The 57,671-nt window shown below is 62.1% G+C and carries 51 protein-coding genes and 4 pseudogenes (1 of these 55 running past the window's edge); 36 read left to right on the top strand and 19 right to left on the bottom strand.

Translation table 11 applies throughout. The annotated features are described in order from the left end of the window. From trbE to HL671_RS31280, 7 genes are all read left to right on the top strand, one after another. Positions 1–1,317 carry the 3' portion of a conjugal transfer protein TrbE gene (gene trbE, locus HL671_RS31310; RefSeq protein WP_172241813.1) on the top strand. The gene continues 1,125 nt to the left of window position 1, outside the view, so 1,317 of the gene's 2,442 nt are visible here — the last part of the coding sequence; its start codon lies off the left edge, out of view; it ends in the stop codon at positions 1,315–1,317. After that, a complete protein-coding gene (gene trbJ, locus HL671_RS31305; protein WP_172241808.1) occupies positions 1,314–2,045 on the top strand; it encodes a P-type conjugative transfer protein TrbJ in 732 nt (243 codons plus the stop codon). The genes trbE and trbJ overlap by 4 nt, the downstream gene beginning before the upstream one ends. Before the next feature lie 72 nt (positions 2,046–2,117). After that, entirely contained in the window at positions 2,118–3,338 is a 1,221-nt protein-coding gene (trbL, locus tag HL671_RS31300; RefSeq protein ID WP_172241805.1) for a P-type conjugative transfer protein TrbL, read from the top strand. Between the two features lies 1 nt (position 3,339). After that, positions 3,340–4,023 carry a conjugal transfer protein TrbF gene (gene trbF, locus HL671_RS31295; protein WP_172241802.1) on the top strand — a complete coding sequence of 228 codons (684 nt, stop codon included), beginning with the start codon at positions 3,340–3,342 and terminating at the stop codon, positions 4,021–4,023. A gap of 17 nt (positions 4,024–4,040) precedes the next feature. Continuing rightward, positions 4,041–4,988, top strand: coding sequence for a P-type conjugative transfer protein TrbG (gene trbG / locus HL671_RS31290; RefSeq protein ID WP_374050122.1), 948 nt, complete (start codon positions 4,041–4,043; stop codon positions 4,986–4,988). Next, positions 4,985–6,190, top strand: coding sequence for a TraB/TrbI/VirB10 family type IV secretion system protein (locus HL671_RS31285; protein WP_172241796.1), 1,206 nt, complete (start codon positions 4,985–4,987; stop codon positions 6,188–6,190). The genes trbG and HL671_RS31285 overlap by 4 nt, the downstream gene beginning before the upstream one ends. Before the next feature lie 12 nt (positions 6,191–6,202). Beyond that, positions 6,203–6,442, top strand: coding sequence for a DUF2274 domain-containing protein (locus HL671_RS31280; RefSeq protein ID WP_172241793.1), 240 nt, complete (start codon positions 6,203–6,205; stop codon positions 6,440–6,442). A 151-nt stretch (positions 6,443–6,593) separates the two neighbouring features. Here HL671_RS31280 and HL671_RS31275 read toward each other — a convergent pair whose 3' ends face one another. The 3 genes from HL671_RS31275 to HL671_RS38590 all read right to left on the bottom strand — a co-directional run bounded on the left by HL671_RS31275 (position 6,594) and on the right by HL671_RS38590 (position 10,579). Beyond that, complete coding sequence (locus HL671_RS31275; protein WP_172241790.1) at positions 6,594–9,482, bottom strand: ATP-binding protein; 2,889 nt, start codon at positions 9,480–9,482, stop codon at positions 6,594–6,596. After that, positions 9,479–9,880, bottom strand: coding sequence for a hypothetical protein (locus HL671_RS31270; RefSeq protein ID WP_172241787.1), 402 nt, complete (start codon positions 9,878–9,880; stop codon positions 9,479–9,481). Before HL671_RS31270 ends, HL671_RS31275 begins: the two co-directional genes overlap by 4 nt. A 372-nt stretch (positions 9,881–10,252) precedes the next feature. Further along, the gene (locus tag HL671_RS38590) at positions 10,253–10,579 is read right to left on the bottom strand and encodes a hypothetical protein (RefSeq protein ID WP_246579759.1); all 327 of its coding nucleotides are present in this window, start codon (positions 10,577–10,579) and stop codon (positions 10,253–10,255) included. Position 10,580: 1 nt separating this feature from the next. Here HL671_RS38590 and HL671_RS38585 point away from each other — a divergent pair, with 1 nt between their 5' ends. The 13 genes and pseudogenes from HL671_RS38585 (at position 10,581) to HL671_RS31210 (ending at position 25,255) form a co-directional block, all read left to right on the top strand. Next, entirely contained in the window at positions 10,581–11,009 is a 429-nt protein-coding gene (locus tag HL671_RS38585; RefSeq protein WP_246579760.1) for a helix-turn-helix domain-containing protein, read from the top strand. A gap of 106 nt (positions 11,010–11,115) precedes the next feature. Continuing rightward, on the top strand, positions 11,116–11,793 hold the full coding sequence (locus HL671_RS31260; RefSeq protein ID WP_172241784.1) for a type 1 glutamine amidotransferase domain-containing protein: 678 nt from the start codon (positions 11,116–11,118) through the stop codon (positions 11,791–11,793). 47 nt (positions 11,794–11,840) lie between these two features. Then, entirely contained in the window at positions 11,841–12,131 is a 291-nt protein-coding gene (locus HL671_RS31255; RefSeq protein ID WP_172241781.1) for a putative quinol monooxygenase, read from the top strand. Positions 12,132–12,330: 199 nt separating this feature from the next. Then, complete coding sequence (locus HL671_RS31250; RefSeq protein ID WP_172241778.1) at positions 12,331–13,323, top strand: alpha/beta fold hydrolase; 993 nt, start codon at positions 12,331–12,333, stop codon at positions 13,321–13,323. A gap of 111 nt (positions 13,324–13,434) precedes the next feature. Further along, a complete protein-coding gene (locus HL671_RS31245; protein WP_172241908.1) occupies positions 13,435–14,145 on the top strand; it encodes an alpha/beta fold hydrolase in 711 nt (236 codons plus the stop codon). Positions 14,146–14,407: 262 nt separating this feature from the next. Further along, positions 14,408–15,586 carry an efflux RND transporter periplasmic adaptor subunit gene (locus tag HL671_RS31240; RefSeq protein ID WP_172241775.1) on the top strand — a complete coding sequence of 393 codons (1,179 nt, stop codon included), beginning with the start codon at positions 14,408–14,410 and terminating at the stop codon, positions 15,584–15,586. Next, positions 15,583–18,750, top strand: coding sequence for an efflux RND transporter permease subunit (locus HL671_RS31235; RefSeq protein WP_172241772.1), 3,168 nt, complete (start codon positions 15,583–15,585; stop codon positions 18,748–18,750). The genes HL671_RS31240 and HL671_RS31235 overlap by 4 nt, the downstream gene beginning before the upstream one ends. 441 nt (positions 18,751–19,191) lie before the next feature. Next, positions 19,192–19,329, top strand: a complete 138-nt coding sequence (locus HL671_RS39030; RefSeq protein WP_307769056.1) for a hypothetical protein — start codon at positions 19,192–19,194, stop codon at positions 19,327–19,329. Positions 19,330–19,365: 36 nt separating this feature from the next. Beyond that, positions 19,366–19,524 (top strand): annotated as a pseudogene (locus tag HL671_RS39025) (helix-turn-helix domain-containing protein); the annotation flags it as partial. A 9-nt stretch (positions 19,525–19,533) separates the two neighbouring features. Beyond that, on the top strand, positions 19,534–20,025 hold the full coding sequence (locus tag HL671_RS31225) for a TetR/AcrR family transcriptional regulator (protein ID WP_307769057.1): 492 nt from the start codon (positions 19,534–19,536) through the stop codon (positions 20,023–20,025). Further along, positions 20,022–22,709, top strand: a complete 2,688-nt coding sequence (locus tag HL671_RS31220) for a molybdopterin-dependent oxidoreductase (RefSeq protein ID WP_172241766.1) — start codon at positions 20,022–20,024, stop codon at positions 22,707–22,709. The genes HL671_RS31225 and HL671_RS31220 overlap by 4 nt, the downstream gene beginning before the upstream one ends. After that, complete coding sequence (locus tag HL671_RS31215; RefSeq protein WP_172241763.1) at positions 22,706–23,656, top strand: FAD binding domain-containing protein; 951 nt, start codon at positions 22,706–22,708, stop codon at positions 23,654–23,656. Before HL671_RS31220 ends, HL671_RS31215 begins: the two co-directional genes overlap by 4 nt. A 612-nt stretch (positions 23,657–24,268) precedes the next feature. Further along, positions 24,269–25,255 carry a helix-turn-helix domain-containing protein gene (locus tag HL671_RS31210; RefSeq protein WP_172241760.1) on the top strand — a complete coding sequence of 329 codons (987 nt, stop codon included), beginning with the start codon at positions 24,269–24,271 and terminating at the stop codon, positions 25,253–25,255. Between the two features lie 94 nt (positions 25,256–25,349). Here the strand turns inward: HL671_RS31210 and HL671_RS31205 are convergent, their stop codons facing one another. From HL671_RS31205 to HL671_RS31195, 4 genes and pseudogenes are all read right to left on the bottom strand, one after another. After that, positions 25,350–25,505 carry a hypothetical protein gene (locus HL671_RS31205; protein WP_172241682.1) on the bottom strand — a complete coding sequence of 52 codons (156 nt, stop codon included), beginning with the start codon at positions 25,503–25,505 and terminating at the stop codon, positions 25,350–25,352. A gap of 149 nt (positions 25,506–25,654) precedes the next feature. Next, a pseudogene (locus HL671_RS38575) lies at positions 25,655–25,758 on the bottom strand (AhpC/TSA family protein); the annotation flags it as partial. A 19-nt stretch (positions 25,759–25,777) separates the two neighbouring features. Next, positions 25,778–27,538 (bottom strand): MOSC and FAD-binding oxidoreductase domain-containing protein, encoded by a 1,761-nt coding sequence (locus HL671_RS31200; protein ID WP_172241757.1) that lies wholly within the window; start codon positions 27,536–27,538, stop codon positions 25,778–25,780. 102 nt (positions 27,539–27,640) lie between these two features. Then, positions 27,641–28,345: a hypothetical protein gene (locus tag HL671_RS31195; protein ID WP_172241754.1), complete on the bottom strand. Its 705-nt coding sequence runs from the start codon at positions 28,343–28,345 to the stop codon at positions 27,641–27,643. 299 nt (positions 28,346–28,644) lie between these two features. Here HL671_RS31195 and msrA point away from each other — a divergent pair, with 299 nt between their 5' ends. Continuing rightward, positions 28,645–29,163, top strand: a complete 519-nt coding sequence (gene msrA / locus HL671_RS31190) for a peptide-methionine (S)-S-oxide reductase MsrA (protein ID WP_172241905.1) — start codon at positions 28,645–28,647, stop codon at positions 29,161–29,163. Between the two features lie 76 nt (positions 29,164–29,239). Here msrA and HL671_RS31185 read toward each other — a convergent pair whose 3' ends face one another. Continuing rightward, positions 29,240–32,089: an ATP-binding protein gene (locus tag HL671_RS31185; RefSeq protein ID WP_172241751.1), complete on the bottom strand. Its 2,850-nt coding sequence runs from the start codon at positions 32,087–32,089 to the stop codon at positions 29,240–29,242. A gap of 291 nt (positions 32,090–32,380) precedes the next feature. On the opposite strand from HL671_RS31185, the gene HL671_RS31180 reads away from it, so the two are divergent. Next, positions 32,381–33,367 (top strand): Bug family tripartite tricarboxylate transporter substrate binding protein, encoded by a 987-nt coding sequence (locus HL671_RS31180; protein ID WP_172241748.1) that lies wholly within the window; start codon positions 32,381–32,383, stop codon positions 33,365–33,367. A gap of 103 nt (positions 33,368–33,470) precedes the next feature. On the opposite strand, the gene HL671_RS31175 is transcribed toward HL671_RS31180, so the two are convergent. Then, positions 33,471–34,403, bottom strand: coding sequence for a LysR family transcriptional regulator (locus HL671_RS31175; RefSeq protein WP_172241745.1), 933 nt, complete (start codon positions 34,401–34,403; stop codon positions 33,471–33,473). A gap of 112 nt (positions 34,404–34,515) precedes the next feature. Here HL671_RS31175 and HL671_RS31170 point away from each other — a divergent pair, with 112 nt between their 5' ends. Beyond that, entirely contained in the window at positions 34,516–34,929 is a 414-nt protein-coding gene (locus HL671_RS31170) for a hypothetical protein (protein ID WP_172241742.1), read from the top strand. 96 nt (positions 34,930–35,025) lie between these two features. On the opposite strand, the gene HL671_RS31165 is transcribed toward HL671_RS31170, so the two are convergent. The 4 genes from HL671_RS31165 to HL671_RS31150 all read right to left on the bottom strand — a co-directional run bounded on the left by HL671_RS31165 (position 35,026) and on the right by HL671_RS31150 (position 40,549). Beyond that, positions 35,026–37,869, bottom strand: a complete 2,844-nt coding sequence (locus HL671_RS31165; protein WP_172241739.1) for an ATP-binding protein — start codon at positions 37,867–37,869, stop codon at positions 35,026–35,028. 202 nt (positions 37,870–38,071) lie between these two features. Continuing rightward, positions 38,072–38,494 (bottom strand): putative quinol monooxygenase, encoded by a 423-nt coding sequence (locus HL671_RS31160; RefSeq protein WP_172241736.1) that lies wholly within the window; start codon positions 38,492–38,494, stop codon positions 38,072–38,074. Positions 38,495–38,594: 100 nt separating this feature from the next. Next, the gene (locus HL671_RS31155; RefSeq protein ID WP_172241733.1) at positions 38,595–39,446 is read right to left on the bottom strand and encodes a VOC family protein; all 852 of its coding nucleotides are present in this window, start codon (positions 39,444–39,446) and stop codon (positions 38,595–38,597) included. An 89-nt stretch (positions 39,447–39,535) separates the two neighbouring features. Then, on the bottom strand, positions 39,536–40,549 hold the full coding sequence (locus tag HL671_RS31150; RefSeq protein WP_172241730.1) for an aldo/keto reductase: 1,014 nt from the start codon (positions 40,547–40,549) through the stop codon (positions 39,536–39,538). 359 nt (positions 40,550–40,908) lie between these two features. Between HL671_RS31150 and HL671_RS31145 the strand changes: the two genes are divergently transcribed. The 6 genes from HL671_RS31145 to HL671_RS38845 all read left to right on the top strand — a co-directional run bounded on the left by HL671_RS31145 (position 40,909) and on the right by HL671_RS38845 (position 46,941). Further along, positions 40,909–41,844, top strand: coding sequence for a helix-turn-helix domain-containing protein (locus HL671_RS31145; protein WP_172241727.1), 936 nt, complete (start codon positions 40,909–40,911; stop codon positions 41,842–41,844). A 169-nt stretch (positions 41,845–42,013) separates the two neighbouring features. Beyond that, entirely contained in the window at positions 42,014–42,478 is a 465-nt protein-coding gene (locus HL671_RS31140; RefSeq protein WP_172241724.1) for a (2Fe-2S)-binding protein, read from the top strand. A 1-nt stretch (position 42,479) separates the two neighbouring features. Continuing rightward, on the top strand, positions 42,480–44,735 hold the full coding sequence (locus tag HL671_RS31135; RefSeq protein ID WP_172241721.1) for a molybdopterin cofactor-binding domain-containing protein: 2,256 nt from the start codon (positions 42,480–42,482) through the stop codon (positions 44,733–44,735). 8 nt (positions 44,736–44,743) lie between these two features. Next, positions 44,744–45,376: a hypothetical protein gene (locus HL671_RS31130; protein WP_172241718.1), complete on the top strand. Its 633-nt coding sequence runs from the start codon at positions 44,744–44,746 to the stop codon at positions 45,374–45,376. A 149-nt stretch (positions 45,377–45,525) separates the two neighbouring features. Continuing rightward, the gene (locus HL671_RS31125) at positions 45,526–46,146 is read left to right on the top strand and encodes an MFS transporter (protein ID WP_172241715.1); all 621 of its coding nucleotides are present in this window, start codon (positions 45,526–45,528) and stop codon (positions 46,144–46,146) included. A 660-nt stretch (positions 46,147–46,806) separates the two neighbouring features. Beyond that, a complete protein-coding gene (locus HL671_RS38845; RefSeq protein WP_283813106.1) occupies positions 46,807–46,941 on the top strand; it encodes a hypothetical protein in 135 nt (44 codons plus the stop codon). A gap of 219 nt (positions 46,942–47,160) precedes the next feature. Here the strand turns inward: HL671_RS38845 and HL671_RS31115 are convergent, their stop codons facing one another. Next, positions 47,161–47,325 carry a CsbD family protein gene (locus HL671_RS31115; protein WP_172241902.1) on the bottom strand — a complete coding sequence of 55 codons (165 nt, stop codon included), beginning with the start codon at positions 47,323–47,325 and terminating at the stop codon, positions 47,161–47,163. A 27-nt stretch (positions 47,326–47,352) separates the two neighbouring features. Continuing rightward, positions 47,353–47,505 (bottom strand): helix-turn-helix transcriptional regulator, encoded by a 153-nt coding sequence (locus tag HL671_RS39220; protein WP_172241712.1) that lies wholly within the window; start codon positions 47,503–47,505, stop codon positions 47,353–47,355. Positions 47,506–47,854: 349 nt separating this feature from the next. On the opposite strand from HL671_RS39220, the gene HL671_RS31105 reads away from it, so the two are divergent. From HL671_RS31105 to HL671_RS31085, 5 genes and pseudogenes are all read left to right on the top strand, one after another. Next, complete coding sequence (locus HL671_RS31105; RefSeq protein WP_172241709.1) at positions 47,855–48,961, top strand: helix-turn-helix transcriptional regulator; 1,107 nt, start codon at positions 47,855–47,857, stop codon at positions 48,959–48,961. Positions 48,962–49,391: 430 nt separating this feature from the next. Beyond that, positions 49,392–49,670 carry a hypothetical protein gene (locus HL671_RS31100; protein ID WP_172241706.1) on the top strand — a complete coding sequence of 93 codons (279 nt, stop codon included), beginning with the start codon at positions 49,392–49,394 and terminating at the stop codon, positions 49,668–49,670. A 301-nt stretch (positions 49,671–49,971) separates the two neighbouring features. Next, positions 49,972–50,442, top strand: a pseudogene (locus tag HL671_RS31095) (IS66 family transposase); the annotation flags it as partial. 100 nt (positions 50,443–50,542) lie between these two features. Continuing rightward, a protein-coding gene (locus tag HL671_RS31090) for an IS630 family transposase (protein ID WP_172241703.1) occupies positions 50,543–51,485 on the top strand; the annotation gives its coding sequence in 2 pieces (ribosomal slippage) (positions 50,543–50,878 and positions 50,880–51,485; 942 coding nt in all). Positions 51,486–51,509: 24 nt separating this feature from the next. Then, positions 51,510–52,235, top strand: a pseudogene (locus tag HL671_RS31085) (IS66 family transposase); the annotation flags it as partial. 138 nt (positions 52,236–52,373) lie between these two features. Here the strand turns inward: HL671_RS31085 and HL671_RS31080 are convergent. After that, positions 52,374–53,417, bottom strand: coding sequence for an autotransporter domain-containing protein (locus HL671_RS31080; RefSeq protein ID WP_172241700.1), 1,044 nt, complete (start codon positions 53,415–53,417; stop codon positions 52,374–52,376). Between the two features lie 610 nt (positions 53,418–54,027). Between HL671_RS31080 and HL671_RS31075 the strand changes: the two genes are divergently transcribed. Beyond that, a complete protein-coding gene (locus HL671_RS31075) occupies positions 54,028–55,095 on the top strand; it encodes a helix-turn-helix transcriptional regulator (RefSeq protein ID WP_172241697.1) in 1,068 nt (355 codons plus the stop codon). Between the two features lie 13 nt (positions 55,096–55,108). Here the strand turns inward: HL671_RS31075 and HL671_RS31070 are convergent, their stop codons facing one another. The 3 genes from HL671_RS31070 to HL671_RS31060 form a co-directional block, all read right to left on the bottom strand. Continuing rightward, positions 55,109–55,486 (bottom strand): hypothetical protein, encoded by a 378-nt coding sequence (locus HL671_RS31070; protein WP_172241694.1) that lies wholly within the window; start codon positions 55,484–55,486, stop codon positions 55,109–55,111. A gap of 192 nt (positions 55,487–55,678) precedes the next feature. Beyond that, complete coding sequence (locus tag HL671_RS31065; protein ID WP_172241691.1) at positions 55,679–55,999, bottom strand: hypothetical protein; 321 nt, start codon at positions 55,997–55,999, stop codon at positions 55,679–55,681. Positions 56,000–56,044: 45 nt separating this feature from the next. Next, positions 56,045–56,431, bottom strand: a complete 387-nt coding sequence (locus HL671_RS31060; RefSeq protein ID WP_172241688.1) for a hypothetical protein — start codon at positions 56,429–56,431, stop codon at positions 56,045–56,047. A gap of 616 nt (positions 56,432–57,047) precedes the next feature. On the opposite strand from HL671_RS31060, the gene HL671_RS31055 reads away from it, so the two are divergent. Further along, a complete protein-coding gene (locus tag HL671_RS31055; protein ID WP_172241685.1) occupies positions 57,048–57,497 on the top strand; it encodes a hypothetical protein in 450 nt (149 codons plus the stop codon). The last annotated feature ends 174 nt before the right edge of the window (positions 57,498–57,671 follow it).

Below are 57,671 nucleotides of genomic sequence, written 5' to 3'. Positions count from 1 at the left end.
TGGCTCGGCGGCTTGCCTGGTCATGTCTATGCCAATGTCCGTCAGCCGCCGCTGTCGACGCTCAATCTTGCGCATATGATCCCGCTGTCGGCGGTCTGGGCCGGCGAGACGCGCGATCATCACCTGAAGGCCCCGCCGCTGCTGTTTGGCCGAACGGAAGGGGCAACGCCGTTTCGCTTCTCGCTGCATGTCGGCGATGTCGGCCACACGCTGGTGGTCGGGCCCACCGGCGCCGGCAAGTCGGTGCTGCTGGCACTCATGGCGCTGCAGTTCCGGCGCTATCCGGGCGCGCAGATCTTCGCGTTCGACTTCGGCGGCTCCATGCGGGTCGCTGCGCTCGCCATGGGCGGCGATTGGCATGATCTCGGTGGCGCCGTGTCGACCGAGGGCGAGAGCCCCGTGGCGCTGCAGCCGCTGGCCGGCATCGAGGACGTCAGGGAGCGCGGCTGGGCGGCGGATTGGATCGCGGGCCTCTTGATGCGTGAGAAGATCGTGGTCACGCCGGAGGCGAAGGAGCATCTGTGGTCAGCCCTGACATCGCTGGCGTCGGCGCCGCCAGCTGAGCGTACCCTGACCGGTCTTTCGGTGCTGCTGCAGTCCAACAGCCTCAAGCGTGCGCTCAAGCCCTATTGCCTCGATGGCGCGCATGGACGGCTGCTGGATGCCGATCACGAGGCGCTTGGCGACGGATCGATGCAGGCCTTCGAGACCGAGGGACTGATCGGGACCGCCGCGGCGCCGGCCGTGCTCGCCTATCTCTTCCACCGGATCGCCCAGCGGCTCGACGGCCGTCCGACGCTGCTGATCATCGATGAGGGCTGGCTGGCGCTGGATGATGCCGATTTTGCCGGCCAGCTGCGCGAATGGCTGAAGACGCTGCGCAAGAAGAACGCCTCGGTCGTGTTCGCCACGCAGTCGCTGTCCGACATCAATGGTTCGGCGATTGCGCCTGCGATCATCGAGAGCTGTCCGACCCGCATCATCTTGCCGAATGAGCGGGCGATCGAGCCCCAGATCACGGCGATCTATCGCCGCTTCGGTCTCAACGATCGGCAAATCGAGCTGATCAGCCGCGCGATCCCGAAGCGGGACTATTATTGCCAGTCTCGCCGCGGCAATCGCATGTTCGAGCTTGGGATGGGCGAGGTTGCGCTCGCGTTCACGGCGGCATCTTCCAAGGCGGATCAATTGGCTGCCTCCGAGGTGTTGGCGGCTGCCGGCACGGAGGAATTCGCGGTGGCCTGGTTGCGGCAACGCGGTGTGGGCTGGGCAGCCGATCTCATTCCGAATCTTGAGAACCTGGAGAAGGGCTCATGATCCGTGTGCAGAAATGGGCGATGTCGGCTGCTGCGATGCTGCTTCTCCTCTCGGTCACTCCGTCACGCGCGCAGCTCGTGGTGTTCGACCCCAACAACTATGCCCAGAATGTGCTGACTGCCGCGCGTGAGCTGCAGCAGATCAACAATCAGATCCTGTCGCTGCAGAACCAGGGGCAGATGCTGATCAACCAGGCGAAGAATTTGGCGAGCCTGCCATATTCGTCGCTTGCGCAGCTGCAGCAGTCGATCCAGCGCACACAGAATCTTCTGAAGCAGGCGCAGCGGCTCGCCTACGATGTGCAACACATCGATCGCGCCTTTGCGACGACCTATGCGCCGGCGAGCAGCAGCGCAACGGCCCAGGATCTGGTCAACAACGCGCAGTCGCGCTGGCAGACCGCGGTGGCGGCACTGCAGGATGCTTTGAAGGTTCAGGTCGGCGTTGTCGGCAATCTCGACGCTGTCAGGAGCCAGTCTGCGTCGCTGGTCGCCGCGAGCCAAGGCTCCACCGGTGCGCTGCAGGTGACCCAGGCCGGCAACCAGATCCTGGCGCTGCAGGCGCAGCAACTCGCGGACCTCACGGCCGCTGTCGTCGCTCAGGGGCGGGCGCAGAGCCTGGAGACGGCGCAGCGCGCGGCTGCGCAGGATCAAGGCCGCGAGCAGCTGCGGCGCTTCCTGGCTCCAGGACAAGGCTATCAGCCGTCGAACGTGCAGATGTTCCACTGAGATGAACGTCCGGCTGCAGGAAGCACCAGCTCAGCGCTGGCAGCTCCGCATCTGGTGTGAGGAGATTGTGCGATGGCTGGAACGGGGATCATCGACCAGTTCCTGGAGACTTTCACCCGGTCCATCGACAGCGGCTTCGGCCTGCTCGGCGGCGAGGTCAATTATCTCGCGTCGACGCTGGTGGCGATCGATATCACGCTGGCAGCGCTGTTCTGGGCTTGGGGTGGCGAGGACGACGTCATCGCCCGACTCGTCAAGAAGACGCTGTTCGTCGGCGCATTTGCCTTTCTCATCAGCAACTGGAACAACCTCGCTCGGATCGTCTTCGAGAGCTTCGCCGGTCTTGGCTTGAAGGCGTCCGGATCAGCACTATCGGTTGGGGAACTTCTTCGTCCCGGCCGGATCGCGCAGGTCGGCCTCGATGCCGGGCGGCCTCTGCTGCAAGCGATTTCGGGCCTGATGGGCTATGTCAGCTTCTTCGAGAACTTCGTCCAGATCACGGTCCTCTTGTTTGCCTGGATCGTGGTGCTGCTCGCCTTCTTCATCCTGGCCGTCCAGCTGTTCGTCACGCTGATCGAGTTCAAGCTGACGACGCTGGCCGGCTTCGTGCTGATCCCGTTCGGCCTGTTCGGCAAGACCGCCTTCGCCGCAGAGCGCGTGCTCGGGAACGTCATTTCGTCCGGCATCAAGGTGCTGGTGCTTGCGGTGATCTCCGGCATCGGCTCGACCTTGTTCGCGCAGCTCACGCAAGCCTCTGGAAACGATCAGCCGACGATCGAGAGCGCGATGGCCTTGGTACTCGCCTCGCTTTCGCTGCTCGGTCTGGGGCTGTTCGGGCCCGGCATCGCCAACGGCCTGGTCTCAGGCGGGCCGCAGCTCGGCGCTGGAAGCGCGGTGGGCGCGTCACTGGCCGCCGGTGGTCTTGTCGTGGCCGGTGCGGGGCTCGCGGCGGGAGGCGCCAGCGTCGCCGGCGGCGCCATCTCCGGCTCAGCGCGCGCCGCAGGCGCACTTCGCCCAGGGGTGTCCACCACTTTGAACGGCGGCGCCCGCTCAGCGGAGGGCGCAGCCGCTGTCGACAGCCCGTTGCGCCAGAGGGCAGGTGCGCAGAGCGGCGGCGTCAAAAATTCGGACCACGCACAAGGTGGCGGTTCGGCCGCCTCGCCGCGATGGGCGGAACGCTCGAAGGCGGCACATGCCATCCATCGCGGCGCATCCACGACCACGCAGGCCGTGCGCAACGCCGAGCAAGGCGGGCAGGGCGGCTCGGTCGATCTCTCCGAGGGGAAATCCTGACATGTTCAAGCGCCCATCCGTTCACTACGGCCGCACGCCCGAGCCGGTCACGCCACATCAGAAGGCAGCTCAGATCTGGGACGAGCGCATCGGCTCGGCGCGTGTCCAAGCCAAGAACTGGCGGCTGATGGCCTTCGGTTGTCTTGGACTTGCTGCCGGTCTTGGATCCGCGCTGATCTGGCAGTCGACACGTGGCACCGTGACGCCCTGGGTGGTCGAGGTCGGCCATCTCGGTGATGTCCAGCGTGTCGCGCCGGCGATCGCCGACTATACTCCGACCGATCCGCAAATAGCCTTCCATCTCGCCCGCTTCATCGAGGACGTCAGGGGCCTGCCCGCCGACGGCATCGTGCTACGCCAGAACTGGCTGAGGGCCTACGACTTCACGACCGATCGCGGGGCTGCAGCGCTCAATGACTATGCCAGGTCCAACGATCCCTTCACGCGGCTTGGCAAGATCCAGGTCTCGGTCGAGGTCTCCAGCGTCATTCGCGCCTCGCCTGACAGCTTCCGCATCGCCTGGGTCGAACGGCGCTACGAGAACGGCACGCTGAGCACCACCGAGCGCTGGACTGCGATCGTCACGATCGTGCTCGCAATGCCCGACGACGCCGACCGGCTGCGAAAGAACCCGCTTGGCGTCTACGTCCATGCCATCAACTGGTCGAAGGAGCTGTCGCAATGAAGAAGCCGTTTGCCTCGATGTGGCGCGCGCGATGGATGGCTGCTGTTGCGACCGTGGCTTCGCTCGGTGGCTGCGCGACGACGACACCGCCGAAGATCAGCTACGACAGCGATGTGCCACCGTTGCCGGCCCCGCCCACCGTCGTCGACGACAAGCCGCGGCCGCTGCATTTGCCGCCGGCGTGGAAGGTCTCGCTAGGCGGCAAAGCGGGAGCGAAGGAGGAGGCGGAACCGCTCGACCGAGTCGAGATGGCCAACAGTGCGGCGCGTGTGGAGCCGCGGAAGCGAGGGTATTTCAACGCGGCGCAGATCTATGCCTATAGCCCAGGCGCGCTTTATCAGGTTTATGTATCACCCGGGCAGATCACCGACATCATGCTCGAGGAGGGCGAGCAGCTCACGGGATCCGGCCCGGTCTCGGCTGGCGACACGGTTCGCTGGGTTGTCGGCGACACCGAGAGCGGCTCTGGTGAGACGCGCCGTGTCCACATCCTGGTCAAGCCGACGCGGCCGGCAGTCGAAACCAATCTCGTGGTCAACACCGACCGGCGGACCTATCTGATCGAGCTGCGGTCGCGAGAGAAGCCGTATATGCCGGCCGTCGCGTGGTACTATCCACAGAACGCCGAGACCCGAGCCCGGCAGGTGGCGTTGACGCCGGAGTTGCCGGATGCGTCCCAGCGCCGCTTTCGGTATCGGATCGAGGGCGACGATCCGCCGTGGCGGCCGGTCAAGGCCTACGACGACGGCCGCAAAGTCTATATCGAGTTCGCCCGCGGCATCGTGCAAGGCGAGCTTCCGCCGTTGTTCGTCGTCGGTCCAGACGGTTCTCCTGAAATCGTCAACTACCGGACCTTCCGGAACGTGATCATCGTGGATCGTCTGTTCGCCGCCGCCGAGCTGCGTCTCGGCGGCGAGCAGCAACAGAAGGTCAGGATCGTCAGGACCGATGGAGCGCCGTTGTGACTAGTCATGACGATATTCCATCTGCTCCCGGCGAGCGTGCCGCGGATGCGTCGGCAGGTCAGCGCACCAAGGATCTGCGGCTGAAGGGCGACCTGCCGCCGATCACGCGATTGTCGCGCAAAGTCCTGGCTGGTGGCAGTGCTCTCGCGTTGTTCGTGATCGGTGGGACCTTCATTTGGGCCCTTCAAGCCAACAAGCCTCGTAAGACAGGCTCCGAAGAGCTTTACAGCACCGATCATCATGACGTCGCCGACGGCGTTTCCGCGCTGCCGCGCGACTATGCCAGTCTGCCGAAGGATGTCCCGGCGCTTGGCCCGCCGCTGCCGGGCGATCTCGGCCGTCCTATTCTCGCAGCCCAAGGGCAAGCACCCGCATCCCTTCCGGATCAGGACCAGCAACGGCTCGAACAGGAAAGCGAGGCTGCGCGGGTCAGCCGGCTCTTCGCCACGACCAACGCGCGCGAGACGTCGCCCCCTACGGTTGCGGGCCAGGCCGGCGATCGTGGGAGTCTTCTGACGTCAGCCGATGATCCGTTTGCGCAGAATGGCCAGGAGCGAAAGCTGGCCTTCGTGAATGCGCCGGTTGACCGACGAACAACGAGTCCAGACCGCGTCACGCGGCCTGCATCTCCCTATGTAGTGCAGGCGGGCACGGTGATTCCGGGAGCTTTGATCACGGGGATACGTTCCGACCTGCCGGGACAGATCACGGCGCAAGTGACCGAAAACGTCTTCGATACGCCCTCGGGGCGATTCCTGCTGGTGCCTCAGGGAGCCCGGCTGATCGGAGTCTACGATAGCCAGGTGACAACAGGGCAGTCCCGCGTGCTTCTGGTCTGGACCCGTCTGATCATGCCGAACGGCCGCTCGATCGTGCTCGAACGGCAAACGGGCGCGGATACCGGCGGTTACTCGGGGCTCTCGGACGAGGTCGACAGCCATTGGAAACAGATTGCCGGGGCAGCGCTGCTATCGACCTTGCTCTCGGTCGGCAGCGAAGTGAATGCCGGCGTCAATACGAACACCAACAACGCCACGATCATCCAGGCGCTGCGCCAGGGGGTTGGCAGCGCCACGAGCCAAGCCGGACAGCAAATTGTGCGTCAGCAGTCGAATGTCCAGCCGACCTTGACGGTCAGGCCGGGGTTTCCGATGCGTGTGATCGTCAATCGCGATCTCGTGCTCGAGCCGTATCGAGGATAGAGGAGGCTCTAGGTGAAGCTCAAGATCGCAGCCTTGCCTGACGACAAGCCAGTCAAGCTCACGCTCGAACTGCCAGCCGCGATTCACCGGGATCTGCGAACCTATGCCGAGCTGATTGAACCCGACGCGGGGCAGCACGCCGAGAGTCAGGCTCGACTGATCATCGTCATGGTGAAGCGCTTTATGGAGTCTGATCGAGTCTTCACGAAAGCAAAGAAGGGACGCGCACAGGATCGTCCGCCAAAGCGCTGATCATGCGTTATTGCCGAACTCGCTGTCATGTGTAATGCAAATCACGCCTGTGCCATCGGACAAACGCTCGGAACCCGCAACCAAAAGAATTTGTTTGGTGCAAATTGAGTGAAATGTCAGTTAGATCAGCTCTCCATGTCAGACTTGTTTTTTATGAGGCCCTGCCGCTGGTTCTCTCCTCTATCTCCGCTAAGAACCTGGAGGCACGGACGAGGTCTTGCGTACCAAACCCTTCAGTAAACTCCCCTAAAATCGGAGCGAGCAATTGGACTGCGCTGTTTTCGCGGTCTGTCGCCGTCCAATGAGCCGCGAGGTCAGTGGCGGTCCGAAGCGCGAAAGTCAATGCGCCGATCGCGCGGGCGTCGGCAAGCGCCTGTTTGAACAGCTTTTCAGCGCGGACAGTTTCGCCTGCGTGAAGAAGGATCGATGCATTGACACGGAGGAGTTCCGCACGGCACCAGCGTTCGCCTTGGCGTTCCTGATAATCGATCGCTCGCGTAATGGCGTCTCGCGCGTCCGCGACCCGTCCCTGCCGCAGGTAGGCGCGAGCGAGGAAAGCCAGATAGCTGCCGATCCGCATCAAGAAGCGGCATTCTATCAGTTCGTCGATCGCATCCCGAATATCCTCCACCGCCCGCCGATCGCCGCGCAGATTGCGCAGGCAGGCGGAGAAATAGCGCTCGACTGAAACCCAACGGGAGATGCGCTCTCGTTCCAGGTTACGACGCAAACGTTCTGTGAAGAACGCGAGCGCGTCAAGATCGCCAATTTCAAGCGAGATGGGAAGAGCGGCCAGCCCAAGTGCGTTCGACTGTGACACCCAATGGCCCCCGCGGTCTGCAGCATCGACGGCATCGCGGGCCAGCTTGGCGGCGTAGTCGGCCTGCCCCTGCATCCACGCGACGAAGGGCAGGTTGAAGCGGACGGTGATGAAGCGGTAGACCTCATTTGCGTCTTTGCGCGAACGTCCCTGGGCCAGCGAATGGGTTGACGCAAGACGATCGAGAACTGGGCGGCTTTTGCCCAATTCGCCTGCGAAGGCGTTGGCCCAGGCCAAGGCCCTGTCGGCTTCGGATGTGGCCGTTGAATCGCGGTCGCGGCCGGCCAGCGAGGTGGCCTGCTCAAGATAGGTTATGGCACGTGCGATTTCTCCGATCTGGAGCAGGTAGAACGCGAAACCCACCAGCGCGCGCTGCTGATAATCGACGTTGCCGGCGCGTGTCGCGAATGCGATGGCATCAAGCCAAGCGACCTCGTTCTCATTCGAGCTCTTGCGGGCGTAGAACAGGCTCCAGCCGAGGGCACAGGCAAGCTTTGCTTTTGACAGATCGTCGCATGGGACGCGTTTGGCCAAGGCGAGTGCGACCTCCAGCCGAGCCTGCGCCTCCGACAGGATGGAGGTTTCCGACCAGAGAGTGATAGCCGCAACCGCAAGCCTGATGCCGAGCATGGGATCGCCTTGCTCGCCGAGCGACCACGATAATGCGCTTCTCAGATCTGCAATGCGGCCGAGGTAGCGCTCGGTCCAATCGGCCGGCTCGCGCCAATTCCACTCCTCCTCGGACTGCTCGAACAGCGCGATCATACGTTCCGCATGCCGGCGCATCGCCAAGCCGCACGCCGGGTCGCCTCGACACCGCTCGGCAGCGTAGCGGCGGGTACTGTCGAGCAGCCGGTAGCGCAGGCTTGCGCCCCGGGCCTGCGCGCTCAACAGTGATTTGGCGACGAGACTCCCGAGTGCGGTCACAACATCGATTGGGGTGAGTCCTGCCGCTTCTGCCACGAAGACCGCATCATCGTGCTCGAACCCGTCACTGAATACGGACAGTACGGCGAAGAGCCTGGCTTCTCTCTGCGAGAGCAGCCGGTAGCTCCAGTCAATGGTCGCCATCAGCGTTTCATGGCGCGGCAACGAGGCGGCGATGCCGGCTGCGGTGAAACCGAGCTTCTGATCGAGATTGGCCAATAGCTCCCGCGGAGTAAATCTGCCGATTTGGGCTGCAGCCAATTCGATGGCCAACGGAAGTCCGTCCAACGAATGGCAGATCGCGGCTATTGTATTGCAATCTTCGTCGACGAACTCGTAATCCGACCATTCGGTGGCGCGTCGGACGAACAACTCCACCGCCGGGAATCTCACAGCCTGATCGACCGACAGTCCAAGACAGAAGCTGGGAAATGAGAGAGAGCCAAGCCGAACGACATGCTCAATCGTGGTGCCGAGCGGTTCGCGGCTCGTAGCAAGCAGCCTCGATGGCGATGTGTCCGTCATGAACTTGCTGGCAAAGATCGTGGCGGCGGGCAGCACATGCTCGCAATTGTCGAGAATGAGCAGCATTTGCCGCGGCCTCAGAAAGTCGAGGACAGCAGCCAGACCAATGTCCGTATTGCCTCGGATACCGAGCGCCGTCACCAGTGCCGCGCCGAACAGGGTTGGATCGGAGATTGTCGCGAGATCGACAAAGCAGACGCCGTCGCGATATCTTGAAGCGTACGCCTGAGCGACGGCTAAGGCGACGGTTGTCTTTCCGATCCCTCCAGCGCCAGCCAGGGTTACGTGTCTGTCCTCGGCGAGTAGATCGGCGATGGCGGTGATATCGGCTTTCCGGCCCACGATGCCGCGCGGCAATGGCGGCTGCGTAAGCGGGGGCGGATCGGCCGGCGTAGGCTCCTCCTCGATATTGCCGATCCCGACCCGGACATCGGCGATGAATTTGTACCCGCGCCGTGCGACGGTCGCGATGTAGATTGGCTCGATCTGGGTGTCTCCCAGCGAGCGCCGCAAGCTCCACATATTGACCTTAAGATTGCTGTCATGAACGAACGTGCCCGGCCAAGCGGCAGCCGTCAGTTCGTTCTTGCTGACGAGTTCGCCTCGGCGCTGCACCAGAAGCCGCAACAGCTCGAAGGCGCGTCCGCCGAGTTTGACGGGACGCTCGTCCAGGAGAAGCAGCTGACGGCCGGGGACCAGTCGAAAAGGACCGAAGCTGAACGTCAGCTCCTGTCGAGGTGCGCCCCGTTTCTTTATGGCGGTCCTCATTGAGCAAAGCCAATCGGTCGAACAGATCCACTGGTAATATCATGACCTGCAAAGTTGTTAAAGCGAACCATTTGCAATCGCATGAGTGCAGCGCAAAACCTTTCGTACGACGCCGATTTGGCTACTTTTTGCGCATGCGTCGAACCGCCGTGCTTATCGGCCCGATGGCGCGAGCGCAGCAGTCGGCGCGCGCGATCCTCGGGGATACCTGGGCCGATCGCTCCGGAAATGACCGTTGCCGCTACCTTGGTCGCCTGCGCGAACAGCAGATCCGCCATCCTGGCAGCGAATGAAAACGTAAGCGCTTCATAGCTGGCCCTGAACCTTCGAAATTGCCGTTTGCCAAGCCGGCTAGCGCGCGTGATGAGTTGGGATATTTTTAGTTCCTGCGCGACCATGACCGCAGCTTACTCATCTGCGATGAGGGTGCGAGTGCAATCTGTTGCTCGCCTTTAACCACTTTTAACCGCGCCACGTCTGGACTTGGCTGTCGCTCCTTGTGAGAATTTGAGTGTCGGCGTGGCAGCGGCCCGGGGCTGCACTCATTCACCGGGCGGAATGATCGCCCTCTTGCCATAGGAGGCCGAAAATCACCGCAACTTGCGGAGGTCATGATGGCACTCGTGACTCACGGAGATCAGAACTACCAGAACAGCAAGAAACTCGCAGCTGGCAACGACTGGCCAGGGCTGAGCATAGAATATCGCAGGTCTGAAGCAGGATGCCAGGCGACGCCGGTTGTGATCTGCACCGAGCTGACGATGTTGCTGTCAGGCGGCGTGATGCTGTGTCGCACCGGCAACGGTGAAATCCAGAAGAGCCTGGCGCGGCTTGGCATGAGCTACCTCGTTCCAGTCGGGACGTAGGAAAGTCATCTTGAGCACTCGGACCGGATGGAGTGTCTTCATCTCCACCTCCCGCCGACGCTCCTGGACCAGAGCGCTCTTGCGGATTTCAACATCGATCCGGCCAAGATCGAGATTGCCTACGCTCACGGTCTGACCGACCGGGTGCCCTTCCACATCTGCTCGCCGCTTCGGGATCTGCTCTATCGCCGACGCCAGTCGACCGACGCGCTGTTCGTGGAAGGAATTCAAGTTGCGCTCGCGGCGCATCTTCTGGGCAACTATACAATCGATCGCTGGCCTTGGCCCGACGAGTCTCCGTCGCTCGATCCAAGGCGGCTGCAGCGGGGTAATCGACTATATCGAGACGTCTCTGGGAGACGAAGTCAGACTCGACGATCTGGCAGCTCAGGCCTGTCTCAGCCCCTATCATTTCTGCCGGCTGTTTCGCGAAGCGACTGGATTGTCACCGCACCGATACGTAACGGATCGGCGTATTCAGGCCGCACGGCATGACCTCGCGCGACGGATCTCCTTGGTTGGAAATCGCCTTGAATTCGGCTTTGGCTCGCAAGCAACGTCGCGCGCGTCTTCCGCAAGGCTGCAAACCTCACTCCTGGGCACTATCGAGAATTATGCTGCGGCGAGATCGAGGCAAAGCCGGCGGGTCCGATCCGAGTGACCGCAGTTATTGCGTATGATTCCGCAGGATTCGCAAATACGGCTTTGGCGACCGGCGATAATGTCGTTGCGCATCTGTCTTTGCGGAGCAGTCCAGGAAGCCAATCATGACCCAACACGTCCTGTTTATCGTCAGCAACGCAGCAGTGATCGGCCCGCAGAATCGCAAGACGGGCTTCTTTTTCGCCGAGGTTGCGCATCCGTTCGATGTTCTCGACAGGGCAGGCATCGCGGTCGAGTTCGCTTCCCTAAGAGGGGGATGGACGCCTTACGATGCCTATGACGAGCAAGATCCTGCGCAGAAAGCCTTCCTGGAAAGCAAGGCTTTTCGCCGCCTCAATCGCAGCCGGAAGCTGGCCGAGGTGGACGCCGCGGACTTTGATGCCATCCTCGTACCAGGCGGTCTTGGACCGATGGTCGATATCCAGCGAAACCATATCGTTCAAGATGCAGTCGTGCGCGCGTGGAGCACGGGAAAATTCGTGACCGCCGTCTGCCACGGTCCGTGCGCGCTTCTCGGTGTCGACCTTGGGGACGGCAAGCCGTTCGTGCAGGGAAGGAAGCTGACATCGTTCTCGAAGAAGGAAGAGTACGATTACGCACGTGAAGATGTTCCGTACGAGCTTGAAGATGCTCTGCGGGCGGAGGGGGCTGAATATACGTCTGCAGCAAACTGGCAGCCGCACGTCGTCGTCGATGGACGCCTGATCACCGGGCAAAATCCCGCATCGGCCGGGCCCCTGGCGAAGGAGCTGCTGGCGGCGCTCAGAAGCAGGCAAGCTTAACCTGCCCGCCTCGGCGGGTCGCAGTCACAAAGAAAGTCGGTTGAACAATGCCGTCAAAGATTACTGCCATTCTGGTCGCCCACCCCGGCAAGAGTCTCGAGCTTAGAGAATTGCTTGTCAGTATGGCGCCACATTGCAGGGCAGAGCCCGGCAATCTGCGTTGGGACATCTGGCGCGACAGTGTGGACGATCATCGTTACGTCCTTGACGAGCTCTATCGAGATGGCGCCGCAGTCGAAGCGCATCGCGCGTCGCAGCATTATCAGGCCTACTTGGCCAAGGTTCCCACTCTGGCCGAACGTACGGCAATCGTCGCGGAAGTCGTGGACGTACGATGATCTCTTTTAGCAGATATTTGCGACGTCGCTTGCCGAGCATGAGTTGCGACAACTCGGCGACTGCCGGCCGGAGATATCACGCAACCAATCTCGCTTCTTTCGCGGATTGCGCAATCAACGGATCAACAGATTCGCCAAGTGATGCCGATCGTATCTGACTATTGCGGAATGAATCGGTTGTACGGCCGAAGGAGCTGCCATGCGTCTTTCTTTCGCGACTGTCATTGCCCTGACGATTGCAGGCGCATCTCCATCGTTCGGAGAGCCCGCGGGGGTGCCCGCTCATGACTGTAATCTGCCAACTGTGGCCTGCGGCGCGGGCGCTTCGACGGTTCATTACCGCGCGGCCGCGATCAACGGCGTGAATATGTTCTACCGGGAGGCTGGGCCAGTCGACGGACCCGTCGTTCTCCTTCTGCACGGCTTTCCAACGTCATCCCATATGTTCCGCAATTTGATCCCGAAGCTGGCTCACACCTATCATGTCATTGCGCCGGATTATCCCGGCTTCGGGGAGAGCGACGCGCCCGACCGCAGTCGGTTTTCCTATTCGTTCGCGAACTATGCCGAGATGATCGACGTGTTGCTCGATAAACTCGGCGCTAGCCACTACGCCATGTACGTCATGGATTACGGCGCCCCGGTCGGCTATCGCCTCGCCCTCAAGCATCCGGAGCGAGTAACTGGCCTCATCATCCAGAACGGAAATGCCTATGAAGAAGGACTGGGAGAGGCCTGGGACCCGATCAAGGCGTATTGGAAAGAAGTAACGGAAGAGCGAAGAAATGCGCTTTCATTCCTCGTCTCGCACCAGTCGACGAAGTTTCTGTACACCGATGGCGTGCGCGATCTGACGCGCATCAGTCCCGACAACTGGGTCCACGACCAGGCACTGCTGGATCGTCCAGGCAACAAGGATATTCAGCTCGACCTGCTGTACGACCACGCGACCAACGTCCCGCTTTACCCGGCCTTCCAGGCGTTTTTCCGCGAACGTCAACCACCCGCTCTGATCCTCTGGGGCAAGAACGACAAGGTCTTCGCTGAAGCAGGCGCGCATGCGTATCTGCGCGATTTGCCGGCAGCCGCGTTGCACATCCTCGACTCCGGCCACTTCGCACTCGAGGACCAACTCGACGTGATGGCGCCGTTGATCAACGACTTTCTCGACCGAATTAACGACCGCCACTGATGCAAGACGTTCGCACGGAGCCGAAGCTGGCTGACTGGTCATGCCGGCCACAACACGAAAGGAATTCAGATGAAGTACCTCGCACCTTTGCTGGCGCTCTCCGCGCTTGCCATGACGTCGACCTCCTCGGGAGCTCAGCCGCAGAAAACGACATCCGTCGTCCTCGTCCACGGAGCGTTCGTCGACGGCTCTGGCTGGCAAGCGGTATACGATATTCTCAAGAAGGACGGCTACGAAGTGTTGGTGGTCCAGAATCCGACCATCACACTCGAAGGTGACGTGGCCGCGACCGAAGCTGTGATCGCAACAGCCAAATATCCTGTCGTGCTGGTGGGACACTCTTATGGCGGCATGGTGATCACGCAAGCTGGCGAGAATCCGAAGGTCAAAAGCTTAGCGTACCTCGCAGCTTTTGCGCCGGACACTGGCGAATCTGCCGCATCGCTCAATGCATGGCCAGCAGAGCCCGGCGAGGCGAAGGCGCCCCTGCTGCCTCCGGAGAACGGCTATCTCCTGGTCGATCCCGCGAAGTTTCCGACGTCCTTTGCGGCGGATTCCCCCGTGGCGCTCACCGAGTTCATGGCGGTCGCGCAAGTGCCCTGGGGACTGCAGGCCGTTGAAGCGAAGGTCACGAAGGTGGGCTGGAAGACGAAGCCAAGCGTCTTCCTGATCCCGTCGAACGACCGCATGATAACCCCGAGCTCGCAAAGAAAGATGGCCAAGCGAAGCGGTGCGCGTGTGGAAGAGATCAGCAGCAGCCATGCAGTGATGCTGTCTCATCCGCGGGAGGTCGCCGCGTTCATCGAGTCTGCCGACCGATAATCGAGGCGGAATACAATATATTTCGGTGCGACCCGCAGCGACTTCTGCTGCGGGTCGTGGTTTGCGGGTACACGCAGCTAAACCGTCAAGCGAATGAAACGATCTCTGGACGACGGCCTTGCTGGATCGAGCTCGCGAAGCGAGTTCCCGACTTCAGGAGCGCTGTCGCTGTATTGAAAGGGCTACCGTGGAGCTGATTGTAGCGATATGCTGCAATGATGACGTGGAGGGGCAGCTGTTGGGCGGTTCACCGGGGAAAGTGATGAGCGCGAGTAGCAACGGCCTTTGTCCATTGCTCAGGGGCACCTTATTCTTTGTCGTCGCCTCCTCCGTCGTGTTGCTTGCTAGCTGCGACAAACCGCCTGAGCAGGCGGCGGCACCTCCGCCCCCGCCGGTGACGGTGGCTCAGCCGACGAAACGGATGGTCACGGATTGGGACGAATTTACGGGCCGCTTCGACGCAGTGGAACAGGTGCAGATCCGCGCCCGTGTGACCGGTTTTGTGACCAAAGTGGCATTCAAGGACGGCGCTATCGTTAACGTCGGCGACCTGCTCTACGAAATCGATCCGCGCCAGTATCAGGCCGCAGCCGAGCAGGCGCAAGGTCAATTGGCCGACGCCAAGGCGAAGGTGGAACTCGCACAACGCGAGCTCGAGCGCGCTACGACCTTGATTCGGACACAGGCCATCTCGGAAAACATCGTTGATCAGCGCAAGCAGTCGTTGGCTGCGGCCGAGGCGGCGACATTGCAGGCGGAAGGCGCGCTGAAACGCGCTGAACTGGATGTCGAATTCACCAAGGTGACGGCTCCGATTGCGGGGCGGATCAGCCGTCATCTGGTGACCGTCGGAAATCTGGTGCAAGGGTCCGAAAGCGGTGCGACCTTGCTCACCTCGATCGTATCGATGAATCCAATCCACGTCTATTTCGATATGGATGAATCGATCTATCAGCGGAACAGCAGGCTTTGGTTCGAGGGCAAGCGACCAAGCTCTCGCGATACGCCCAATCCTGTACAGATCATCATGGCGGGCGAAACTAAACCGTCCCGCGCGGGCAAGGTGGACTTTCTGGACAACCGTCTGGACGTCGGCACCGGTACACTCCGCGGGCGTGCTCTGGTTGACAACGACGATCTGTCGATCCTGCCCGGTCAATTCGCGCGGGTCCGTGTCCTCGGCAGCGCGCCCTATGAGGCACTGTTGTTGCCGGACGCCGCCATCGGCACCGATCAGTCGCGCAAGATCGTTTATGTGGTCAAGGATGATGACCTCGTCGAGGCCAAGCCGGTGACGCTCGGCGCGCTCGATGACGGGCTGCGCGTTATCAAGCAGGGCCTGAGGCCCGAGGACCGGATCATCATCGACGGGCTTCAACGTGCCCGCGTGGGCGCCAAGGTGGCGCCGCATGCGGCCAAGGTGGGCGACGCCAAGCCATGAACTTAGGGCGCCTGTCCATTAACCAGCCGATCCTGGCCATGGTCTTGTCGATCGTGCTGCTGATTGTGGGCGTGATCGCTTATCAGACCTTGCCGGTCGCGGAATATCCGCAGGTGGCACCACCGACTGTCGTGGTCACAGCGCAATATCCCGGCGCATCGGCGCAGACCGTCTCGGACACGGTGGCAACGCCGATTGAGCAGGAGATCAACGGCGTCGAGGACATGCTGTATCTTTACAGCCAGGCCACCTCGAACGGCCAATTGACCGTCACGGTAACCTTCAAGCTCGGAACCGACCTCGATAAGGCCCAGGTGCTGGTGCAAAACCGCGTCGCCATCGCGCAGCCGCGGTTGCCGGAGGAAGTGCAGCGTACGGGCGTCGTGACTCGCAAGAACAGCCCCGACCTCTTGATGGTCGTATTCATGCTGTCACCGGACGACACTTACGATCAGTTGTATATCTCCAACTATGCGCTTCGCCAGGTGCGCGACCAGCTGCTGCGGCTTGATGGGATAGGGGACATTCAGATTTTCGCCGCGCGCGACTATTCGATGCGGCTGTGGCTCGATCCGGACAAAATCGCCAGCCTGGGAATGACGTCCAGCGATGTGTTGGGCGCCATCCGGGCGCAGAACCTGCAAATCGCCGGCGGCCAGATCGCCGAGCCGCCGATTGCCGATCGGGCGTTTCAGCCGAGCCTCACTTTTACTGGCCGGCTCAAGGATGTTGCTGAGTTCGAGGACATCGTGCTGAAGGCCGGTAACGATGGCCGCACCGTGAGATTACGTGACGTCGCCCGCGTGGAACTCGGCGCGCTTACCTCCACGACCAACGGTTTACTGCTGCGGAAACAGGCCGTGGCGCTGCTGGTGTCCCAGCGTCCAGGTTCCAATGCGCTAGCGACCGCAAGGGCGATTTCCAGCACAATGGAGCGGCTGAAGGCGGACTTCCCCAAGGGGCTTGATTACAACATAGGCTACAATCCGACCGAGTTCATCGCGCAATCGGTATCCGAGCTGATCAAGACCATTTACGAGGCGATGATCTTGGTGGTCATCGTCGTGCTGGTGTTCCTGCAGGGATGGCGACCCGCGATCATCCCGATCATCGCTATTCCAGTGTCGCTGGTTGGCACTTTCTCGGTGATGGCGGCGCTCGGCTTCTCCATCAATAATCTGACGCTGTTCGGACTCGTGCTCGCGGTCGGCATTGTGGTCGACGACGCCATCGTGGTGGTGGAGAATGTCGAGCGGCATCTCGCGGCTGGGATGCGACGGCGCGAGGCGGCGCTTCGCACGATGGAGGAGGTCGGCGGGGCATTGGTTTCGATAGCACTGGTTTTGTGCGCAGTGTTCGTACCGACGGCTTTTCTCGGCGGGATTTCCGGCCAGTTTTTTCAGCAATTCGCCATCACCATCGCGGTTGCCACCGCGATCTCATGCTTTTGTTCGCTCACGCTGTCGCCGGCTCTGGCGTCGATCATTTTGCAGCCGCATCAGGACAAGCGTTCGCCGGCAAGCTGGAATGTTGTTGCCCGTGGTTGGGGCGGGGCGACGGCTGCATTTAATCGCGGCTTTGATCGGATGTCCCAAGGCTACGGCCTGGCGGCCGCTTTCGTCATCCGGCATTCGGTGCCGATGCTCGTCATCTACATGGCGCTGATCGGTGGTGCCGGTTGGTTGCTCTACACCACGCCGCAAGGATTTATTCCGGCGCAGGACCGCGGCTACGTGATCGTCTCGGTGCAGCTGCCCGGCGCCGCTTCGCTCGCGCGCACCACCGAAGTGGTGCGCCAGATCGAGGCGATCGCGCTGGACACTCCGGGCGTCGTGCGGGTGCCGGCGTTAGCAGGGCTGTCTGGCGCGACCCGAACCCAGTCGAGCAACGCCGCCGCTCTGTTTCCAGTGTTCGACAACCCCGAAGCGCGGCTCAAGAAGGGACTGACGGCGGCCAGGATCACCGCGGAGCTGCGCAAGCGGCTGTCGGTGATCGAAAGTGCATTCATCATTGTGGTGCCACCACCCGCGGTGCCGGGCATCGGTACCGGGGGCGGCTTTGCGATGCGCATCCAGGATCGGCAAGGCCGTGGGCCCGAGATGCTGGCGGCGGCAACCGACGAACTAGTCACCGCCGCTCGGCGGGTGCCCGGCCTGACGGCCGTGTTTTCGCCTTTCACGGCCAACACTCCGCAAGTGTTCGTCGAGATCGACCGACAGAAGGCGCAGATGCTAGGGGTGCCGATCCAGAACGTCACCGATACGATCGAGACCTATTTCGGTTCGGCCTATGTCAACGACTTCAACATTCTCGGCCGCACCTATCGTGTCACCGCCCAAGCCGACCTGCCGTTCCGCAAGGATACGACTGATCTCGCTCGGCTACAGACGCGCAACAGGGCCGGCGACATGGTGCTACTTGGCAGTGTGTTGAATCTCACCGACAAGGCGGGACCGGAGCGAGTTTCTCGGTATAATTTGTATCCAGCGTCGGAAGTGCAAGGCGACACGATGCCAGGCACCAGCTCCGCGACCGCGCTCAACATCATGCGCAATCTCGCCACTCAGACGCTGCCGAGCGGCTTTTCTTTCGAATGGACCGATTTGTCGTATCAGCAGGCGACGAGCGGGAACGCGGGGCTTTTTATCTTTCCGATCTGCGTGCTGTTCGTATTTCTGGTTCTGGCGGCGCAATATGGCAGTTGGAGCCTGCCCTTCGCCGTGCTGCTGATCGTGCCGATGTGCCTGCTGGCGGCGACCGTTGGGGTACGCGTTATGGGACAGGACATCAACATCCTGACCCAAATCGGCTTCATCGTGCTGGTGGGCCTCGCCGCCAAAAATGCCATCCTTATCGTCGAATTTGCTCGCGATATCGAGCGCGAGGGCGGCGATCGACTGGAGGCGGTGATCGAGGCGTGCCGTTTGCGGCTGCGGCCTATTCTGATGACTTCGTTTGCCTTCATTCTCGGCGTCCTGCCGCTCGTCATTTCGAGTGGCTCGGGTGCCGAAATGCGACAAGCGGTCGGCGTTGCCGTCTTCTTCGGCATGATCGGTGTCACGCTGTTCGGCCTGATCTTCACGCCCATTTTTTATTTGCTGATCCGCCGGCTGTTTCCTGGCTCCGTTGCAATCGAGAGCCGCGGCCAGCACGATAGCGCATAGCTCCAGCGAGTGTGCTGCGGCCGGCGGCCGGTCGACCGTCGCCAGCGATCACCATGCGATCATCGGCGGTTATCCCTGGCTGGAGATCGAGTGCTCCCGCTGCGAGGTTGCGGCGGGACGTCGACTTGGCCACGCTGCGCCATCCGCCGACCACCCTTGGTCCACGACCAGGCTGGCCGGCTCCGGTGCAGCCGGTGCGCGAGGGCTAATCGCCGGCCGACTGCGACGGTGGTACAACTGGCCAGCGCCCCGGCCAGGCCGCTCTGCAAACCTGACAATGCGCAATCTCTACTCGATGACTAAAAACGCCGATGCCATCCGGCGGCTGTTCGAAGTGCAGCAGGAGAGCGGACTCACCGGCAACCTGCCGTCCATGCCGGACCTCTTCCCGGACTAGCCGGCGCCGGTTGCCCGCAACTCGGCCGCGGCCTGGAGCTCGCGATGCCGAGGTGGGGCACGCTTTCCTCGGCGAAGGCACGAGCGGATGCCACCAAGAAGCGGACGGAGAAGCTCCAGTCCCAGGGCAAGGCGGAGGCCTGCTTTGGCTACTACGTGAAAGGTGGCGTCATCAATCTGTGATTTGACAGTTCGTCCACATCTGTCAAATCTGACAGAATGCAGGCCAAAGCCCCTCCGCAGGACCGGATCCTTGACGCCGCCATGCTCGTGTTCCGGCGCCATGGCTTCCGCCGCTCATCGATTGAGCAGGCCGCGGAGGAAGCCGGACTGACGCGGCAAGCGCTCTATCATCACTTCGCCTCGAAGGAAGCTCTGTTTCGTGCTGTGATCGAGCGGCTCTACGAGCAGGGGCTCGCTGCCGAGATCGCCGCCGCGAAGGTGGCGGAAGAAGCGGGCCTCGAGCTTGCCGACATCCTGGTTGCCGAGATCGGCGCGCGAATGCAGTCGATGCTCGCTTCGCTCAAGGACTCGCCCCATACCGAGGAGCTGTTCTCAGAGCATCTCGCGCAGGCGCGCGACCTCTACCAGAGCTATTCCATCCGCTTCTCCGATGAGATTGCAACCACGATTGCGCGGGTGTGCCGCAAGCGAAAGCTTACGCTCGAAAGTGGCGTCAGTGTGCGCGAGCTCGCGCGCTGCGTCGAGATGGCGGTTCACGGCACCAAATCCGCGTTCCCTTCCATGCAGCCAGTCGACGCGTTCCTGAAACAGCTCAAGACGATGCTGCGTATGCTGATCGCCGGCGCAATGGCGCCGCCTGCGAAAATGGCGTCGTCTGCAAAGAAGTCACTACGCAAGGCAGGAGTCCGAAAATGACCACCACGACTGTCAATGGACGGCCTCTGGTGTTGCCCGATGACCCGGATGCGCTGTTGATCGATGTTATCCGCGACGCCGGCCTCACCGGCACCAAACTGGTCTGCGGCTCCGGGGTCTGCGGCGCCTGTACCGTCCTGCTCGACGGCGCGCCCGTCGTGAGTTGCCTTTTGCCGGCGCAGGCGGCCGCCGACAAATCGCTGATAACCATCGAGGGAGTCGGAGCAGCCGGGTTGCACCCTATGCAAAAGGCGTTCATGGCGCACGACGCTCTGCAATGCGGCTTCTGCACGCCCGGCTTTGTCGTCGAAGCCACTGCGTTTCATGATGACTGGCGTGCGGCCAAGGGCATGGCGACACCCTCGCGCGAGGAGATCGTCGAAGCGCTATCGGGACATCTCTGCCGCTGCGGCGCCTATGAAGGCATCTATCGCGCCGTGGCCGAAGCATGCTCGGGCCGCTTCGACGGCATCGATCCGATCGCGCCGCGACTGGAAGCCCGGGAAAAGGTGACGGGACTGGCCCGTTACACCGTCGACATTCATCATGACGGCCAGCTCGAGGGGGGCATCCTACGTTCGCACGTCGCGCATGCCCAAATCACCGGGCTGGATTTGGCGCCGGCCCGCGCCATGGCCGGCGTTGCAGCGGTCGTTTCGCTGCTCGACGACGACAACATGGTCCGCTTCGTCGGCTCGCCGATTGCAGCCGTCGCGGCCAAGGATCGCCGTACCGCGCTGAAGGCAATCGCTGCCATTACTTTCAAAGCCGGGCCGTTGCCTGCGGTGATCGGGCTCGATGCAGCGCGGCGAGACGATGCTCCAGTGGTGTTCGGAAAGAAGGACCGCAAGCGTGCCGGCAACGTGTCCGAGGGCGCCGGCGGGGCTCCGGTGTCGTGGAGGGGAAATGTGCGCGGACCTTCGGCGCCGTTCTCGCAAAGGCCCAAGCAGGCGAAGAGCTGGCTCGACGAGGCGCGCCAGCAACGCAATCCGCTGCTGGTCGAGGAGACCTTCCGCGTCTCGACGCAACAGCACGCAAGCCTCGAACCACATGCCGCCGTGGCCAGGTTCGACGGCGATCAGCTCACGGTGCACATCTCGACCCAGGCCATTCACGAGAGCATGGAAAAGATCGCCAAGCGTTACGGCCTTCCACACGACAAGGTGCATGTGATCGCCGATCATGTCGGCGGCGGTTTCGGCTCCAAGGGCAGCGTCGGGCTGGAGACCATCGCCGCGATCGAGCTTGCGCGCGCCGCGAAGGCGCCGGTGCGTGTCGCCTTTGATCGTGAGGAGGAGCTTTCCGTCACCGGCTATCGTCCGGCCGCCGAGCTAAAGGTGTCGTTGCTGCCTTCGGCGGAAGGCCGCCTCAAGGCGCTGTCGCTGACAGCCCATGCCGATACGGGCGCCGCCGTGAACTCGCTGATCGCCGGCCTGGCCCGGCTGATCTATCCGGCCGAAGCAAAGGAGCTCGTTGACTTCGACGTGCTCAGCAATTTGCCGCCGGGCGCGCCGTTCCGTGGCCCCGGCGGTCCGCCGATGTCGTTTGCACTGGAGCAGGCGGTGGACGAAGCGGCATTGCGCATGAACATCGATCCGATTCAGCTGCGCAAGCTCTGGGACCCCGATCCCAACCGTCAGCGCCTATATGACTGGGCTGCCGGCCTCGACGTCTGGAAGAGCCGCAATCCGGCCGCCTCCCAGACCGGGCGCTTCCGCCGCGGGGTCGGCGTCGCCGCCGGCTACTGGCTCTATCTCTGGCAGACCGGCTCCTCGGTCGAGCTCGCGGTCGAGGGCGGCCGTATCGTCGCAAGCTGTGCGGTGCAGGATATCGGCACGGGCACGCGCAGCGTGATTGCGAACACCGTCGCCAGCGCGTTCGATCTCGAGCCGCAGGATATCGAAGTTCGGATCGGCCGCTCCAACCTGCCGCCCGGACCGGGCTCCGGCGGCAGCCGTGTCACCGCTTCGGTGGTGCCGCCGACGTTGCTCGCGATTGAAAAGCTGAAAGCGGAAATCAAGCGTACCGCTTCTCGAACACCCGCTCCGGGCTCGAACGCGCCGTGGCGCGAGATGATCGCGGCAGCTCCCGATATCGCTGTGTCGGCGAGACGTCAGGAGGACGGCAAGCCGCCGCCCGGTGTGAGGCCTGCGCTGCACGAGGCAGGACTCATAGGCCGGGTGTTCGGCTGGGTGCTGCGTCTGATGAACCACATGGTGGTCGGCGCCGGCGTGCCGAGTTCGGTGCAGGTGATGGAGGTCGAGGTCGATACCTGGCTTGGGCATGTGCGCGTGCTCAACGCCTATACGGGCCTTGCGGTTGGCAAGCTCGCCGTCCCGACCCTGGCGCGGAGCCAGGCAGCGGGCGCCGTGATCCAGGGCGTCGGCTACGCACTTTACGAGACCCGGGAGACCGATCCATTGAGCGGCCATATCCTGAGCGGCAGCATGGAGGACTACCGCATTCCGGGCATTGCCGACATGCCGAAACTCGAGGTGCATTTCGACGAGGCCGGCTTCGAGCATGTGCCGGGCGGCAGCGTCGGCATCGGCGAAGTCGCGACCGTGCCGACGTCACCTGCGATCGCCAACGCCATCCGCAATGCGATCGGCGTGAGACTGACCGAAATTCCGTTCCGGCCCGATCGTCTGGTCGCCGCGCTGAAGGGGAGGGATGCAGCATGAGTGTCGCCGTGATCACTGCAAATCCCACGCCTGAATTCCGCGCTGGAGGGACCGACTTCAGCGAACGCCGTCGTAGCGGCGTGTCGCAGGGAGCGCCGATCGATATCTCTGCTATTGGCGATAAGACGATTGCCTGGGACGCCGAGGGCGCCGTTCAGATCGGCGCGCTGACCACCATCGCCGCGATCGCGACCGATGCACGCATATCCGCCGCCTATCCCGGCATCGCGGCGAGCGCACGAGGGCTCGCCACGCCACAGGTGCGCCATGTCGCAACTCTCGGCGGCAATCTCGCGCAGCGTTCACGCTGCTGGTATTTCCGCCGCGCCGACATTGATTGTCTGAAGAAAAGCGGCAGCACTTGTCCTGCCCGATCAGGCAATCATCTCTATGGCGTTGCCTTCGATCTCGGTGACTGCGTCGCGCCGCATCCTTCGACCATGGCTGCAGCTCTGCTCGCTTATGAAGCGAGAATCATCACGGACCGCCGCAGCGAATTGACGATAGCCGGCCTGCTCGGCGATGGCTCGGTCGCGCACGCAGATCATACATTGGCAGCAGGCGAGATGATCAAGAACATTATGCTTCCTGCTCCGCTCGAAGGCGAACGCGCTTGCTACAAACGAGCGATTGGCCGGGCCCATGCGGAATGGCCGCTCGTGGAGCTCTGCGCGCGCGTTGTGATCACTGGCGGCAAGTTCCAGCTCGTGCGTCTTGCTGCCGGCGGTATTGCGCCCGTGCCGCTTCGCCTTACCGCGGCAGAAGTCCAGCTCACTGGCAAGGTTGCCAATGAGGAAACGATCGCAGAAGCGGCAACAGCGGCAAGCTCGGGTGCCAAACCATTGCCGATGACGGGCTACAAGCTCGATCTTTTGCAAGGACTGGTGCGCGACGTGCTGGAGCGGCTCTCGGAGCAATCGGTCGCGCATCATGGGCCGAGGACGTAGGACCGACCTGCCACCGCGCCAGCCAGCGCGGCCTGTGGCGTTTCGCCGCGCACGTTCCAGGTTTCCGTGGAGCTGTTGGAATACGTGTTGACGACCGTACCAACGGTTTCGATTGCCATGATTTCGACAGAGCCAGGAAGTTGCTCAATGATTTCCTCAAGGCTCGCCGTGTCGGATTGATGAGGAACTTGGGTTGCTTACTCGCCTGAGCGGGGGCCCTCACATAATCTAACAACCGTATTTGGGCATTCTAACACGCGGCTCGGATGTTCTAACCGCCGTCCTTGCTCAGGACCTGTAGCTTGGAGGTACGGAGCGACCAACACGAGAGCGTCCATAGATGCACGGATTGAAGGAGGCCCACAGGGGGAGGTTTTGCGGCTGTTCAAACTGGCCGCTACCGTCGAAGCGACCCTGCTTGCGTTGTACCGGGCGGGCACGCGCGCGGCCAAAATGTCAGCGAGCCAAGCCCGCCTTAGAAAATGCAGTCGCTGCAGCTGATTTTGCTCTGATTCCGAAGCTTCATGCCGCAGCTCCATCGCCGGGTTTGTGCCATCGGACCGAGCCAGCGGGCGTCCCCATCGTCATTCCCTCCGATTTGGGGAGCCCGACATGAGCGTGCTCGATCAACCCGCCGCAAGCTCAGGCTGGTCCGCGCAGACGCTCGGAACGATTAGGACGCGCCGGACGACCTCAAAATACGGAAGCGTCGTCATAGCACAGACGACCGTCGCCCGCGTTGATCGCCTGAAGCATTTGACCATTCCGGCCGGCGAAGACGATGTGGTGATCTCACATGCTTCAAGGGACCGGGCTGGGCACGGCCTGACGGATCCGCAAGCTAGGAAAGCCGGCTACGCGGTGTGCGTGCACCTGGATGAACTTTCTTCATATGACCTGTGGGTTGACGACAGGCACTGCGCCAGTCCTTCTCTCCCGGCCGGAACAATCCACATCAGCGATATGCGACACTCTTGGCGGGCGGATATCCAGAGCTCGTTTGACGTCGCCAACTTCTACATACCACAATCGTCTCTCGACGAGGTCGCTGAAGGGCAGGGGACACGGGTGGCGGAAGCGCTGCATTGTCCCCTTGCGGAAAAGAAAACGGACGCCGTCGTGACCCACGTTGCGATGGCGCTTCTGCCCGCTCTGACGCGCCCGGAGCAGACGAGCAGGATCTTTCTCGACCACGCTTGGCGAGCACTGGCGGCGCATGTGCTCGAAGCATATGGATCGTCTGGCGCGCGTCCCAAGATCGCTCGGGGTGGCCTTTCTCCATGGCAAGAGCGCCGGGCCAAGGAAATGCTGCTCGCAGATTTGAATGGTAATGTAAGGTTGCCGGATCTCGCCCAAGCGTGTCACCTGTCATGCAGTCACTTCAGCCACGCATTTCGACGGACAATGGGCTGTCCGCCGCACAGGTGGCTATTGTTTCAACGAATTGAACGCTCGAAAGAGCTGATGCTCAACAGCGATCAACCGCTGAGTGAGATCGCCCTCAATGCCGGCTTCGCCGATCAAAGCCACTTCACGCGCGTATTTTCACGCATGGTCAAGACGAGCCCCGCAGCCTGGAAGCGCGCGCAGGAGAGGTAAGTGCTTCGGCGAAAAGAAATGCTTTGGTCACAAGGAGCCGCGAATACAGCAAAGAAGCTGTCGGTCATTCGCTCAATGCCTTCCGCGCTAGACGCTAGTTGTAGAGCCGGCGTAACGCCATGATGGCTCTTCGTTGCTCGTCGATGCGCTGCTGGATTGCCTCGCGAAGTTCTTGTGATCGCAGCCTGTCGATGTCGCGCTCGAGCTCTTTGAGCGCAGTTTCGGCCTCCGCAAGGATCTGCATCGTCATCACCTCGATACCGAGCCATTCGGCTCGGGGCCCTCAACATCCGAACGACTGCTGTTCGGCCAAGGCTGCAGTTTCCAGGGATCAACAGACGGTGCCTTGAGGTGGCTCAAGTTCGGCGGGGGACGCCGGGAAATTCATGCACACTGTCGTGGACGGCAGCTGACGGCTCGCAGTCCTGCCGCAGTTCTTCGATGGTGGGACGTCCGAAGAACCAGTAGCCATTGTAGACCTTGTGAACGATATGGCTCGGCTCCCGAAGCAGCCCGCGGCCATCACAGATCGATCACGATGTCGCCCTCGGGATGAGCGCAGCAGATCAGCACGTTCCCCGCCATCGGGGCATCAACTGGAGCCGGCTGATAGCTGACCGTCCCGGCCACCAGCCCGGTTTCACAGGTGTGGCATACGCCGGCTCGACACGACCACCGCACAGGCGCGTCACAGGCTTCCGCGAGCTCCAGCAGCGTTGTGTAGGACGAACTCCAGTGAACATTGAGACCGCTTCGGGCGAACGACACCATTGGTCCGCCACCTGCCGGTCCTGCCGGTAGATGCGGCGCCTTGCGCGGCGACGCGGCAATGCCGGGTGAAATCGATGGGCCAGTCCCGAACAGCTCGGTATGGATGCGGTCTGGCGTTACACCCAGTGCTGCCAAGCCGGCGGTCAGGTCGCTCATGAAGGTCGACGGACCGCAGAGGTAGAAGTCGGCATAGCCGGGAACGCCGAGCTCGGTCAGGGCCTGTGTGTTCAGCCGCCCTGCAAAGTCGAAATCGGACGTGAGCCGATCGCCAAGCTCTGGCGCGCTGTAGAAGATGGTGCTGTGATGATGCGGGAGCGTCGCGAGAAGCTCGCGGCTCTCGGCGGCAAATGCATGCTCCCGGCCGTTGCGGGTCACGTGCAGCCACCAGATCTCCCTGGTGGAAGCTTCGGCCGACAGCGCGTGGAGCATCGCGAGCACGGGTGTTACACCAATTCCGGCGCTGAGGAGAACGACGGGCACGTCACCCGGGCGCAGCGTGAAATTGCCGCGTGCGGCACTTGCCTGCACGATGTCGCCGGCATCGAGGTGCTTGTCGATAAAGGTGCCGGCCGCGCCATGCGGCTCGTGCTTGATGCTGATGCGGTAGACTGCGGCGTTTGGCTGTCCCGACAGCGAATAGCTGCGTAAGAGCGCGGCTTCGGATGGCATTCCGAGGCGCACGACGATGAACTGTCCGGGAAGGGCGGGCGCGACAGGCTGGCCATCCGCGGGCGCGAGCCACAGGGAGGTCACATTGTCGGTTTCACGCACCTTGCGTACCACGCGGAAGGAGTGAAACCCCGACCACGCCGGCGCTGGGCCGGATGCCGGACCCAGCCCGGCGTTTCCCGGTCCGGCGCCAGGCTCGTCCTCCTGGGCGAGTAGTGCCTCGAAGGAGCGGCGCCACCCTGAGCTCAGCGCCGGAATGCGCAGGGCACGCTGGAGCTGTTCGCGAGAGTGACCGGGCAGATAAAGCAGCGCGTCGATCTCGGATACGCTCATGCGCTCGGGCCCGGAAGCGATCAGTGCGATCTCGTCACCGGCTTTGACGTCCCCTTCCTCCAGCACACGAAGGTAGAAGCCGGGCCGGCCGTGCTTCACTAGCAGTGCGGCCATGTCCGATTCGTTCATTCGGATGCCGACCCGGTAGCACGTCACCCGAGGCTGCGTCACCTCGAACAGAGCGCTTCCGATCCGGTAGCGGTCTCCGATGCATACGTCAGCGTCGGGCAGGCCATCGACGGTGAGGTTTTCGCCGAACTGTCCGTAAGCCAGGTCGGAGCGACCCAATTGCTTCTGCCAGTACTGGTAGGACTCATGCTGATACACCAGCACGGCTCGGTGCTCGCCGCCGTGGCCCGCCAAGTCGCCCTGTCCGTCGCCATCGATGTTGAGGCGGCGTACCTTGCAAGGTCCGCTCACCGGCGCCTTCCAAATGCCGGTATGGACCGTTCTGCCTTTCCAGGAGATGTCACGTGGCAAGCCGACATTCACCGAAAGCACGCGTCCCATGAGATGTGTCTCCCATGACGATGGTCGCAGATCCAGGTCATCCGAACAACGCGGCGGACCGACATGAAGCAGCCTCAGTAGCACATTTGTTTCTCGCGGCTCCTATTCGAAAGAGGCGTCGAAGATCTCGACGTCCATCAGAACAGGCTTGGCGTTGACGGTTCCATCAGGCTGACTCGTCTGCGAGCGGCGAAGGGTTGGCACCAGGATGCCGCCGAAGCTCTCATGGGCCCAGGAGTGATGCGCGACCTTCAAGCCAAGAAGATCGTGGTCGGTCCTGCGTTGCAAGGCGTTCTCGTCAAAGTAAAAGATCTGCTCGCCTGCAAAGGTGACAAGTGTCGGCGGCAAGTGTGCTCGCAGGCGCCGCCACATTTCGGCGCCTTCCTTCCACGACGGCAGTTCTTCCACGACCACATCGGGATGCGCGAGGAGAAATGGCGTGGTCAGATAGTTCCAGATTGTGACGCCGCAGAAGAAAATCAGATGCAGTTCGTCTGAGAGGATCTGTGGGCCGGCGTCGAAGGGAAGGCCCGGGTTGCTCCAGGTCCGCAAGATCTCGCCGTCGACGCTTTCGATGGTGATCGCGTCCGGCTGAAGCGACCCCGACAGTTCTCCGCCCATGATTCCGGTGAAGCGGACCGACTGTGTCCGCGTTGACCCCTCTGCGATGACGTCTTTGAATTCGCGGGCATGTCCCGCGCCCGAGAACAGCGTTCCGCCGATGGAAAGATGCAGCGTGAACCGGCTCAGGCTCTCCCAGTGTGCAATGCCGCCATTCGCGTCAATCACTTCGTCGAGAAGAGCCATGCCTGATCGTTTCCACCTGAAAGCCGACCCACCATGGCGGGGCATAGCCGGCTTGGCGTGTTAGAAAATGTTAGGAAGTGCAAGAGGACGAGGCGGAGCGAACGGCGTCTAATGATGCCTCGATCCATGACGCCGGGAAAATGCTTCGCACGGGCCAGATCGCGGCTCGCGAGCCATTCTGGATATTGTGCCACGAGCCATCGATGTGATCACGACATTCGTCAGCAGGGGAGCGAGTGCGCGACGCTGGTTACAGCGGTTGAAAACGTGCTATGGTCGCTGAAATTGGAGCACGTCGCATGACGACAGAGCGAGCGGTCCTTGCCGGAGGGTGCTTTTGGGGCATGCAGGATCTCATCCGCAAGCAGCCGGGCGTGATCTCGACCCGGGTCGGCTACACCGGTGGTCAGGTCAAGAACGCGACCTACCGTAACCACGAAGGGCATGCCGAGGCGATCGAGATCATCTTCGATGCCGCGCAGACCAGCTACCGGACGATGCTGGAATTCTTCTTCCAGATTCACGATCCGACAACGCTCGATCGTCAAGGCAACGATCGGGGTACGAGCTATCGCTCTGCTATCTTCTACACAACCGACGAGCAGAAGCGGATTGCCGAAGACACGATCGCCGACGTCGAGGCCTCGCAGCTTTGGCCCGGCAAGGTGGTGACCGAAGTCGCGCCCGCCAGCGAGTTTTGGGAGGCCGAGCCCGAGCATCAGGATTATCTTGAACGTTATCCAGATGGCTACACCTGCCATTTCATCCGTCCGGCCTGGAAGCTGCCGCGGCGCGCGCAAGCGGCTGCGGGAGGCTAGGGCATCGCGCAGGTACGCTGGATCCGTTGGTGGTCGAATCCACGAGTGGAGCCGACGAGATCGCGTCGACCGGGTTTTATCGATCGCGTTGAAGCTGCGTGATCAGGCCTCGCGCCATGCGCAGGTCGGCGGTGTTCGCCCCCTCCGTTAGCTGCTTGCACACTGCCTCGAGAACGTCGGCCGCCTCCTCTTTTCGGCTCTGCGTCATTTTAATGCGGGCAATGCTGATCGCACATCTCAGCTGCCAGAAGTTGGCCCCCTGTTGGGCTGCGATTGCCATGGCCTCGCGAAAGCACGCCTCGGCGCCCGCCGATTGCTCGGCGTCCCTGAGCATGAGTTCGCCCTTGATACGGATCAACTCCGGCAGGTACCACCGCTCCTGCCGCTCGTCGCAGCGCTTAAGGACGTCCTCGATGGCGGCGAGACCACGATCGGTTTGGCCGGCCTCGCCAAAGCAAGCCGCCAGCTCGCCGAGCAGGGGAAGAAAGCGCGGCAGGAAACGGGTGTCGCCTGCGCGCTCGAGCTCCTCGCGCAACAGCGGCAAGCCTGTCGCGATGTCACCGCTCCTCGCAATGATCATCGCGTTGAAGGCGCGAGCCCAGAGACTCCAGGGGCGGACCGCGTGGCGGTCGGCATGTCCGAGCAGCTCAACGCCATGGCGTTTTGCGGCGTCGTAGTCGCCCGCGAAGAAGTTGAGGAGGCAGGCGCTTTGTCCGAGCACGCTGCAGAAGGTCAGCGCGTGGCCGTTCGCTCGGCCTTCCTCGATGTTGCGTGCGGCGAGCTCCAGCGCCTGGTCGGCCGAGCCCCGCAGCCACAGGATGCGGGCACGAAAATACTGCGTTGAGACTCCAAGATCGAGCGGGAAAATCTTCGGTTTCTCGGTCAGCACATGCAGCGATGCGTTCACCCGGTCGATGCGAATCGCCGCGTCGGTCTGGTCTCCGAGATAGTGCAAGGCGACCGCCATCAGTCGGTCGGCCAGCATCAGGTCTGTCTCGTCGGGGGAGCTCGCCGCGATAATGGTGAATCGATCGGCGAGCGCGCGTGCCTTGCCGAACTCGCCATTGTTGAACTGGTCGATGCACAATCCCCACAGCGCCCGTAGCCGAAAATCCTTGTCGTCGAGCCGGTCCGCGAGCTCGTGCGTCGCTTCGAGGATCGGTCGAGCTTCGCGCGCGCGGCCCTCGCCGTACATCAGAGACCAGCCGAGGGCAGCCAGGAGTTGCATACGCAGCCGATCGACACCTTCCACGTTGTCGTCCAGCACCGCTAGGGCGGTCCTGGCCCGTTCTCGGCATTCGGCGAACAACGACAGGCGCACCCATAGCGTGACGGTCGCTGCCGTCAGAGCAATGCCGAGCGCAGCGTTGCCATCGGCGGAGAAAGCCCAGTCCAGGGCGGCGCGGACATTGTCCAGCTCGCCGGCGTAGGTGTTCAACCACGCGTGCAGCGGCGCAGATGTCTCGGTCTCGGCGCGAGTGAGCAGGTGGCGAAAATATTCCGCGTGGCGCTGCGCAACATGTCGTTCTTCTCCCGACGCCGCGAGCTTTCCGTGAGCATAGGTTCGCGTCATGTCCAGCAGGCGATAGCGCAGTGTCCGGCCGGACGTGACGATCAGCGATTTGGTGACGAGGTTGTCGATCGCCTCGCTTGTTTCGGACGGGCTGAGACCGTCACCGGATGCGACGGCCGCAGCAGCCTCAGGCGTGAACGATCCAACGAACACGGACAATCGTCGCAGGATAGTGCCTTCGGAGGCCGACAACAGATCGTAGCTCCAGTCGAGCGCGGCGCTGAGTGTCTGGTGTCTGGGAATCGCCGTGCGCCGGCCTCGCCATTGCAATGAGAACCGGCTGTCGAGGAGCGATGCGGTGCCGGCAATGCCGTATGCGTTGACCCGGCTCGCCGCCAGCTCGATCGCAAGCGCAATGCCGTCGAGGCGGCGGCAAATATCGGCCACCAATGACGCGTCTTCCCTGCTGAGCTCGAGTGGCCCGGAGCCCTGGGCGATGCGGTCGACAAACAATTGTGCTGCAGGGTAGGCGAGAATCTCCCCAACGCCGAGATCGTCGCGCCTGGGCGGACAGTCGAGCGGGAAGAGCCGAAATATCCGCTCGCCCTCGCTGCGGAACGACTCCCGGCTGGTTGCAAGGACGTGCAGTTGCGGCACGTCGCGGATGAGACGTTCGGCGAGCGGCGCCAGGATCTCCAGAACGTGTTCGCAGCTGTCGAAGATTAGCAGCGTCCGCTTGTCCTGCAGATTTGCCAAGAGCGCCGGCAGCGGATCATCCGCGCCGACGGCAAGCCCCACTGCGGAGGCGATTGCTGTTGCGACGAGTGTGGGATCCCGCAGCGGTCCGAAGTCGATGAAGAAGACCTGCCCGGCGAAATCAGCGGAGCGGCGATGTGCGACGGTGACCGCGACGGCGGTCTTGCCGATGCCGCCTGGGCCAACCACGGTGATGAACCGGTGCAGCGAGAGCCCGCTTGAAATCCTGTCGATGACATCGTCCCGTCCGATCATCCTTGCAAGCGAGGGCGGCAGCGATGCGCGCGCCGCGGCTTGGACGGGGGCCGGCGCGGCTGAGGATGCCGGATGGGCGAGCGGAGCGGCGAAGCAGTAGCCGCGTCCGGGGACGTTCACGACATAGCGGGCTGACTTTCCTGCATCGCCAAGCACCTTGCGCAAAGCGGCGACATGGAAGCGGAGACTGCCTTCGTCGACATGCACGTCGGCCCAGATGCTCTTCACCAGCTCCCGTTTGCCGACGACCTCGCCGGGCCGCTTGGCTAGAACGATGAGGATGTCGAGGGCGCGCCCGCCGATGTGAAGCTGCGCACCATCCTTCTCCAAGAGCCTGGACTTGGGGAATAGTCGAAATGGTCCAAATGAAATGACCGAGTCTTGATGATCATCTTCCGGCACGCGCCATCGTCCCCTCGGCAGGGAAGTTGCATGGTTTTTTGTACCAGATCGAGGAGTGGAGTAAACTGGTGGAGCGGCGGGGGCAGCTTGGTAGGCAATCTGGTTCCAATGCCTCGTGCTGGATGAAGGCGGTTCCGACAAAGGGGCTGAAGCGCATGCCGAATTCGGCAAAAAGTCTGATGTTGGCAACCGGAGCGCGCAGGAGTGACCTGATCGTTCTGATGCGATCGCCAGGGCGCCAATCCCGCTCGGCGGCCCCCTTGTTGTGCTTGAGACTCACGGACGTTGAACATGCCTTTGCTCTCACGCCGACAACTGATCGGTGCCGTTGCAGGCGCATGCGCGCTCGCTGAAGTCCCGCTTAACGTAAGAGCGGCCGACTACCCGACGCGCCGCATTCGGCTGGTCATTCCCTACGCCGCGGGCGGAGCGGGTGATCAGATCGGTCGTCCCTGGGTCGGAGGCATTTCGTCGCAGCTTGGCCCGGCATACGCCGAGAACATCGGCGGCGCAGGTGGAGCAATCGGCGCTGCGGCAGTCGCGCGCGAGAAGCCTGACGGCCACTCGCTTCTTCTCGGCAACGGCAGCACGCAGGTCATTATCCCCTTGACAGAACGGCCCGCCTATTCTGTGGGCGACTTCCGGGCCATCTACCGGCTGGTCTCGAGCGCACTGGTCTTCGCCATTCATCCGTCGGTGCCTGCGCAGGATCTGCAAGCCCTGATTGCCCACGCCAAGGCCAATCCCGGCAAGCTGTCCTATGGGACGCCCGGCATTGGCACCGGAAATCATCTGGTTGGCGAAATCTTCAAGCGCCAGGCAGGTGGGCTCGATATCGTCCATATTCCCTATCGTGGCATAGCCCAGGCAACGAACGATCTGGTCACCGGTCAGATCCCGCTACTGATCGCCGTCATGTCGCTTCACTTACAGCAATTGAGCCGGGCCGGCACGATCCGACTGCTCGCGGTCAGTACCGTCACGCGGCTCCCCGGGGCACCGGAGATCCCGACTGCGGTCGAGTCCGGCATGCCGGACCTCCGATACGAGGGGTGGTTCGGTCTGTTTGCACCCATCCTGACGCCCGAGTCGATCGTCGACCGGATCGCGCTGTCGACGCGTGCCGTCATGGCGGATCCGGCTCTGCAGGCAGCCTACCGGTCCCAAGGTCTGGAGCCGGACAGCCGCTCCAGCCCTGACCAGTTCCAACGCATTGTTGACGCGACGTCGGAGAGTTTGGCTCCCGTGATCAAGTCCATCGGGCTCAGGTCTGGTTAGTCAGGGAGACATTCGGCTAATTCGGAGCAACGGCCTTTGCTTCGGTGTCATGGTGTCAGCAGGTGCGCTCCGAGATAAGCCATGAGCTGAAACGTCCAACACCTCATCGAGCCGTGCTGCTGAATGCGGCGGGCAGCGTGGCGAGGAACGACATGACGCGCTGCGTGCGGAGAGGCGGGCGGCCGTTGGAGGTGCGCAGCATCCAGAGAGGCTCCGCCGGTGCGCGCCAGGGCGCAAGCACCTCAACGAGTTGGCCAGTGCGGAGGCCTTCAGAGACGAGCCACGCCGGTCCCCAGCCAATGCCGAACCCGTTCGCGACCAAGGCGACCGATGCGTGCGCGTCGTCACAAATGTGCTTGGGCTTCGGCGCGACGCGTACCAGTCCTTTTCCGCGCGGGTCGGCGAAGCGCCAGGTCAGGATCTGGCCGCTCGCGGGATTGCGGAAGCCGACGTGGTCATGGGCTGACAGTTCGTCGGGAGTTGCGGGCGTGCCACGTGCGTCCAAATAGGCGGGCGAGGCGCAAGCAATCCAGGAGAAGGTGCAAAGCCGCCGGGCCGTATGGCCAGGTACGCGGTCGAGGGGGCCCGAGCGGATCGCGATGTCGACCCCTTCCGCCGCCAGATCGAGAATCTCATTGCGGAATTTCACTTCGATCTCGATTTCCGGCCGCTCCCGCAGGAACGCAGGCAGTCGCGGGAGAATGCAGGCCCGCGCAAACGAGGCAGGCGCGGTCACGCGCACACGTCCGCCATCACGCGCGGCTTCGCCGAGGGCGGATTGGACACGGGCGAGGCTTTCGACGAGCACGCGTCCGGCCGCCATCAGCCGCTCGCCCTCTTCGGTCAACGCCAGCGAGTGGGTGGAGCGATGCAGAAGCCGCATGCCGCGAGCGCGTTCGAGGCGGGCGACCGCCTTGGACATTGCCGAGGTGGTCGTCCCCGCCCGCCGCGCGGCTTCCGCGAACGAGCCCGCCTCGACGACGCGAACGAGGGCGAGGAGACCGGAGACGTCGGAAGGCAGCGCCGTTGTGGACATGGTGTCCACATAGTCATGGCCATGCGGTCGCTACAAGAGTTCGTTCCGATGCGCCACATGAAGATGCGCGGTGTCAATCTGCACCGCCTCAAAGCTGCTGAGGATCGATCCCATGAACCCCATCGAAATCACACCGCAAGCCCTCGACGCCGCCGAGCGCGCAATTCCCCCGGGCCAGCCGTTCTATATGCTCAACCTGCTGCGCTATCGTGCGCATGCGCAATACGAGGACGGCTTCGACGCCACGCCTTGCTCGGGCCGCGAAGCCTTCAACGAACGCTATCGGCCGGCATTCCGGCGTCTCGCGGCCGGCAAGCCGCTCGTGCGGATCTTTTCCGTGCCGGTCTTGGCAAGCCTGGTCGGCACGCAAGGCGAACGCTGGGACGAAGCGGCGATCAACGAATATGGCGATTTCGCCACCTTCCGCTCGATCGTCGAAACCGAGATTTACCGGCGCGACGTCGCCCCGCATCGCCACGCGGCGCTCGATGATTTCCGCTTGCTCGCGCTCGCCAAGACCATGTGAGCGCATTGAGGAGGCGGCAGGCCAGTTGTGGGTGACCTCCCGCCCTGCGGGGGCCGGGAGCACTCTCCGCCGGCTCTCGCGCAGCCAAGCAGCTGACTAACTCTGTGATATCATCGCTGCGGCCTGCCGCGCCAGGGATGATGCTCGGACAAGGTCCCGCGTCGTGAATCCCTCTCGAAATTGATGGTAAATCGGTGACAGAAGCGAAATGGCTTTCTGTGGGTGGCCAGCATCGAGATGGTGCACAGCGAGCTCGGTGGCTGCGCGAAGCTCGAACGACAGCGCCTCGATGCTGCGGGCCTCGGCGATCGCGTCGAGGAGGAGACGTTCGGCGCGATCAGGTTGCCCGGACGCGCGATAAATGAGGGCCTGGACCCGCATCAGCTCGGAACGGCACCAGCGCTCATCCTGTTGCGCCTCATAGCGCAGCGCCACTGCGATCGCATCCATTGCTTCGTCGAGCTCGCCGCGAAGCAGATGTCGCTCGGCGGCAACGCCCATCATCGCGGGAACCCGCATGACGAACCTTGTCTCAATCAGGTCTTCGATCGCCTGCCTGATCCTCCGCGTGGCGCCAGGGTCGCCGCGGGAGTCTGCTAGGATGGCCGTGTAGAAGCGTTGGATCGGCAACCAGATTCCGATAGTTTCCTGCTCGAGAATGTCGCCGAGCTTTCGGGTGTAGAGGTCGAGGTCCGCGAGATTTCCGTTCAGAAGGGAGACCGGACAGCAGGCGAGCGCGAGTACGTTCGACTGGGACGCCAAGTGTCCCTCGGACAGCGCCGCCGCCTCGCGGGCGACCGCGGCCGCGTGATCGGGCCGTCCGCTCACCCATGCGAACCTCACCGTGTAGTTGCGAATGCCGATCGAGCGGTCGACCTGGAAGCCGGCCATGCGCGAGCCCCGGCCGATGCCCGGGAATTGGGCCGCCAGCCGGTCGAGTGTTGCGAGGCTGTCGGTCAGGGCTCCCGTGTGCGCCCGAGCCCAGGCCAAGGTCCGCTCGCCCTCGGGCGAAAGCGACCAATCCTGGTGCTCATCGCAAAGCGCGCGAAAATACTCGAGCCGTTCGATCGCCGCGTGGATGCGCCCGACATCCATCAAATAGACTGAGAGGCCAAGCAGGGCGAGCAGCTCCGAGCGGAGGTCGCAGGCCTTGCGCGAATAGGCAACGGCCTTCAGCCAGCATTCTTCGGTCTCCGGCGGAAACTGGCGCGCATACATCATGCTCCAGGCATACGGGATCGTGAGTTTCGCTTTGGTGAGATCGTCGATCTGCAGCGCCTCGGCATGGTCGAGCGCCACTTTCACCCGCGCTTGCGTATCCGAGATGAGCGAGGTCTCAAACCACAGTGGGATCGTCAACATGGTGAGGCGGACGCCGAGCGCGGCATCGCCGCCGTCCGTGAAGGCCCAGGCCAAGGCCGCCTGCACGTCGGCAAGCCGGCCGCGATAGGTCTTTGTCCAATCATCGCTGTCACGCCAGCCCCATTCGGTCTCCGACTGCGCGAACAGGGCCGTGATGCGCTCGGCATGCCAGCGCCGCGCCTGCGGCTGCAGGCCAGCGTCCTGCAGGCGCTTTGCGGCATACCGCCGCGTGCTGTCGAGCAGGCGGTAGCGGAGATTGGCGCCCTCGACTTGGGCTGTCAGCAACGACTTGAGAACGAGACCGCCAAGGCCGATGGTCACGTCGATGGGGGACAGGCCTCGTGGCGCCGCGATGGCGATCACGTCTTCCAGGTCGAAGGCGTCGGCGAACGCCGAGATCAGGCGGAACACCTCGACCTCGTGCGGCGACAGCAAGCCGTAGCTCCAATCGATGGCCGCGAGCAGCGTGTCGTGGCGGCCCGGCGTTCTGGTGGGATCGTCGGAATGGAAACCGAGATAGTCGCTCAGCCGCGCGGCCAGCTCCTGCACAGGATGATCATCGAGCTCGCCCGCCAGCAGTTCGATAGCAAGCGGAAGCCCGTCCACCGATCGGCAGATCTGGGCGACTGCGTCACGATCGGCTTCGCTGATCTGATAGCCGGCCCATTCCACGGCTCTGCGGGCAAACAGCTCGACGGCGGGAAATTTCAGCAGCTCGTCGAGTGTGGACAGGTCATGCGCTGGAAATGCGAGCGGATCGAGCCACATGATGTGCTCGCCTGGGACGCGCAGCGGCTCGCGGCTTGTCGACAGCAGTCTGGATCGCCCCGGCTGACGCGCAAAGCTGCGCCCGAAAATGGCCACAGCAGGCAGCACGTGCTCGCAATTGTCGAGCAGCACCAGCATCGTCCGGTCCTTGAGATGGGCGACAGCAGCGGTGAGCGGATCGCCCATGTCGCCGCGGAGTCCGAGCGCTGCGACGAAGGCCGAGGGCAGCAGCGCGGGATCATCGATTCTGGCGAGATCGACGAAACAGACACCGTCGGGATAGTGGCCCTCCAAGCTGCGCGCCGCGGAGATCGCTACGGTGGTCTTGCCGACACCGGCGGGTCCGACCACTGTGACCTCGGGATGGGTCTGGAGCAGTTCGATCAGGCGGGCGATCTCGCGCTCACGGGCGATGATGTCCCCCAGCACCGGCAGCCGGCTCGGGCGTGCCGCGACCGGGGCGGCAGCCACTTCGGCGGAAGCAGCGTCAGTTCGCTGCACCTGCGCCACAAAACGATAGCCCCGCCGGGCAACGGTCGCGATATAGGCCGATTGCTCCTGCGTGTCGCCGAGCGAGCGACGCAGGCTGTGCATGTTGACCTTGAGATTGCTCTCGTGGACGAAGGTGCCAGGCCATGCATAGGCCATGAGCTCGTCTTTGGAGACCAGTTCGTTGCTGCGCTCGACGAGGAGGTGCAGCAGTTCGAAAGCTCTCCCGCCCAATTTGACGGTCGCGCCGTCACGCGTGAGCAATTGCCGCTCCGGAAACATCCGGAACGGTCCGAACGAATACACGACCTTCTGGCGCATGAGCTCCTTTGACGTCGAACCTTGGATCGAGGCTTGCGGCCTCCGTCCGACTATCTATCAATGGAGCCTGCTATGCGCCAGTCGCGGCCCCCTTGGAGGCCGTCGGCCGGTTCGACGTGACGTCCGTTTCGCCCAATGGAACCTCAAGCAATAAGGGCCGCTGCCTTGCTTTGCTGCGTTTCGGCCTTTGCCCCGAATTCGATCATGGCCTCGGCGCGCCGAGAATCGTCATCCGCATGACATCGACGCCGCCCTCGGCAAGCTCCGGCAGCTTGGCGAACCACGCTTTCACATAAGGCATGGCGTTGTGGGCGTCGAAATCGGTTTGGCTGGCAAACACCTCGTAAAAGACGAAATGTCCGGGCTTCGCACGATCCTCCTGGAGGAAATACACGAGGTTCTTCGGGTCAGCTCGGACCAGGTCGATCAAGGGCAGGGTGGCCGCTCTCAGTGCATTCTCCTTGCCCGGCTTTGCCCGGACCTGCGCGACCACGGAATAGGCGCCATCTGGAATGGCTGCATAACTGGGCGACGGGGTCTGCTGGGCGGAAGCGGCCGAGCCCGTCAGCGTCGATGCAGCGACGAAGAGGGCGGTGAATAGCTGAGTGTGCAAGTATTCTGGCATGGAATGTCCTTTTCGCGAGGTGGGGCCGGGATGAGCCGGTGTGGGCCGATCAGCCGTCGGACGCACCAGCAGCCAGGTGGCTGCCGGCGCGTCTGGCGGATCAGCGCGTGATGGTCTGCTGCCGCTTGGCGAGCGCCTCGCTGAAGCGCTGCTTGACCGGGCCGAGCGCCTTGACGAATTCGAGCTGCTCGCCCTCCGGTCCCTTGCAATAGATCAGCTCCCAGCCGTTCGACGGCTCCTCGGTCACCCGGTTGGTGTTGGCGCTGCGCGGCGCGGCCTTGCGCTCGGCCTCGGTGCGCACCCGCACGGTGCGGTTGGCCCTGACCTGCGTCATCCCGCGCTTGGCGGATTCCGCCTCGAGGTCGGCGATGAACTTGTTGAAGTCGACCTCGTCACGCACGTAGAAACAGATGTGCATCATGCGCGGGAAGGCGGGGCTCATATGCTGCACCGGTTCGGCGAAGCTGACGGCGCTGCCCATCGGCTGGTCGGACTCGCGATATTGCAACAGTTCCAGCACCATATTGTCGAACTGGATGAAACGGACGTCGAGCCGCTGGGCGCCGCTGCGCAGGTCCGGAACGCCGATCGTCCGCGGATTGACGCCGCGGCTGTTCGCCTCGATCTCCTGATCGGCGAGCAGTGTGTTCTGCACGCCGTCGCCCTGGAAATCGCCGTGGCGAAAGACCTCCGTGCCGCCGAGCACCTGGGTGTAGAACTCGTAGGCGCGCTCCATGTGCTGGACGGTCAGTCCGAAATGCTGCATGCCCTGCAGCCGTGCGCCCAGCGGTGCATCGTCGCGCGCACCCGCTGCACCGCCCGCACCCTGCGCGGCGGCGGTGCTGACCCCCGCAACGCTGCTCGCAGCAAGTCCTGACATCACAGCAGCACCGGCGGCGCGAAGCATGGTTCGGCGTTCGATATCGGCGGCATTGATCATAGCGTCGGTCATCTGCAATCTCCTTGAGGTCAACAGGCAGTGTTGCGGCCGAGACAGAGAGGGGACCGGCCGCATGTCTATGCACCCAGCTCTGAAGCTCGTCAGTCCGTCTCCGGGACCGGAGCATCCGGATGGATGAGGCAGGCGGCGCGCAATTCGCTCCAGAACGCGGCCGGGACCACTTCCGCGAGCGCGGCATGATCGGCCGCGATACGGTCGGGGCGGCTTGCTCCGGGAATGACGGCGGCGACGGCGGGATTAGCGAGCGCGAACTGCAGGCCGGCCGCCTTCATGCTGATGCGATGGCGATCGGCGATAGCCTTGATGCGAGCCACCTTCTCGATGATCTCGGGTGGCGCCGGCGCGTATTCGAAGTTCGGACCGCCGACGAGCGCCCCGGAACTATAGGGGCCGCCGACGATGAGTCCGAGCTCGTGCTCGGCGACCATCGGCATCAGCCGCTGCAACGCATGGGCATGGTCGAGCAGCGTGTAGCGGCCCGCCAGCAGGCAGCCATTGGGGCGGGGCGCATCGAGCGCGAGCAGCAGTTCGATCGGCTCGACCCGGTTCACGCCCAAGCCCCAGGCCTTGATAACGCCCTCGTCGCGCAGCCGGTCGAGCACCTTGAACGCGCCCTTGCGCGCGGTATCGAATACGCCAAGCCACTCGTCGCCGTAGAAGTCCTGCGCAACGTCGTGAACGAAAACGACGTCGATGCGGTCCAGGCTCAGCCGCTCCAGGCTGTCCTCGATCGAGCGCAGCGTCGCATCGGCGGAGTAGTCGTTGACGATCCTGTTGGGACGTCCATACTTGAACACGCCGCCCTTCTCGCCGAGGTCACGCGCGTTCACGTCCTCGATCTCGTCGAGGATCAGCCGGCCCACCTTTGTGCTGATCACATAGTCAGCCCGCGGCCGCCCGGCGAGTGCTGCGCCAAGGCGCAGTTCAGCAAGTCCTGCGCCGTAGAACGGTGCCGTGTCGAAATAGCGGATGCCGCTGTCCCATGCGGCGCTGACCGTCGCCAGCGCTTCGTTTTCGGGAATGTCGCGAAACATGTTGCCGAGCGGCGCGGCGCCGAAGCCCAGTTTGCCCGGCAGGATCGTCTTCAGTGACATGCTCTCGCTCCTCAGATTACGGGGGGCGCCGGCATGCGGCAAAGGGACTGATTGAGAGACACGATGACCTCCGATCGCGACTGTGGACGTGGCTGATTAGCTCAGCCTCTCTTACGGCGGATGAGCGCGGACATCTTTTCGATTTCTGCGCGATGGTGGACCGATCTTGCTGATTGCGGCGCAGCCTCAACAATCGTCGGAGAGGGATGGGGTCTCCAGGAAGCCTCTGTGATTGCTGCGATTTACCTCTTTTAACCGCGCGCCCGCTGGACTTTGCCTGCGCTGTCGCGAACAAGTGGCAAGTCAATGCAGACGACCGGCAGCGTAGTCGGTAGACCCCAGACCAAGCGGAGGCCACCATGCCGCTTTCCACGCATGGGGACGAGAAATATCGGAACAGCGAGAAGCTCGCGGAAGCCAAGGACTGGCAACACCTCGGCATCGAGCATCGCAAGTTCGAGGCCGGTCGTCAGGAGACGCCCGTTCCAATCTGCAACGAACTCGTGCTGCTGCTGTCCGGCGGAGGTATCGTCTCGCGCACCGGCAATGGCGAAACACAGACCAGTCTCGCCCGACCGGGGATGACCTATCTCGTTCCGGTCGGCACGCAGGAGAGCCGTCTCGAACTGTCGGACCGGATGGAGTGCCTGCATCTCTATCTTCCCCCCGCGCTTCTCGATCACAGCGCGCTCGCCGATTTCGATGTCGATCCGGACAAGGTCGAAATCGTCTATGCCGACGGCCTCGCCGACCACGTGATCTTCCAGATCTGCTCGCCCCTGCGTGATTTGTTGTATCGGCCGCGCCAGCCGACCGACGCGCTGTTCGTCGAGGGCATCCAGACTGCACTCGCGGCCCATCTCATCGGCTGCTACACGATCGATCGCTGGCAACCGCCCGAGAGATCGCCTTCGCTCGATCCGCGCCGGCTGCAACGCGTGATCGACTTCATCGAAGCGTCGCTCGGCACCGACATCCGGCTCGACGAGCTTGCCGCCCAGGCCTGTCTCAGTCCGTTCCATTTCTCGCGCCTGTTTCGCGAGGCGACCGGCCTGTCGCCGCATCGCTATGTCACCGATCGCCGAGTCCAGGCGGCGCGGCATGAGCTGACACACAACGACGCACCGCTGGTCCAGATCGCGCTCGACTTCGGCTTCGGATCGCAAGCCAATTTCACGCGTGTCTTTCGCAAGGCTACCGGCCTGACGCCGGGACAATATCGCGAGTTGTGCTGCGGCTCGTTGCAGGCGAAGCCCGGCCGCCGCGATCCGAACCAGCGCAGGGATTGCTCATGATCCCGCAGGATTTGCCAATACCGGCGCACCGCTTTGCGGCAAATTGCACGTCTCAGCTTTGCTGAGCTCACGACCGGTCTGATCCGGGGCGCGATGATGATTGCCATGCGCAAGCTGGCCGGCGCCTTCGCTTTCGGCCGTAATTCCTGCGAGAGGAGTATCATTCGACATGATCGAGTTCACGGTCAACGGAACAAAGCGCCAGGTCGACGTCGCTCCCGACATGCCTTTGCTTTGGGTGCTCAGGGATGAGCTTGGGATCACAAGTGCCAAATATGGCTGCGGCGTCGCGCAGTGCGGCGCGTGCACGGTTCACATCGATGGCTTGGCGGTCCGCTCCTGTCAGTCGCGGATCGGCGATCTCGCCGGCAGGTCGGTCGTCACGCTCGACGGTGTCGACGGACGCGATCAGCATCCGGTGGTGCAGGCATGGATCGAACATCAGGTGCCGCAATGCGGCTACTGCCAGACTGGGCAGATCATGCAGGCGATATCGCTGCTGGACCTGATCCCCAAGCCGACCGACGAACAAATCGACCAGGTCATGTCCGGCAATCTTTGCCGCTGCGGCACCTATCCTCGTATTCGCGCAGCGATTCACACGGCGGCCGCAAAGAAGATGGCGGAGAAGTAACATGGATATCGCGCAAGGTCTTTCGCGTCGGTCCTTCCTCGTCGGTTCCGCGGCGCTGGCCGGCGGTGTTGCATTCGGCGGCTACGGCGCGGCCGTGCAGGCGGCTGAAACGGCCAGCGACAATCCGTTGGCTGCGGGCCTCGCGCGCGATGCCGTGACCTTCAACCCGTGGGTCGAGATCAGTGCGGGCAAGATCACGCTGATTGCCCAGCATGCCGATATCGGCCAGGGCACCGGCTCGGTGCAGCCGATGATGATCGCCGAGGAGATGGACCTCGATCCCGGTCAGTTCGAGATCCGGTTCGCCGGACCGCACCCCGCCTATTTCAATACGGGCTTCAAGGAGGAGCTCGCACCCTTCCTGGCTGCGGACCAGAGCCCCGCCGCCGAGAAGGCGCGCGCCGCCGCGCTCGAAGGTCTTAGAAAGTCCGGGCTGCAGATGACGGGTGGGTCGAGCACCATCCCCGACACCTATGAGAAGCTGCGGGTGGCCGGCGCCGTCGCCCGCGAGACGTTGAAGCTTGCGGCGGCCAAGCGCACGGGCGCGCCGCTGGCCGATCTCCGCACCCAGTCCGGCCATGTGGTGCTGCCGAACGGATCGCGGATCGCCTATGTCGATCTCGCAGCGGACGCGGCGCGCATTCCGCCGGTGGTCGACGCCAAGCCGCGCGATCCCTCGACGTGGCGGATTCTCGGCAAGCCGATGATGCGGCTCGACATCCGCTCGAAAGTGCTGGGCGAATTGAAGTTCGGCATCGACATGAAGATGGACGGCATGCTGTACGCCGCCGTCAAACTGAATCCCAACAAGGGGCAACCGCTGAAATCCTTCAATGCCGCCAGGGCACAGACAATGCCGGGCGTAAAGACGATTCTGCGTTTGAAGAACGGCGTCGCTGCCGTCGCGACAAACAGCTGGTACGCCATGAAGGCGGTCGAGACGATCGATTGCGAATGGGCGCCGTCAACCTATCCTGCCGAACAGGCCGACCATTGGAAGACGCTGGAGGGATCCTTCAAGCCGGAGTTTCTCGGCAAGGAGTGGCGCAAGATCGGCGATGTCGAGGCCGGCCTCAAGCAAGGCAAGCGGGTCGAGGCCGAGTATCGCGCACCTTATGTCGGTCACCAGCCGCTGGAGCCGCTCAACGGCGTCGCCCTCGTAACCGATCTGGGCATGGAGATCTGGGTCGGGCATCAGAGCCCACAGGCGGTGCAGGCTATCGCGGCTGCCAATGCCGGTCTGAAGCCCGAGCAGGTGACTTTTCACAACCAGTGGACGGGTGGCAGCTTCGGGCATCGTCTGGAGTTCGAGAACGTCCGCGTGCTGGCGGAGATCGCCAGCCAGATGCGCGGCACGCCGATCAAGCTGGTGTTCTCGCGCGAGGAGGATTTCCGTCAGGACATCCCGCGCCAGATATCGATCGCCCGCCACAAAGGCAGCGTAGCCAAGGGCAGGATCATTTCGGCCGACCTGAAGCTCGCTGGCACGATGCCCTATAACGGACTGCTCGAGCACATGGGCATGCCGACCAAGGATCCCGATCCGCAACTCGCCGCCGGGCTGTGGAACGTCTACTACGATATCCCGCATTTTCGCGCGACCACCTTCGAGGCGCGCAACCTGTCGCCGTGCACGACCTGGCGCTCGGTCGGCGCATCCACGGGCGGCTTCTTCACCGAGAGTTTCATTGACGAGATGATTCATGCGGCGGGACTCGACCCGATGAAGGCTCGCATCGAGATGTGTGCCGTCCCGACCTATCGCAAGGTGCTCGAGACGGTTGCGGAGATGTCGGACTGGAAGGGACCGCTCGGCCAGGGCAGGGGGCGCGGCGTCGCCTTCGTCGAGTCGTTCGGAACACCGGTCGCCGAGGTCGTTGACGTGACAGTGACGCCGCGCGGCATCCGGGTCGACAAGGTTTTCGTCGCCGTCGATGTCGGCAAGATCATCGACCCCGTCAACTTCGAGAGCCAGGTGCAGGGCGGCGTCGTCTGGGGGCTCGGTCACGCCATGAATTGCGAACTGACCTACGCCAAGGGCGGGGTGCAGCAGACCAACTACAATCATCACGAAGCGATGCGAATGTACCAGTGTCCGGTGATCACCGTGCGCGGCCTTCAGAACGATCCGAAGGTGAGGGGCCTCGGTGAGCCGCCGGTGCCGCCTGTGGCGCCCGCGCTCGCCAACGCGATCTTCGCGGCCACGGGCAAGCGCATCCGCGAAATGCCCTTCAACAAGTTCATCGAATTCGTGTGAGGCCGGCCATGAAACGCTCTTTGATTGCGATCGTCGCCGCAACATCAGCTATTGCGGCGCTCACTGGCATCGTTGCCGCCAAGGACGAGGCCAACAAGGACGCGCTGCCGGCCGGCAGCGTCAGCCGCGCGGAAGGACTGAAAGCATGGAAGCGGATCGAAGCAGTCATCACTCATCCGCGCTGCGCCAATTGTCATGTCGATGCCAAAGCGATTCCGATCTGGACGCCGGCGGGTGAAACCAAGCCGCGCGTGCACGGCATGAACATCCATGGCGGCGACAGCCGTATCGGTGCCGAAGCGGTGCCGTGCTCGACCTGTCACATGACCTCCGCCATGCCGAATGATCCGGCGCCTGCGCCGCCGCACGCGGGCATCGACTGGCAGCTCGCGCCAGTCGAGTTCATCTGGTTCGGCAAGAAAGGCGCTGAGATCTGCGCGCAACTCAAGGATCCCAAGCGCAACGGGGGCCGCGACGCCGTCGGTCTGCTCGAACATCTGCGCCACGACGCTTCGCAGAACGGCTTCATCCCGCGCGGCTGGGCGCCCGGTGAGGGACGCTCGACGCCGCCGGGCACGTTCGAGGATCACGTTAAGGATGTGGCCCTCTGGGGCGCGGCAGGACAGCCTTGTCCAAAGTGACACAGCCACGCGGCGGGTTCCGAGGGCGTGAGTAGCTGTGCGCCAGAGCTTCTGCAGTGCGGACGCGCTGACATCAACATGTGAACCGATTGCGGGATCGTCGCGCCATGATCGCCACGATCTGACCTTCCCTGTGAGTGGAGACAGTGATGCTCGAGAGCGCCTACCAAGCGCAATGCGCAGCCGTCGAGGACCATTGCACCGCGCGACTGAACCGGCGGACGCTGCTGCTCTGCCTCATGGCGCTGTTCGTGCTCGGCAACGCGCTGTCGGCGATTGCGCCCAGTCTGCCGCTTCTGGCCCTCGCGCGCTTCGTGAGCGGACTGCCGCAAGGTGCCTACTTCGGCGCGGGCGCCATGGTCGCGTCCCACATCGTCGGTCCCGGTCAATCCGGCAGGGCGTTCGCGCAGGTCATGGGCGGACTGACCATTGCAACCATCATTGGTTCGCCGCTGGCGACCCTCCTGGGTCAGGCGATTGGCTGGCGGCGGACCTATGCCGTCGTCGCATGCGTGGCGCTGCTTGCCCTGCTGGCGCTGCGGGCGTGGGTGCCGGTCAGTCAGTCACTGCGCGGCCGTCCCTTGATGCAGGAGCTTGGCGCGCTGCGCCGGCCTGCCGTGTGGGAAACCATGCTGGTCGCAGCGCTCGGCGTCGCCAGCATCTTCGCGATCTACACTTTCATCGGTCCGCTGGTGACCGACCAGGCCGCGCTTGATCGCGCCTGGATCCCGTTCGCGCTGGCAGTTGTGGAGGCGGTCAGTCGGCTCTAGCAGATGGTCATCTTTTGAATGATCTCTGCTTCTCGTTTGTGCCAGGTCCGAAGGAGTGGCGTAACTAATGGGCAGCCGCCTACCTCCGCTCTATTTATTGGGGAAGCTTTCTCGCATGTTTTAAGGAATAGAATCGTATCATTCGAGATCCAACAGACAAAAAAGATTCGGCGATCACGTTAACATTCCTAAGTTCAACAGCCCGATGGGGCGGGCAAGAATCAAGTGGCGTCTCTCACCGGGGAAAGACGATGCAAGCGGATCTGCATCGAGCAAGAGAAGAAGGCCAAGGATATAGTTGTGAGGGAGCTATGATAAGCAGTGATTTTAATCAACGAACGATCCAAAGAAATGGAGAGGGCTCTGGAGCGCGCTTGCGCGTTGAAACCAGAATTGTTCGTGCAGCACGAGTGGCGCTCATTTGTGGCGCAGCGCCTCATGGAGGCGGCGCGTGGCAAATCACTGCCTTTAGATGACCTCACCGAGGTCGGTCGGAAGGCCGTTGTAGACCTGGCCTCGCAAATCGTCCAGCGCCGGACGTAAGTGATAGAAGCGCTAAGATGCGCTTCCTGCCAGGCATTTTGCCGAATTGTCGACTTCGATTCCGGTCCGATGAGATAGAGCGGCTGAACGCTGACGCGAAGCACGTCCGAGCAGGTGATGAAACTTGATCTGCCCGCCGACGCCACGCTCGATGCAACCTCTCTTCCCGGCATCAAGATGCTCAACCGAGCCGGCTTTGTTTCCGATCCGCGGCCGGACGTGAAGAATCCGAAGTGCATGAGCGGGTGTTGAGAAGCCATGACGCATGATTAAATCGGCCAGCCATGTCGCCCGGGTTCACGAGCACGGAGGGGGCGCCGAAGGAGGTGCGCCTATGGCCCTGCATGTCGCACCGTAGCGTTGTGCACATTTTTTGTCGGATGTAATCCGGTCACCGACTCGAGAAAGTAAAGCTTTCGAGGCGGTTGAATCTTTCTGCGCCGTGCCGAAGGATGTTCCTCCAAGGCCGTCTCAGTCGGTCGCGCGGCTTGCAGCGCCCTTCACGTCGCCGGCCGTCTGGCGAGCTTCGCCCTTGGCCTTGTCCATCTTGCCCTCCAATCGCAGCTCCTTGTCGCCGCTCACCTGTCCCGCGGCATCCTTGATGCTGCCCTTGGTCTTGTCGGCAGCGCCTTTGATGTGTTGGGTTGTTTTGCCCGGGAAGAATTAACCATGGATTCGCGAGACCAGCGCGGTGAGCTCGCTTTGCCGGTGCGTGGCCGTTTTACTGAAAATGGCCTTGATCTGATTCCGTACCGTTTCCCGTAAGACCTGTAGCTCCGTCGCGATCTGCTCAGGCGATGAACCGGCCGCGATCATGGATGCGACCTTGGCGTCGGCCCCAGAATGCGTCTATTTCGTACACGACCGTGGCCAAGTCTGCATCAAGAGGCCGAAGCCAGCGGCCATACATCTTGACCGTTATCGCATGAGTTCATGACCCATTTGGGTCATGCGGCGGAAGCCTATCTAGATCATCTTATCGCGCGACCCATCGAGCGGGGACAATCTGGACAGGTGTGGTTCCAACCGGTATCGTCCGGAACCGGTCTAATCGGGCTGAAAAGCAGCGATGATGGCAGATGTCGTCAGGCGATCCAATGGAAAGGCAGGAGCTGCGGCGGGCAGGCCGCGCCCTCCCCACGATCTACATGCGCTGGAATCGCATTTGGGCGAGCTGATTAACGCAGCCGCCCTTGATCCAGCGGCCTGGCAGCAGGTGGCCGATGAATTAAGACACCTTAATCCCGGATCCAGAGTAGTGATTCAGGCGCACGATCCTTCCCTAGGACGCCCGCTAGTTGCGCTCGCGTCAGGATGGAGCGATGGCTACACCGACAGGTACGCCAGTCATTTTGCCCGCATGAACAATGTTTCGAAGATCTGGGCAACCAGTGCTCCGATGCTTACGCCCGTTCTTCTGCCGGAATATGTGCTTCCGGTAGGCGACTTTCTCAAATCCGAGTTCTACAACGAAGGCCTTAAGTCCGAGGGCGAAGCCGAATGCGGGTCGGGAATCAGAATCTTCAGCGAGGGTGGGCGGCAGGCGACCCTAGTCCTTCAGTATGGACTTCGACACAAGGATGACATGCACCGGCACTTTGCGCCTCTGTTGCAACGTCTTGGGCCCAGACTGCGAGGCGCACTGCTCGCCAATCGTCAGACACTCCGGAAGCGAACGTCTCCGCTTACAGGCGATATCGTGAACGACTTGGTCGATCCCGCTCTGATTCTCGACCGGAGCCGGCGTGTTGTTTGCGCCAACCAAGCTGCCAGGGAGCTGGTCGTCTCTTCCGAAACTGTGCGTATCGGTGCCCGCGACGTCTTCTCGTTTTCCGAGCCTCAAACGGATGCACATCTGGCTACACTTGTCGAAGTCGCCTGCCAGCGCGCGCCGGGCTCTTCCGGATATCTGCAGTTCGATTTCCTGCACCGAGGTTGCCGATTTCACGCCTCAATACTGCCCATTACCCGCAGCCTTGGCCTAGCAAATAAGGGCCTTGCTTGCCTGCTTTCGTTCGACCCGGCCGTGTTGCTGGTACTTCGCACCGAGCCTCCTTCGGAGAAAAAAAACGAGCTACAAGTGCGCTTTCAGCTCACAAATGCGGAGCTGCGCATTGCACAGGCCCTTACCCGCAAGGGGTCATTAATCCAAATTGCCGACGAGCTGGGTATCGCCTACGAGACCGCGCGAAACCAGGTCAAGTCGGCCCTCAGAAAGACCGGTACTCATACCCAGCGGGAGCTAGTTAGCCTATTCCTGCAGAAAGAATGAGCGACTTCCAGCGCACTTCGCCGAGCGGGCCGAGATCGACTTAGGCTTATGGCCGCACATCTGGCCAAATTCGATGCTGCCTATTACCTTCTCAAGGCGCGCCATGAAGATGCGCAGACGGCAAGCCTATGCGTGTCTCAGCCCTCAATCAACGCGCCGGTTGATAGTAACAAGCTCCTGCCTAACACAAAATACGTGTGACAGTTCGTTTCTGTTATGGCCAACGTGATCTATTTGGAGGTCTCGACGCATTGGAGCTTAGCTGCGGCAGGAATTGTCGCTGCATGATCCAGATGGGTCAGGCGCTACGGCGATCCTCGATGCAAGGTGTTGTTCGCGTCCCTGACCAGGCCTCGTCCGCCTCCCGCTGTCCTCAGTGGCAAACGACGGCTGCGGCCCGGACTGTTTCATCCATGTCGAGGAACGAATAATGCGTATTCTGCCGAAGATCTTCATGACGACGGGTCTGTTTCTGGCGATGTCGGCCGTCGGAGCGCAGGCTACCTGCCTGTCGATCGACTACAGCGGGCCCTTCTGGGTCAATCACTGCAGCACGAGCGTATGGGTCAATTGGAGCGACAACGCCTATTGCGGCAACTGGAGCTGTTCGGATCGCGTCGGAGCGGGCCAGCGCTCGACGGCAAGCATCGGCTCGCGTGTGCAGTGGTGCGAATGGACGGGCGGTGCCGCCGGCCGGGGTCCGTGCTGAGCGGGTCGTCGCATTCGGTTCAGCCCCCCTCGGGATCGCGCGCTGCTGCACGATCCCAGCGAAGCTCAGGTTTGAATCCGGGCGAGCAACGCGGCCAACTCGCTCTGGCGATGCGTCCCGGTCTTGCCGAAAATTGCCTTGATCTGGTTCCGCACCGTTTCCCGCGACAGTCCAGCTGGCCTGCGATCTTCTCTGGGATGCACCCGCCGCGATCATCGCGGCGACCTTAGCCTCGGCGCCCGTCAGCGAGAACGCTTCCGAGATGGTTTCGACAGACGACGGACGCGCCGCCTCCAGGTCCGTGGCGAAGATCGGCGAGGACGTGACCAAGACGCTGAAGGAGATCCCGCGTCGCTTCAAGGTCATCGAGACGGTGCGCGGAAGGTTCACCTGCCGCGATTGCAAAAAGATCCGCTAACCGCAGGCACCATTCCATGCCACGCGACGCTGCTTGATCGGCCCGCAGCTGCTGGCGACGATCCTGTTCGACAAGTTCGGCATGCATATCCTGCTCAACCGCCAGAGCGCGCGCTTCAAATGCGAGAGGATTGACCTGCCATTATCGACATTGGCCGACCAGATCGGCCACGGGACCTAGGCAATGATGCCGCTCTTAAACCTGATCGAGCGTCATTTGCTCGCGGCCGGGCGACTTCCTGGCGATGACACCACCATCCGTATCCTGGCGAAGGGCAAGTGGACGACCGGGCGGATCTGGATATATGTGCGGGATAACCGGCCGTTCGCTGGACCTGCGCCGCCGGCGGCAGTCTAGTACGCCTCTAGAGCGCGTTGTTTTTCTTCAGAATCGGATTCCCAAGGGAGGCAATCTCTGATTCAAGCTTCATGCTGGGGTGCGGAGGCCAGCATGGATGACGCGACCGTATTCGGAGGATATCCGTGAGGTTGCTCTGGCGCGGGCAGATGCCGGCGAGAGCGTGCGCTCGATTGCAGCCAGTCTCCAGATCAGCCCGTCCTGCATCCCGAAGTGGAAGAAGCTGAGGCAGGAGACCGGCGATATCACACCTGGCAAGATCGGCGGTCACAAGAAGCCAGTTCTATCTGGAGACAACGCCGATTGGTTGCGTCAACGCATCCGCTCGGGGCCTTTCACGCTGCGTCAATTGACAAAGGAGCTGGCGGCCCGCGGGATAAAAACAGATGTTCGCGCGGTGTGGACCTTCGTACATGCTGAAGGGCTGAGCTATAAAAAAAACGACCCGCGCAGCCGAACAGGATCGTCCAGACGTCGCTCGTAAGCGGACGCGCTGGAAAGCTCACCAGGACAAGATTGACGTCTCCCGACTGGTCTTTATCGACGAGACTTGGATCAAGACCAACATGGCGCCGCTCCGCGGCTGGGGGCCACGCGGACAACGTCTGGAGGCGTCCGTTCCCTTCGGCCACTGGAAGACCATGACCTTCATCGCGGCCCTGCGCCATGATCGGATCACGGCGCCGTGGGTCATTGACGGTCCCATCAATGGCGAACTCTTCACACTCTATGTTGAGAATGAACTGGCTCCGACCTTAGCCAAGGGAGACATCGTGATTCTCGACAATCTCGGAAGTCACAAAGGAAAGCGAGCTCGCGAAATCATCCGCGCCAGAGGAGCGCATCTGCTCTTCCTGCCGCCCTATAGCCCCGACCTCAATCCGATCGAGCAGGTCTTCGCCAAGCTCAAGCACCTCATGCGAGCTGCAGAACCGCGCACTATCGAGGAAACTTGGAGAAAGGCCGGAAGGCTCCTCGACCTCTTCTCCGCGGAGGAGTGTGCGAACTATCTCAAAAACTCAGGATATGTTTCCGTATAAAAACATCATGCTCTAGCGACCCGGCATCCGCGGAAGCATCTGGCCGCCTTCGCCTGCATACTGCAGGCGGATTGTTATGGCGATTTCGAGCCGTTGTTCGGGCCGAAAGGAGGGCGACGCCGATCTCGCCGGCATTCTGCATGGCCCACGCGCGGCGGGGCTTCTTCGAGCTGGCCGACATCGCGAAAGCCGCCCGGGACGGATAGAACGGCAAACCGGTCTCCCCGATTGCGCCGGAGGCCGTCAGGCGCCTCGACATGCTGTTCGAGTCGATCGCGCTATCAATAGCCCCAGCGCCGACGAGCGGCGCGCCGTGCCCCAGGAGAAGAGCAAACTGCTGCTCGACGACATGCACGCCTGGCTGCTGTGCGAGCGCGAAACCCTGTCACGCTCCGCCGAGGTCCTGGAGCCGATCAACTACATACTCAGACGCTGGGCCGACTTCGCCCGCTTCCTCGACGATGGCGGGATCTGCCTGACTAACAATTGCGCTGAGCGCGCCTTGCGAGGCATCGCCCTGGGACGGCCAAACTAGACCTTTGCCGACGGCCAGCGTGGCGCCGACCGCGCCGCCATCATGCTGACGATGATCACCACCTGCCGCCTCAACGACGTCGATCCAAAGCTTTGGCTCGCTGACGTCCTCGCCCGTAGCGCCGATCATCCGCATCGCGTCTGCACGAACTGCTGCCCCGGGAATGGAAGCTCCTGCGCCAGGCCGACAAGCCCGACGATCAGCAGGCCGCCTGACCTTCACGCAACGCTACGATAGACCTCTCCGCGCCCGCGCGCCCGCGCCAATCGCGCGGCCTTGATCGTATGCATACCGTTCGAGAGCCGCCGAAGCACGGCGGCTCTCCGTGTTGAATAGTCAACGGAGGTGCTTGATCAGAAGGTCCACCTCAGGCCACCAGACGTTCCGTATGCATTGGTGCCTTTGATGGTGCTGCCATGAGCCTCGATGAAGGTCGAGAATTTGTCGGTCCACAGAAAATTAAACTTGCCTGATGCTCTGCCGCCGACGTCGCCCGTACCAGTTGCGGCTCCGGCGCCTCCTGCAGCTACCGTTTGGCTGACGATCGAGAATGCAGCGAGCGTAAAGGACGGCTGAACACGTACCGCGTTCCACACTGTGTCGAAGCCGAAGCGAGCGCCACCATGAACCTCGGTGCTATCGCCCGTCTTTGCTCCGAAGTTGGCGGTGTAAGTTTCCGTGTAGGTGATGCCGACGGTTGGCTCGACATACCACGAGTTCGGCAGCTCAAATTTGTATTGAATGTTTGGTGCGTAGCTGATGCCGCTGACGTCTGGGCGCGCCGCAACACCCGCAGCAGCCAGTCTGGTCTTCGTCCAAGTGCCGTCGACAGTGAAATCACTCGAGAATCCACCGTTCACGTAGGCAACGGTACCGGCTCCGACCGCCGTTGATGTGTCGACGCCGATGGAGTGGGACCAGATGCCGCTACCCGTCCCGATCACAGTTACGGCGTCATACGCACTGAACACACCAATCTTGGTGATGTCGATCGCTCCAATGATGCCATACGAATCGGTCGTGACACCAGCTGACCGGCTGTAGTCGGCTGACCCGTTCAGGTTCACTCCATATATATATGTTGGCACCGGTGCGGGAGCTGGCGCTTTCGTATAGGGCGGCGCCTTTGTGTAGGCGAGTGCACCGAACGGATCGTTGTCGGTTGCAAACGAATTTTCGTCGTCCCCGCTGAATCGCATTGCCCTTCCGGGCGTCGTAGGGGGGGCTAAGCGGCGAGACTGGATCTGATCACGAACATCCTGAAGAATGTTCTGGATGACATTCTGAATGATCCTGTCCGTGATCGAATCGGCTTTGGCCGGGCTTCCGATCAACGTGGCTGCTGACAGCGTCACAGCGGCGACCTGAAGTGGTCGATAACCCCAGATTGGCTTCATTATCATATGCTCTTTTCCTACCAAGTAGCCTCCGTTTGGCTCCGGGCGGAGCAGCGGAAGCCAAACATTTGTAATCGTCAAAAGATGTAAGAGGCAGGAACTAGTGCGTCTTCACCCATTTGGGTTAAGGGCCATGCTTCCTCACTGCGTTTGGCGCGGTGTTGCGGAAATGGCACGTTTTGCCCGACGGTTAGTGCCTCGGCGTCGGCCGCATGCCGCCGGAGCCGACGCTTGTTGAAGCCGTAGGACTGGTCCTGGAGCATGGTCTTGTGCTCAGCACTTTCCAGATAAGCGCGGGCGAAGGAGGCGCCTATCGCGACCGAGGCCGCCGCGAAAATCGACGCGCTGTTTTTGATCGAGCTAAACGTTGACCGTCTGCCGAGCTATCAAGCCAGCAAGATCGCCGATCTGCTTTCCTGGAGCTGAGAGATCCCCGAGGCGTCGGCTTCAGACTAATAGAGCTGGCGGTCCAGGGCAGCTGCTCAGTCTGTCGCGTTCGTCGGAAACATAGAATCGGCGCGATATTAGGCTGGACAACCGGAGGTGCCTTGCGACAATCTGCAATTTCATTAGATCCGTATGCGGAGACCCTGCCCTGAAGAATTTCGCATTGATCGAAGAAGCATTTGTAGTGGCTGCGACTGATCCTTCTTATTGGATCGACGCGCTGAACGTCGCCACTTCCGTGACAGAGAGTTACGGTGCAGTCATTCTGCCCTTGACCGGCAAGATGTTCTCGGCCCTTCCGTTTACGGAATCGATGAGCCGATCGTTCGAGATTTTCATCAAGGACGGCTGGTACTCCAGGGACGAACGAAGGCGGGGCTTGAACATCATGAAGGAGAGGGGGGTCGTCGATGACCTCGACATCTTCACGGTCGAAGACATTAAACGGCACCCCTACTATCAGGAGTTTCTCGCTCCACACGGCCTTCGCTGGTTCGGCGGTGTTCACATCAACTGCGGGGATGAAACATGGTGCCTCTCTATCCAGCGCAAGATCGCCCAGGGGCCTTTCACTGCTGAGGAGAAGCGCCAGTTGGGCAAATTGGGAGATCGCCTTTCCGGGGCGGCCGCAATTGCCGGCGCAATCGGCGATGCGACTGGTTCGGGTGCTCTGGATGCCTTCGACATCAGCACCCAGGGAGCAGCTCTGATCAATCGAAGCGGCAAGATCTACCGGATCAATCAGACAGCAGAACGAATACTTGGCTCCGATGTCAAAGTGATCAACGGTCGTCTCACGGCCGATGACGCTGCGGCAACGGTCCGCTTCGAGAAGGCGGTGAAAAAGCTCATCAATAGCAGCTCTGCAGCTGGGGAGCCGCCGATTGCTTTTGCGCGGATAGGCCGTCGTCCTCTGCTCGTCTATCTCACGAAACTGCCGAGCATGGCTGGAAATGCTCTCGCTGAATGTCAGGTCGTGGCCGTCTTGGTCGATACGGATCTCGCCCTGACGCCTTCGACAGCGGCTCTACAAGCCGCATTCGATTTCACGGCGGCCGAAGCCCGCCTTGCGATTCAAATATCTACGGGGATACCGCTCGAAGCGATCGCCGACAAGCTCGCGATCACGAAGGAGACGTCTCGTACACAGCTCAAAAGCATCTTCGCCAAGACGGGTTGCCGCCGACAGGCCGAACTGGTCGCAATGTTGTCGACATTTCTAAAGCGTTGAGGCTCCCCGGAGCTTAACCCAAATGGGTGAAGACTCGTCTGCTCATGAGGTCTATCAAGTCTATAGAGTAGGCCGGTCTGTATCGTTGGGAGATGATCATGGGCACGTCATCCCATTTGAATTGTTGTTCGGTGGCCGGCTTGGCGCTATCCCTTTTTTCCGCATCAGTTTGTCGTGCGGTCGAAATTCCCAAGCCTTTCGTGAACGTCCCCAAGCCTGCGATTCCCAGGCCCAACGTCGTCGTTCCCAAGCCGAATATCGTGGTCAATGTCCCCAAGCCCGTCGTCAACGTGCCCAAGCCGACGGTGACGGTGAACGTCCCGAAACTTGCGGTCGTCGTGCCGAAGGTGGACGTCCCCAAGCCTGCCGTGGCGGTGACCGTGGTGCCCAAGGTCGAGACACCCCGTCCGGTCGTAGCCGCACCCAAGGTTGATCTGCCTCGCTCGGCAGGACCTCAAACCGTGGTCAATATCCCGAAGTCGAGCGCTCCACCTGCCGTCACAGACGTACCGAAGCAGGTCGCTCCATCGGTTCAGGCGACGACACCGGTCGTTTCGAATCCAGCGGCAGGGGCGCCGGTCGCTCAGCCAAACGTCAAATTGGAAACTCCTCCCAAGACCTCGGGGCCAGTCAACCCGCCGGTGCCACCGGTCGGAACGCCCAAGAGCGTGAAGGATGGCAATCTGCCGAAGACCGCTGCTCCGGTGCTTTCGCCTGCAAATCCGATGGTCGGAAATCCGAAGGAGCCTGGGATTGCGTCCGGTCCTCCAAAGGCGGCCGAGCCGTTGAATTCCTCGACGACAGTTTCGGCCGCGCCGAAACATGAAGCCGGCGCTCTTCCCGCCAAAAATGCTGTGACCGTTCCGTCCGCCAGCAGCCCTCCCAAGCAGGCCGATTCAGCCAAGCTTCTGATCCTTGCGCCGGGATCAAAGCCGCGCTCGAGCGACGCCTATGGTGGGGCGGGAAGCGGTTCTGCCGGGAGCGCAGTTAGTTCCAATGCAGGTGGCGCGGCCACGGCCGGATCGATATCCAGCAATGCGAGTTCTGGTTCGTCGGCGGTGAGTCCCTCTGCCTCGGCTGCAACCCCTGCGACCGCGAAGGTAGGTGTGGCCAAAAGCGACAGTGAGTCGGCACAAGCAAAGACGTCAACCACGCATAACGCTCTCTCTGCGTCGTCGAGTTCTGGAGGCTCAGCCGCAAAGTCGTCATCTGGCTCGTCCCAATCGACGAACAATGGGATGAAGCCCGCAACGGCAGCAGTCGTCGAGGGAAATAGTGGCGGCGCGACTGCATTTAATGAAGCTGTAGCTTGCAAAAGCCCTAATTGCGGAACCACACCTAAGTCTTCTTCATCCAGCGGCGGAACGTCTGTCGCCCCGCAACAAGGCACAGGCGCCGCCCAGCAGATAGCAGGAACACAGCCCGCGAATGCCACCGGATCAAGTGTTTCGCCTTTCCCAAAATATGATGTGAATGGTCAATGCCCAACCTGTAAGGTCGGCCAAGTCTATGTCGACTCGGCGTACCTGAATGACGTGAAGACACCGCGCTACGTCTACGATCCTAAACCGGGATGCATTTCAGGAGGTTGTTTTCGGACTATTTATCCCCCGGCAACTGGTTGGCCGGTTGGAAGTAGCTCCATTTCCGCTACTGTTCCGAACGTTGCCCCGTCGTCTCTTCCTCAGACAACAAGTGGCTTATCGGCACGGACTCTTGCGACGCCAGCGGGGGCCCAAGGAGCTGCTAGCGGCTTTTATGAGCCCTACGAGGAACGACCCATCCTTACCTGGCGTGCAGGTGACCCTATTCGTCCCACACCAGTGGCGCCCGATTTCGGCGGCGGGTCCGGCCATTCGCGGATGCCTGACGTGAATGGCGGGGATGTACTTCCGAGATCGCCTCAAATGCCCTTGGAGCAATCTGTCATCACAGGGCCAGATGGTCAGTCCATGAAGGTGACTAATAATATTGACGGCACCTATACAGTGCAGACTGGAACAGGCGCTGTTCAAATCAACGTCGATCAAATGAACAAGGTTCTCAGCGGAGATTATTCGCCCCTCAAATCGGGCGCGAATGGAGCCGCACAGGGGCAGCAACAAGCAGGGCGTACAGGTCAGCAAGGTGGAGATGGAAGTGGAGGTGAGTCCGGAGCGGGCCCTGCTTCTAGTTCAGCATCAACTAAAGCCCCATCGCCGGGTTCAAAGTACGATCCCGCCTACGACGAGAGCGGACAATACGGTCCGCACCAAATGCAGGATGCGATGTACGACAACTACGGCGCTAGGTTACCCATTTGTGATCCCGGCGTCTGTATCGACCCGAGAACCGGGATGATCACACCTGAAGGTCGCAGAGTGCAGATGATCAATAGCGATATAAAGAATCGTGAACGTTGATCTGTCCTTACATAAGGGGGCTGTGATTGCCGTCGGTTGCGAAGGCATTCATCAGCGAGTGGAAGGCGGCGCCTTCCTTGTGCAAGTCGAATGAAGATCTGCCGAGCCGGTCATCCGGGATTCTCCGCTGCGCGTGACCTTGCCCCTTGGGCATAATCCAGTTTGAAGTTCGTT

The organism is Bradyrhizobium denitrificans (assembly GCF_013179005.1).
GTDB lineage: Bacteria > Pseudomonadota > Alphaproteobacteria > Rhizobiales > Xanthobacteraceae > Bradyrhizobium > Bradyrhizobium denitrificans.
The sequence above is the reverse complement of the archived record's forward strand: the minus strand, read 5'-3'. Positions and strand labels throughout refer to the sequence as shown.

Excerpts from the sequence above, each read along its gene's own strand:
- HL671_RS31150 (WP_172241730.1), bottom strand. The coding sequence starts at position 40,549 with ATGTCACTGAAGACGATCCTGCCGGGCAAACTGGGCTTCGGCGCCGCG.
- HL671_RS31130 (WP_172241718.1), top strand. The coding sequence starts at position 44,744 with ATGAAACGCTCTTTGATTGCGATCGTCGCCGCAACATCAGCTATTGCG.
- msrA (WP_172241905.1), top strand. The coding sequence starts at position 28,645 with ATGACGACAGAGCGAGCGGTCCTTGCCGGAGGGTGCTTTTGGGGCATG.
- HL671_RS31140 (WP_172241724.1), top strand. The coding sequence starts at position 42,014 with ATGATCGAGTTCACGGTCAACGGAACAAAGCGCCAGGTCGACGTCGCT.
- HL671_RS31245 (WP_172241908.1), top strand. The coding sequence starts at position 13,435 with ATGACGTCGACCTCCTCGGGAGCTCAGCCGCAGAAAACGACATCCGTC.
- HL671_RS31260 (WP_172241784.1), top strand. The coding sequence starts at position 11,116 with ATGACCCAACACGTCCTGTTTATCGTCAGCAACGCAGCAGTGATCGGC.
- HL671_RS31170 (WP_172241742.1), top strand. The coding sequence starts at position 34,516 with ATGAACCCCATCGAAATCACACCGCAAGCCCTCGACGCCGCCGAGCGC.
- HL671_RS31160 (WP_172241736.1), bottom strand. The coding sequence starts at position 38,494 with ATGCCAGAATACTTGCACACTCAGCTATTCACCGCCCTCTTCGTCGCT.
- HL671_RS31210 (WP_172241760.1), top strand. The coding sequence starts at position 24,269 with ATGAGCGTGCTCGATCAACCCGCCGCAAGCTCAGGCTGGTCCGCGCAG.
- HL671_RS39030 (WP_307769056.1), top strand. The coding sequence starts at position 19,192 with ATGCCGAGGTGGGGCACGCTTTCCTCGGCGAAGGCACGAGCGGATGCC.
- HL671_RS31155 (WP_172241733.1), bottom strand. The coding sequence starts at position 39,446 with ATGACCGACGCTATGATCAATGCCGCCGATATCGAACGCCGAACCATG.
- HL671_RS31270 (WP_172241787.1), bottom strand. The coding sequence starts at position 9,880 with ATGGTCGCGCAGGAACTAAAAATATCCCAACTCATCACGCGCGCTAGC.
- HL671_RS31165 (WP_172241739.1), bottom strand. The coding sequence starts at position 37,869 with ATGCGCCAGAAGGTCGTGTATTCGTTCGGACCGTTCCGGATGTTTCCG.
- HL671_RS31250 (WP_172241778.1), top strand. The coding sequence starts at position 12,331 with ATGCGTCTTTCTTTCGCGACTGTCATTGCCCTGACGATTGCAGGCGCA.
- HL671_RS38845 (WP_283813106.1), top strand. The coding sequence starts at position 46,807 with ATGAAACTTGATCTGCCCGCCGACGCCACGCTCGATGCAACCTCTCTT.
- trbF (WP_172241802.1), top strand. The coding sequence starts at position 3,340 with ATGTTCAAGCGCCCATCCGTTCACTACGGCCGCACGCCCGAGCCGGTC.
- trbG (WP_374050122.1), top strand. The coding sequence starts at position 4,041 with ATGTGGCGCGCGCGATGGATGGCTGCTGTTGCGACCGTGGCTTCGCTC.
- HL671_RS31180 (WP_172241748.1), top strand. The coding sequence starts at position 32,381 with ATGCCTTTGCTCTCACGCCGACAACTGATCGGTGCCGTTGCAGGCGCA.
- HL671_RS31125 (WP_172241715.1), top strand. The coding sequence starts at position 45,526 with ATGCTCGAGAGCGCCTACCAAGCGCAATGCGCAGCCGTCGAGGACCAT.
- HL671_RS31195 (WP_172241754.1), bottom strand. The coding sequence starts at position 28,345 with ATGGCTCTTCTCGACGAAGTGATTGACGCGAATGGCGGCATTGCACAC.
- HL671_RS31135 (WP_172241721.1), top strand. The coding sequence starts at position 42,480 with ATGGATATCGCGCAAGGTCTTTCGCGTCGGTCCTTCCTCGTCGGTTCC.
- trbJ (WP_172241808.1), top strand. The coding sequence starts at position 1,314 with ATGATCCGTGTGCAGAAATGGGCGATGTCGGCTGCTGCGATGCTGCTT.
- HL671_RS31145 (WP_172241727.1), top strand. The coding sequence starts at position 40,909 with ATGCCGCTTTCCACGCATGGGGACGAGAAATATCGGAACAGCGAGAAG.
- trbL (WP_172241805.1), top strand. The coding sequence starts at position 2,118 with ATGGCTGGAACGGGGATCATCGACCAGTTCCTGGAGACTTTCACCCGG.
- HL671_RS31080 (WP_172241700.1), bottom strand. The coding sequence starts at position 53,417 with ATGAAGCCAATCTGGGGTTATCGACCACTTCAGGTCGCCGCTGTGACG.
- HL671_RS39220 (WP_172241712.1), bottom strand. The coding sequence starts at position 47,505 with ATGATCGCGGCCGGTTCATCGCCTGAGCAGATCGCGACGGAGCTACAG.
- HL671_RS31175 (WP_172241745.1), bottom strand. The coding sequence starts at position 34,403 with ATGTCCACAACGGCGCTGCCTTCCGACGTCTCCGGTCTCCTCGCCCTC.
- HL671_RS31275 (WP_172241790.1), bottom strand. The coding sequence starts at position 9,482 with ATGAGGACCGCCATAAAGAAACGGGGCGCACCTCGACAGGAGCTGACG.
- HL671_RS31240 (WP_172241775.1), top strand. The coding sequence starts at position 14,408 with ATGAGCGCGAGTAGCAACGGCCTTTGTCCATTGCTCAGGGGCACCTTA.
- HL671_RS31215 (WP_172241763.1), top strand. The coding sequence starts at position 22,706 with ATGAGTGTCGCCGTGATCACTGCAAATCCCACGCCTGAATTCCGCGCT.
- HL671_RS31055 (WP_172241685.1), top strand. The coding sequence starts at position 57,048 with ATGAAGGTGACTAATAATATTGACGGCACCTATACAGTGCAGACTGGA.
- HL671_RS31200 (WP_172241757.1), bottom strand. The coding sequence starts at position 27,538 with ATGGGACGCGTGCTTTCGGTGAATGTCGGCTTGCCACGTGACATCTCC.
- HL671_RS31220 (WP_172241766.1), top strand. The coding sequence starts at position 20,022 with ATGACCACCACGACTGTCAATGGACGGCCTCTGGTGTTGCCCGATGAC.
- HL671_RS31255 (WP_172241781.1), top strand. The coding sequence starts at position 11,841 with ATGCCGTCAAAGATTACTGCCATTCTGGTCGCCCACCCCGGCAAGAGT.
- HL671_RS31205 (WP_172241682.1), bottom strand. The coding sequence starts at position 25,505 with ATGACGATGCAGATCCTTGCGGAGGCCGAAACTGCGCTCAAAGAGCTC.
- HL671_RS31100 (WP_172241706.1), top strand. The coding sequence starts at position 49,392 with ATGCGTATTCTGCCGAAGATCTTCATGACGACGGGTCTGTTTCTGGCG.
- HL671_RS31235 (WP_172241772.1), top strand. The coding sequence starts at position 15,583 with ATGAACTTAGGGCGCCTGTCCATTAACCAGCCGATCCTGGCCATGGTC.